The following is a 57,671-nucleotide window of genomic DNA, read 5'->3' on the forward strand; positions in this document are numbered from 1 at the left end:
CGCCGCCGCCGCACACCCAGCACGGGTCGTGACATTGCTTATCTCCGACGTACCAGGAGATGATTCATCCGTCATCGCCTCGGGTCCGACCGTGCCGGATCCGACGACGTTCTCCGATGCACTTGCCGTCCTGCGCAAATACCACATTGATGAGCCACGCGCGGCGGTTACGCATCTCGCGGCGGCGGCCGACGAGACGCCGAAGCCTCGTGACCCGCGGCTTGCTGGCGCCAAGACCGTCATGATTGCGACGCCGCAACACTCATTGGAGGCTGCCGCGGAGATTGCCAGCTCAGCCGGGTTCACGCCCCTCATTCTCGGTAATGCGATCGAGGGGGAGGCACGGGATGTCGGCAAAGTCATGGCTGGAATCGCGCGCCAAGTTGTCGGTTACGGGCAGCCTGCGGCCTCGCCGTGCGCCTTGCTTTCCGGGGGCGAAACCACCGTCACGATACGAGGAAGCGGGCGCGGCGGCCGCAACGTCGAATTCCTACTTTCGCTCGCGATCGCGCTCGACGGCTTACCCGGCGTGTTTGCGATTGCGGGCGACACTGACGGCGTCGACGGCACCGAGGAGATCGCGGGCGCGCTTGTTACGCCGGATACGCTCGCCCGCGCTCGCGCCAAGGACATCGATCCCAAGGCGAGCCTTGCCAATAACGACGGCCATGGCTTCTTCGAGGCGCTTGGCGATCAGATCGTGACCGGCCCGACGCTCACCAACGTCAATGATTTTCGCGCCGTCTTGATCACCAATCCGGCGGCGAAGACATCGGCAGGGCATCGATAATCATTGTGAAAATCCGCGCAATGCGGCTCTCGAGGGATGGCACGAGTATGACGAGGACCGGATCTGGAGCATTCAGAGGCGAACGAGATGGCCCTACGCCCGGCGCGGCGCTCATGAGGAGGCTCGATGAGCTCGCCGAGTTCTCGAGCGAAAAGAATGCGCTCACTCGGCTCTATCTCTCGCCGGAGTACAAGGCCGCCGCCCTGCAGGCCATGGCCTGGATGTCCGAGGCCGGCATGACGACCATGATCGATGCCGTTGGTAACGTCGTTGGTCGGTATGATGGCCAGGTCCCCGACAAGCCGGCGCTGCTATTGGGCTCACACATAGATACTGTCCGCAACGCCGGCAAATATGACGGCAATCTCGGTGTGCTCGTCGCCATCGCGGCTGTGGCGGAGCTCAATCGCGCGGGCGAGCGTCTGGCGTTCCCCATCGAGGTGATCGCCTTCGGCAATGAAGAGGGTGTGCGCTTTCCGGTGGCGCTCACCGGCTCTCGCACCGTGGCCGGTGCCCTCGATCCGGCCGAACTGGACGCTGAGGATGAGCAAGGCATCAGCGTGCGAGTGGCCCTTCAGCACTTTGGCTGCAATCCGTTCGATATTCCCTCGATCCCACGCCGGAGAGACGACGTGCTCGCCTACGTGGAGATCCACATCGAGCAGGGCCCCGTGTTGGAGAGCGAGGAACTGCCGGTCGGAGTGGTCACGGCGATCAACGGTGCAGGTCGGTTTGAAATCGACGTCGGGGGGCACGCCGGTCATGCCGGCACCGTGCCGATGGGCCTCCGCAAGGACGCGCTTGCCGCCGCATCTGAGATGATTCTCGCCATCGAGCGGCGCGCGGCTGGGACTCCAAATTTGGTCGCAACCGTTGGTCGGATCGAAGTCCAACCTAGTGCCGTGAACGTCATTCCCGAGCGGGCTTGCTTCACAATGGATATCAGGGCTCCTGCCGACGCGGACCGCGTGACAGCAATCCATGATCTCGAACGCGAGTTAAGAGCGATTGCGGTTCGCCGAGGCGTGGCACTTGAAATGAAGCAGACCTATGAAGCGGCTGCGGCTACCTGCGCGCCCTGGCTGATTGAGCAACTCGCAGCCTCAATCACGCGGGCCGGGATCAAGGTTCTCCGGCTACCGAGCGGAGCGGGTCATGACGGGCTCGCAATGACTGCCCTGTGTCCGATCGGAATGGTATTCGTGCGCTGCAGGGGCGGCATCAGTCACAACCCGGCTGAATCGATCACGGTCGAAGATGCAGATGTTGCTCTGCGCGTGACCCTTGATTTTCTGCGGCATCTTGAGCCGGCCGGCGCCGCCCACCAAGACGGAGACCTGCGATGACAAGGATCGGACTCGTCGCGAACGAGAGCCTTCGCAGCAACATTCGCACGTACCTCGAGAGCCAGCGTCAAGCGCAAACGAGATTCCTCGCCGAGCTCGTCAAGGTACCGTCGGACAATCCTCCCGGTGATTGCGTACATCATGGAGAGCGCGCTGCCGAGCTTCTGGAGGAACTGGGGTTCCTGGTCGAACGTCATAGGGTCCCTGAGACCCTGGTGCGAAGCAACGGTATGATCAGTGTCACTAACTTGATCGTGCGCAGGCGCTTTGGCGACGGACCCATTGTGGCACTCAACGCCCACGGCGACGTCGTGCCTCCCGGCGAAGGCTGGACCAGGGACCCGTATGGCGCCACCGTGATGGAAGGCTGGATGTATGGTCGCGGAGCGGCCGTCTCAAAATCCGACTTCGCTACCTACGCTTTCGCGCTGCGAGCGCTTGAGGTCTCGGGGGTGCCGCTTGCCGGGACGGTCGAACTCCACTTCACTTACGATGAGGAGGCCGGCGGCGAGATCGGCCCGAAGTGGCTCCTGGACCAGGGATTGACGAAGCCGGACCATGCGATTGCTGCCGGCTTTTCCTATGCCGTCGTGACCGCCCATAACGGTTGCCTTCATCTTGAAGTGACTGTCCACGGGCGGTCGGCCCATGCCGCGATGCCATACACCGGCGTTGATGCTCTCGAAGCAGCCAATCACGTGCTCGCGCAGCTCTATGAGTGGCGACGCTCGCTGCGCGACCGCATTTCAGCAATCCCGGGGATCGGCTCGCCGCAGCTGACCGTGGGTCTCATCAGCGGCGGCATCAATACGAATGTGGTGCCCGACCGCATTACTTTCCGGCTCGACCGGCGCATGATTCCGGAGGAGGATCCCGTCACCGTCGAACAGGAACTTCAGGAGTTGATTGCCAAAGCGGCTTGTGCGTACCCGCAAGCTGAGGTCGAGGTCAGGCGCATTCTCTTGGCCGAGCCTCTAAAACCTCTGCCGGGCACCGAGCGGTTGGCGCAAATGTTGTGCGGCCATGCAAGCGACGTCATGGGCGAGCCAATTTCGTCAAAGGGTGTCCCGCTATATACCGACGCCCGCCACTATGCAGCGGCGGGGGTACCTATCGTGCTGTTTGGTGCGGGCCCGCGCACCATCGAAGAGGCCAACGCCCACCGCGCCGACGAGCGGTTGCCTTTGCCGGATCTGTTCAAGGCCACGGAAGTCGTTGCCCTCACCTTGGTTGATCTGTTGAGGGCGTGAAGCCATCGAAGGCGTGAGGTCCTCAACTTGGTCACTGTTTCGGAACGACCCTTAACCGACCAGCGCATGATGGGGCCATGGAGGAAATCGATTAAGAGATGGCGACCCACATTGCGCCGGATCGAGAACGGGAATTTCGCCGAGGACCAGGAACGCGACATTGCCGCCACTAGTTCGCGCATGCTCAGATGTCACGGAGCAAGCAATGAAGGCAACGCGATATTTCTTCAATTTCACCGGCGAGGGACGAACTCTCGTTGATGAAGGCGGAGTCGAACTCGACAATTTCGAGCAAGTGAAAGCCTACGCCTCAAAGCGAGCGGCAGTGCTCAGAGAGAATGCATATATGGTCGAGGACTGGACGGAATGGCATGTCGAAATCTTGGATTCGTCCTTCCGAGTCGTTTTGACGTTGCCGCTGACGGAGTGCGTGTCCGGGTAACCACGGGTTTGCGGTTGGCGCTTTTCCGCATTCACGTCCGCCGGACCACTCAGGGTCCTGCTTGCCGTTCTCCAGTGGCCAAACTCCGCTTTTGGCCAACAATTCGGTCTTATTTCAAGGCTGAGGATCCTTATTGTTTGGGCGGTTTGACAACATGGAAGGGCCAGTAGTGCCCTCCCCGTCTTACCTCCAGCTGCACTCGAACTTATCACTCTTGCCGAGAATGCTCGCAAAGATCGGCTGCGTGCGGCAGGTTTGCGCCAGCGGCGGCCAACACAGATACGGGCACTCGTAGCGGTTCAAAGGTTACCGTCTTAAGAAGCGGCGACAGGAAATGATAACCGAGCGGGAAAACTCGCAGAGCTCGTAGGAAATCGCAGGATAACTAGAGCATGTTGTTTTTGACTGGAATCGGGATTGAACGAAGCCGCTGGCGCGGCATGTAGGGAGGCGTAGCAAGGATTGCCTCCTGTCTGAGAGGATTGCGGGTTTTCGAAGCCCAACCCTTTAGACAGGAGGTTTTCCGATGGCTGAGATCAGCCCACTTCGCCGCCGCATGATCGAGGACATGACGGTCCGCAATCTGTCACCGGCGACGCAGCAATCCTACCTCAACGCCGTAGCGAAGTTGAGCCGATATTTCGGTCGTTCTCCTGACCGCCTCGACCTGGAGGATATCCGTGCCTTCCAGGTTCATCTGGTTGCGACGGGGATGTCCTGGCCGGCGCTGAACCAGATCGTTTGCGCACTGCGGTTCTTCTACGGTGTGACCCTTGGTCATGACACCGTTCCGGAGCGCATCGCCTATGCGCGTAAACCGCGCAAACTGCCGGTCGTGCTGAGCGCCGACGAGGTCGTGCGCTTCCTGGAAGCAATCCCAAGCCTCAAGAGCCGTACCGCGCTGACCACCGTCTATGCCGCAGGCTTGCGCGTATCGGAAGTGGTCCTCTTGAAGGTTGTCGACATTGATAGCCAACGGATGTTGATCCGGGTCGAGCACGGCAAGGGCGGCAAGGACCGTTACGTTATGCTCTCGCCGCAGCTTTTGAGGATTCTGCGGACGTATTGGCGGCTCACTCGGCCAAAGCGATGGCTGTTTCCCGGCCGAGACGACGAGCGTCCGCTCGTCCCCAACGTGCTGCACGCCGCCTGCCGTTCAGCCTGCGCTGCGGCCGGCTTGAGCAAGTCGGTGACAGTGCATACGCTGCGGCACACATTCGCGACCCATCTCCTGGAGAACGGGGCCGACGTGCGCATCATCCAGGTGCTGCTCGGTCATGCCAGTCTGGCCAGCACGGCGCGCTATACCCAAGTCGCCACCAAGACCATCAGCAATACGCCAAGTCCGCTTGACCGGCTCCGCCTGGAGGTCGTGCCGCCCGGCTGAGCGGACCTGATGGCTCCGGTTCTGGAAGTGGCGGATATCTTCCGCCGCCACGGCGAAGCGTTTCGGCAAGCCCGTGCCGAGCATCTGGGCCGCGTCGAGCGGCGCGTCATGGGCGCGATCACGGCATGCCGGACGGCTGTGCTCGGCGGCCACGTCGAGCAGTGCGATGACTGCGGCGCCACACGCATTGCCTACAACTCCTGTCGCAATCGGCATTGCCCGAAGTGCCAGGGCGCGGCGCGCGCGCAATGGCTCGCCGAACGGCAAGCCGAACTCCTTCCCGTACCGTATTTCCACGTCGTCTTCACCCTGCCGGCCCCCGCCGGAGAGATCGCCTTCCAGAACAAGGCCGTCGTCTACGCCATCCTGTTCCGCTGCGCGGCCGAGACGCTCGCCACCATCGCGGCCGACCCCAAGCATCTCGGCGCTCAGCTCGGCGTGACCGCCGTCCTCCACACCTGGGGCCAGACCCTGCAACACCATCCGCATCTCCACTGCGTCGTGCCCGGCGGTGGACCCTCGCTCGACGGCACACGCTGGGTCGCTTGCCGGCCCGGCTTCTTCCTGCCAGTACGCGTCCTCTCCCGGTTGTTCCGCCGCCTGTTTCTGCAAGAGCTGCAAGCTGCCTTCGCGGCTGGCCAGTTGGGTTTCTTTGGCGATCTCGCGCATCTGGCGGATCCCGCCGCGTTCACCCAACGCCTCGCTCAACTCCGACGGACCGACTGGGTCGTCTATGCCAAGCCGCCATTCGGCGGCCCCGAACAGGTGCTGGCTTATCTCGGCCGCTATACGCATCGCGTCGCCATCGCCAACAGCCGGCTGATCTCGCTTGCCGACGGCAAGGTCAGCTTTTCCTGGAAGGACTATCGGCAGAATCGCAAAGCCAAAGTGATGACGCTTAATGCCGATGAGTTCATTCGTCGCTTTCTCCTGCACACCCTGCCGGACGGCTTCCACCGCATCCGCCACTATGGTTTCCTCGCCAATGGCGGACGCAGCGATAAAATCGCCTTCTGCCGTCAACTCCTTACTGTCCGCAACCCTCCGACTGATCAAGAAGCCGGCGACGATCCCCTCACCAAATGGAAGATCCCCGTCTGCCCGCATTGTGGCGGCACCATGCGGCGCGTCGATGTCGTCCCGCGAGCCTGCGCCCGCGACCATCCGTTTCGTTGTGATACGTCATGACCAGCGCCTGCACCATCCACCTCCTCTGTGATCACCTTCGCGGTGGCAACGTCCGAAGTCGCCGCGGCCGCGCTCGTCACCGAACACCACGCCAATCGTTCGGCAACGCATCCCAGCGCAGCAAGTCGCTCGCTGGATCGCGCCCTTGGCCCTATCAAACGGGCTGCTCACATCCGATGAATGTCTCGCCGACGCGCGGCGACCACAGGAGCGCCTTCCCAGCAGCCGCACCCGCTGCACTATTCCCATAGCGCCCACAACTCCGCAGCTTCGTTCAATCCGGCTTCTATGAGGTCGCACGCACGACAGAGCGCGCGGCTCGCGCCTGCCACGCGACCTCACAGAACCCTCAAGATTCCCAGAGCGGGCGATTTCTGATTCAACCTCCACCCGGTCAGATCGGCGGCCACAAGAAGCGGGTTCTGTCGGATGCCAACGCCGACTGGCTGCGCAAGCGCATTCGCTCGGGGCCATTACTTTACGCAAGCTGACGCAGGAGCTGGCTGCACGCGGGATCAAGACAGACGTGCGGGCGGTGTGGACTTTTGTTCACACCGAGGGACTCAGCTTCAAAAAAACGCTTCTCCCAGCCGAGCAGGATCGCTCCGACGTCGCCCGTAAGCGGACCCGCTGGAAAGCACATCAAGGCAGGATCGACATCGCGCGGTTGGTTTTTATCGACTCGACGTGGATCAAAACCAATATGGCGCCGCTACGTGGCTGGGGACCCTCTGGGCAGCGCCTCCAAGCATCTGCACCTTTCGGCCATTGGAAGACCATGACCTTCATCGCGGCGCTGCGTCACGATCGGATCAGCGCACCTTGGGTGATTGATGGTCCCATCAACGGTGAGCTTTTCACGCTATACGTCGAAAAAGTATTGGCACCCACCCTCGCACCAGGCGAGATCGTCATTCTCGACAATCTTGGCAGCCACAAGGGCAAAGCGGCTCGCCAAGCCATCCGCGCCAGAGGCGCCCACGTATCTTCCTGCCGGCCTATAGCCCTGACCTCAACCCGATCGAGCAGGTCTTCGCCAAACTCAAACACCTCATGCGAGCTGCGGAACCTCGTGACGTGGAGGCAACCTGACGAAAGGTCGGTGAACTCCTCGATCTCTTCACCAAGGAGGAGTGCACCAACTACTTCAAAAACTCAGGCTATGTTTCCGTGTAAAAACATCATGCTCTAGCGGGGGAGCGACTCGAACCCCCGACATCATTCTTTGTCCTTACTGTAACCCGCAGAACTCTTCGCGGATGAGCCGGTCGCCGGTAAGCGCCCTGCCCTTGCGACCCAGCTCTCCCAGACATCCAAACTTCCGCGGATCTCACATACCGAAAGAGCGACGATTTGCACTTGCTCTCAATAGATTTTTATTGATCTCCCAGTGCACACGTCGTGCACACGACGCCTTCTAACCGCTTGAAAAACCAGAACTCTCGCTCCAATCCATCATGAGCAAGCTTAAGCTAGCTCCAGCAACCTAGGTCCAACTAGATCCCGCTCACAATGGCGTCATGTCGCATGATGTGAACTCTGAGGCTCGAATCGCCTTGCCCGAAGAGCTGTCGGGGGTTCGAGTCAGTGGAGTGCTACCGCCTTTCCCCACACCAGCGATACTGTCTTCGCCTCAGACATTCGCGCCCATGGCCGCTCACAGAAATACCAAGGATATCCAGGGCACGAACGTGATCAGTAACAAGCCGATGAAGAGCCAGGCGAGATAGATCCAGATGCGGCGCAGGCCGGCATCCGGCGGCACGCCGCCGATGATGCAGGCCGCGTAATAGCAGAGGCCGAACGGCGGCGCGAACAGGCCGAGGCCCATCGCCAGGATCACCACCATCGCATAGTGCACCCCATTGATGCCGAACGTTGCTGCCACCGGGAACAGCAGCGGGCCGAACAGCACGATCGCCGGAATCCCCTCCAGCACGCTGCCGAGCACGATGAAGGCGACCACCGAGATCAAGAGGAAGCCCCAGGCGCCGCCGGGCACGCCGGCCATGCGCGCGGCCAGTTCATGCGAGAAGCCGGACTGCGCCAGCGCCCAGGCCATCGCACTCGCTGCTCCCACGATGAACAGGATCGAGCCGGAAAGCGAAGCGGTCTGCACCAACATCGGCAGCACGTTCTTCCAAGTCAGGCTGCCGCGATAGATGATCAGGCCGAGCACGAGGCAATAGGCGATGCCGATCGTCGAGACTTCGGTCGCGGTCGCATAGCCCTCGACCACCGCGCTGCGGATCAGGAACGGCAGCGCCAGCGCCGGCAACGCCGCCCAGAACGTCTTCGCCATGACAGACATCGGCGCCCGTGCGACCTTGACCGCGGCATTCTCCTCGGCACCCGCCCGGTAGCGAGCAACGAAGGCGAGCACGATCGCCAGCACGATTCCGGGCAGGATGCCGGCGGTGAACAACGCGGCGATCGACACGCCGGTGACGGAGGCGATCGCGATCAGCACGATCGATGGCGGAATGGTCTCGCTCATCGCCCCGGACGCGGCCAGCAGCGATACCAGCTCGCCATCCTTCATGCCGCGCTTGCGCATCTCGGGAAACAGCACCGGCGCGATCGCCGCCATGTCGGCGGTTTTCGAGCCGGAGATACCCGAGACCAGCAGCATCGCGCCGAGCATCACATAGGACAGCCCGCCGCGGACGTGGCCGAGCACCGACGCCAGGAACGCGACCATCACCCGCGCCATGCCGGTCTGCTCGACCAACTGTCCCAGCAACACGAACAGTGGCACCGCGAGCAAGATCAGCGAGCTCATGCCTTCGTCGATCCGCCCGACGACGACGAGCAGTGGCGTCCTCGTTGTCGTGAGCAGGAAGGCCACGGTCGCAAGACAGAAGGAAAATGCGATGGGAACGCCAGCCATCACGGCGCAGCCAAGCAGGCCGACGAAGAAGATCAGCAAGTTCCAGTTGCCGAGCGGCTTCAGCGACGGCCCCGCGAGATAGAGCGCACCAGCGATCGCAGCAAACAGCAGCGCAACGGCCAGCAAATCCTTCGCCGAACGCTTGACCAGCGTCAGGCAGATGCCGGCCAGCGCGATGATACAGCCAACTGGGATCGCCGCAGCGCGGACCATGCCCGACCAACCGAGCGCTGGCGTCTCGACGAAAGCCTGGTCCTCCACATAGTCCAGTGCGGGATGCAGGATGATCGCAAGGAACAGCGCGACGGCCCCGGCAGCAAGCGTCGAGGTGAAGGCCTCGGCGCGCGGCGACAGATACGACGTGAAGAAGGTCAGGCGCATATGCGCCGAGCGCTGCACGGCGATCGCGCTGCCCAGTATCGCCAGCCACAGGAACAGGATTGACGCGAGCTCGTCCGACCAGATGATCGGCCGGTGGAAGATGCCGCGCGCGACGATACCGGCAAACAGGATGATGACCTCGGCGACCACCGCGATCGCGGCCGGGATCTCGACCAGCCAGCGCAACCCCTGCTCCAGCCAGCGTCCCCGCAAGGAAGCTGCCTCGCCGAGCGCCACCGTCTCCGGCATGCCGATGGCCGTGCTCATGCCAGCGCCCCGGCCGCGGCCTCCAGAATCTTCCAATTTTCCTCGCCGAACTTGCCGCGCCATTCCTTGTAGAAGCCGGCGGCGGAGAGACCCTTGCGGAACGCCTCCTTGTCCGATGCTTCGAAGGTGATGCCCTTGGCGATCAGTTGGTCCTTCAGCGTCAGATTGAGCTTTGCCGTGTCAGCGCGCTGCTCCATCGCAGCCTGGTCGAATTCCTTGCGGACCAGCGCCTGCAGATCGTCGGGCAGCGCCTTCACCGAGCGGCGGTTGCCAAGGATAAAGAACGGATCCCAGATGTGGTTGGTCTCGGAGATGTACTTCTGCACCTCGTAGATCTTGCCGGCCTCGATGGTCACGAGGCCATTCTCCTGTCCGTCGACCAGATGGGTCTGCAGCGCCGTGTACAATTCGTTGAAGTTGATCGAGGTCGGATTGGCGCCGAGCGACTTGAACAGCGAGGTGAAGATCGGCGACACCGGCACGCGGATCCGGTAACCGGCGAGATCGGCCGGCGTCTTGATCGGTTTTGCAAACGACGAGATCTGCCGGAACGTGTTGTCGGCGGGCTTGGCCATGACAAGCGCGCCAGTCTTCTCGATCTGCGCCGCGATCCGCTTGCCAAGATCGCCGTCCATCGCAGTCCAGACCTGGCTGTAGTCGGAGAAGGCGAAGCCGACATTGGCGATGCCGGCGACCGGCGCCACCGTCGACAGCACGGAGCCGGCGATATTGAGGAAATCGACTCCGCCACTGCGAATCTGCGTCAGCAGATCGGTGTCCGAGCCGAGCTGCGAGGCCGGAAAGAACTTGATCTCCAGCCGCCCGCCACTCGCCTCCTTGATCCGCTTCACGGCCTGATCGAGCTGCGTGTTGATCGGTTGCGTCAGCGACTGGCCGGTGGCGAGCTTATACTCGAATTCCGCCGCATGTGCCGGCCTTGTGCGGATCGCGACCAGAGGGACGGCCGCGGCAGCAACCATGAAACTGCGGCGTGAGATCGTATGGCGCTTGCCCGGCATCGGTCGTTCTCCCCTGGTGCGGCGCCTTTTGGCGCGCGTGTTCATTGCCGCGTCCGCAGGACTTGCTGCGGCGGTGTCGTCAAATGGGTTGTTTGGTGAAAGGGCTCTAAGCCTTGTGTTCCTTCCCCCGGGCGGATCGGCGGCCAGCGCCGTCCTGTTTCCTCGTCAGCCCCGTCTGTCGCGGGTTGCCTTGAGGGTGAAGCCTAGATCGCTGGTCATGCGCGACAATTGAATTATATTCGCCGTCACTTTAGCTGGCCTAAAAGGTTTCCTGATGCAGATACCCTTCCGCGCCATCATCGTCTTCCACGCGGTGGCGCGCGCGGGTTCGATTTCCCGCGCGGCGGACGAATTGCGGGTGACGCCCTCGGCGGTCAGCCAGCAGATCCAGGCGCTGGAGCTGCATCTCGGCACCGCGCTGACCTCGCGGATCGGGCGCAACATCACCCTAACTGAAGCCGGCGAGCGCTATTTCGAGATGATCAGCCGCGAGATCGAGCACGTCACCGACGTGATGCAGCATGTCCGTGGCATCCGCTCCGCCACCACATTGACGGTGCGCGCAGCCCCCAGCGTGTCGAGCAAATGGCTGTTGCCGCGGCTCGCGAGCTTCGTTGACGCCAACCCGGATATCGAGTTGCGACTCGACGGCACCAATGAGCCGACCGACTTCCGCAAGGAAAATGTCGACCTCGAGATCCGCCATGGTGAAGGCGCCTGGCCCGGCCTGTTCGTCGAGAGCCTCGGCAAGGAGCGATTCTTTCCACTGTGCGCACCGTCGTCCTTTGCGGCGGGCAGTCTTTCCGCCGCCGACCTGCTCAAGCATCGGCTGATCCATTCGGTGAAATCGCAGATGCAGTGGCCGCGCTGGTTCACGGAGGTCGGCATCGAGCCGACCGAGCGCTGGAAGCGCGTGCTGTTCGACCGCAGCCACATGGCGATCGACGCCGCCGTTGACGGGCTCGGCATCGGGCTGGAAAGCGAGCTGTTGGCCTGGCGCGAATTGCGCGACGGCCGCCTGGTCTGTCCGGTGAAGGATCCGCCGGCCATCGCGCTGACCACGCAGTGGATTGTCTGCCCGCACGGCCATCTGCGCCACCGCAAGACCCGCACCTTCCTCGACTGGCTGCGCAAGGAGCGCGACAGTTGGAACGAGCGAATAGTTTAGCGTGTCTACATCGTCGTGGCAGATAATCTGAATTGCCCTCGGATTCGCCGCTGCCTAACGTTTCCCGCGAAACGGCGGACACAGCCGTCGTCCGAGGAACGTCAAGGAACAATCTCATGAATCTCCATCGCATGCTGCTGGAGCGCAAGGCTGCCGGCAAACCGATTACTATTGGGCTGATCGGGGCCGGAAAGTTCGGCCTGATGTTCCTGTCGCAGGTGCGCCAGACCGACGGCATGCATCTGGTCGGCGTCGCCGACCTCAACACCGCCCGCGCTCGTTCGCAGCTCAAGCTCGGCTGCTGGCCCGAAGAGCAATATGCAGCCACCTCGATCGACGACGCGCTGAAGCACGGCCGTACCATCGTCACCGACAATGCTGACGCCCTTATCACCCATCCGGCGATCGAGGTCATCATCGAGGCGACCGGCGATCCCGGCGCCGGCATCCGCTTTGCGATGAAAGCGATCGAGAACGGCAAGCACATCGTGATGGTCAATGTCGAGGCGGATGCGGTCGCAGGCCCCATCCTGGCGCGCAAAGCGCGGCAGGCTGGCGTCGTCTACTCATTGGCCTGGGGCGACCAGCCGGCACTGATCGCCGATCACGTCGATTGGGCGCGCGCGGCCGGCTTCAAGGTCGTCGCCGCCGGCAAGGGCACTCGCTACCACCCGACCTATCACCAGTCGACGCCGGATACGGTGTGGGACATCCTCGACAAATACATGAAGATCAAGGATCGCAACTCGATCAATCCGAAGATGTTCAACTCCTTCGTCGACGGCACCAAGTCGGGCATCGAGATGACCGCGGTCTGCAATGCGACCGGCCTGCATGCGCAGAGCGAAGGCCTGTCGTTCCCGCCCGCCACCCGCTTCGAGCACGCCGAGATCTGCAAGCCGAGATCCGACGGCGGTACGCTGGAGAAGTCTGGCGTCACCGAGGTCACCTCGTCCGTCTATCGCGACGGCACCGACGTGCCACAGAGCCTCGTGATGGGCACCTATGTCGTGTTCGAGACCGACAGCGCCTATTCCGAGGAATGTTTTCGCGAGTACAGCATGCTGCCAGACAAGACCGGCAAATATGCTTCGCTCTACCGTCCGATCCACATGATCGGGCTCGAGCTCGGCATCTCCGTTGCGTCGGCGGCACTGCGCAAGGAGCCGACCGGCGCGCCTATCGTGTTCAACTCGGACGTGGTTGCGACCGCCAAGCGCAAGCTGAAGGCCGGCGAGATGCTCGACGGCGAAGGCGGCTTCTGCGTCTGGGGCAAGCAGACGCCGGCTGAGGCCTCGCTCAAGCAGGGCTATCTTCCGCTCGGCCTGGCCCACCACGTCAAGCTCAAGACCGAGATCGAAGAAGGTCAACGGCTGAAGTGGGAGGATGTGGAGTACGATCCGGATAGCCTCGCCGTGCGCGTCCGTCGCGAGATGGAAGCGGCCTTCCGTCAACCGAATGTCGCCTCGTGATCGAGCAGCGGTCCGCAACGCACGGACTGCATCGAAGCGGCGGCCCGCGAGAATCGCTTGCGGTCCACATCCCGTCGGCCGCCCTTCGATCCCTCAGTCAATATCTGCGATCAGTAGCCTGGCGCCGCTGCGTCCACGACCCCACTCGGACTCGCGACGCTGCCTGAGCGTTACAATCGGGCGAAGGAGTTCGTGAAAAATCGGAGTAAAGCGCTCAAAATCGTAGATTTGGCAGCGAGGGAGCGACTTGCCCCCCAGACATGATTTTGTGTCCTCACCGTAGTCCGCAGAACTCTTCGCAGGTCGATCATTCACTGATCGTGAGGCACGACCTCGGCTCCTGCTCCTGCGACCCCGCTCTAAACCACGCAAACGTCTTAAGACTTCACCTCACCTCAGTCGAAAGAGCGACCGCACTTGCCCACGGGAGATTTTCCTTGATCTCCCGGTGCACACGTCGCACACACGCGGCCTTCTAACTGATTGAAACAATTGCAGTTTCGCTCCAATCCATCGTGGGGAAGTCTGAGCCAGCTACCGCCAAGAAGATCGAGGTCGATCAAACGTAGACCGCATTGCGCCAGTAAGTTGCACGGCGCCGGCAGGCTGCCACCATCGCCCGCGCCGCGGAATAGTGCGGCAGGCGCATCGCTCCGCACCTTCGGTGCTGTAGCGAGGAATCACGCTGTGCCGCCAAGATAGAGCCGCTTGACGATGTCGTTGCCCCTCAATTCGTCGACCGACGCGGCCGCTACGACGATTTCACCGTGGACAATGATATAGCCGCGGCTGGCGATCCGGATCGCCTGATTGAAGTTCTGCTCCGCCATCAGCACCGTGAGGCCGAGGTTTTGATTGAGCTCGCCGATCTTGGTGATGGTCTGCGAAACGAGTAGCGGCGAGAGGCCCACCGAAGGTTCGTCGACCAATAATAGGCGTGGTGACGACATCAGGGCGCGCGCAATCGCCAGCATCTGCTGCTGTCCGCCAGACATCGTGCCCGCGAGCTGCTTCTGCCGTTCCTTAAGGACGGGAAACGTTTCGAAAGCAACCGCAAGATTGCAGTCGACGCTGCGCCGGGCCGCCTTGCGGAACGCGCCGAGCATCAGGTTCTCCAGCACGGTCAGCCGGGGGAACAAGCGACGGCCCTCTGGAACCATCGCTACGCCGAGCTCGACGATGTCTTCGGTCGACAGACGGGACAGATCGTGCGCCGTTCCGTCGATCGTGAGCGATATGGCGCCGCGCTGCGGCCGCACCAGGCCCGCGATGCACTTCATCAGCGTGCTCTTGCCGTTGCCGTTGGTGCCGAGCAACGCAACGGTTTCGCCGGCCTCGACATGGAGCGAAACGCTGCGCAACGCCTTCACGGCGCCGTAACCTGCATCAAGATCATTGATGGCCAGGCTAAGTGCCAAGGTAGGCCTCCTGCACCCGATGGTCGGCCATGACTTCGGAAGGCGTGCCGATTGCGATGATCCTGCCGGCGTCAAGACACATGACGCGTTCGGAAAAGCGCATCACGGCCTGCATGATATGCTCGATCATGATGATGGTGATGTCCCGGCTTGCAAGGCTCAACAGCAGATCAAGCACTTCGTCGACTTCCGAACTGGAGAGGCCCGCCATGGCCTCGTCCGAAATCAGGAGCTTCGGATGCGTCGCCATCGCACGCGCAAGTTCCATCTTGCGCAATTCCACCTGACCAAGCTGCGCGGCCGGGACGTTGGCCTTCGACCCAAGGCCCATTTGATTCAGGATCGACATCATGGTGTCTCGCCGCTGCGCCACCGAGACGTGCTCGTGCGCGGCAAAGTCGAGCGCGACCATGAGATTTTCGGCGACCGTCATGCTCCTGAACGGCCGCGGAATCTGGAAGCTGCGGGCAATGCCGCGGCGCGTGCGCACATGCGGTTGCAACTGCGTGATATCCTCATCACGAAACAGGACGGTGCCGGGTTCGGTGCGAAACGCGCCGGAAATGCAGTTGATCAGTGTGGTCTTGCCCGAGCCGTTCGGACCGATCAGGCCGAACCGCTCGCCGGGCCGAATGTCGACGCTGACATCGTTGAGCGCCGTGAACCCGCCGAAACGCTTGGTGAGCGCCGAAATGCGCAGCAGCGGCGGCTGGGTGCTGGAGAGCGTCATACCTCACCCTCCTTGCGGCTGCCGCGCAGCTTGCGGATCAGGCCGATGATGCCTTCTGGTGCGCCCACCACAAACAGTACCAGCATCAAACCGAGCACCAGCACATTGACTTCCGACGAGATCGTGACCGCCAGCAATTGCTGCGTCGTACCAAGCAGGATCGCGCCGATGATCGGTCCGGACCAATGCGCGGTTCCGCCGATCAGCGACATCGCCAGCGTCGAGACGGAATAGTTGAGATTGAACGCGGACGCGGGGTCCGCATATTGCAGGTACATTGCAGCGGGAGCGCCGACGGCACACATCAGCGCCCCTGAGATCACACAGGCGAGCAGCTTCAATCCCATGGTCGGCACGCCGGTGCACTCGGCCGCGAGTTCGTCGTCCCTGAGCGCCTGCAGGCCGCGGCCGATCCATGAGTTCTGGATGTAGCGCGAAATCGCAACCGCCAGCACCACGAGGAGAGCCTGGACGAAGAACAGCATCTGCACATAGTAATCGAACGGCGCCGTCACCGCCGGCCGTTGGATCTGGATGCCCGCCGCTCCGCCGACGTATCGCCAGTTCGTTATCGTCGTCTCAATGATGATTGTCAGCGCAATCGTCGCGATCGAGAAGAAGATTCCCTGCATGCGAAGCGTCAACAGGCCGAGCGCAAACCCCATGAGCGCGCCGATCGCGGCGGCGGTCAGGATCTGCAGGGGAAGCGGTGCACCAAAGGCATTGACCAGGAATACCGAGGCATAGACGCCAACACCGTAAAACGCGCTGGTGCCGAAATTCACATAACCTGCATAGCCGCCAAGGATACTCCATGCGACGGCAAGCGCGATGAACTGCATGATCACGTAGCCGGCAAAGAATGGATACTGGTTGGCGACGACCTGTGTCATCACAAAGACGGCGGCGAGAAAGCCGGCCGCTCCGATCCAGAAAGCAATGCTGTTGCGCTTCATGATCGCCTGCCAAACAGGCCCTGCGGCCGTACGGCGAGAATGCCGAGCAACATCGCAAAGGAAATCGCCGGTGCCCAGGAGGCGCCGAACATGGTGAGCACGATCGACTCGGCAACACCGAGAATGATGGCGGCGACGAGCGTGCCGCCCATACTGCCAAGCCCCGCCATCACCACAACGCAGAATGTGCGCCCAATATAGGCACGGTCGAGCGTCGGATCGACAGGAGCGACGATGATGAGCAGGGCACCGGCGACCCCGAGCACGGCGGTGGCGATGCCGAATGCCCGCTGCTTGATCTTGACCGGGTTGGTGCCCATCAATCGTAACGCCTCCTGGTCCTGCGCGACCGCGCGGATAGCGCGCCCCATGAAGGTCCGCGACAAATACAGCGTGAGCAGGACGGTCAGTGCGGTTGCGACAGCAAAGGCAACCAGAAGCCGGTACGGAATGCGGATATCACCGAGCCGCCACGCCTTGCCGATATAGTCGGCGGTGACGGAGCGCTGATCGACCCCGAATTGCAGGATGATCAGCACTTCAATGATGAATGCGACGCCGAAGAAGAAGGCGATGCCGCGCACCCCGGCGTCGCTGCCCCGCTTCTCGAACGTTTCGTAGTACAGGCGATAAGCCGCGAGCCCGAACAGGAAGAATACAGGTGTGATCAGGAACCCGGCGACCAGCGGATCAACGGCATACTGCTCATTGAGGAAATACACTGCGTACGACGCCAGCACCAGAAACGCCGGATGCGCCACATGGGGGACGTCAAGCAGGCCGAACGACACGGACAACCCAAGGCTGACCGCGCCGTAAAAGCAGCCGAGCAGCACCCCGATCACCACCGCATCGAGCAGCAGATCCAGTGAAAACAATTGAGGTCCCCCTTGACCCGACTTCAGCCGCTTCCCGATCAGCCCGTGCCGGGGTATCCGATCCCCTGCCCGATTTTTCCCGGGCAGCCTCACGATATCCAGCTTATTTCCGCGCGGCTTCAAACGGAGCGACCAGTTCGCCGGATTTCAGATTCTCCGGGAACAGGATCACCTGCTTGCCCGAGCTGCGGAACTGCTCGATGTTCTTGTCCACAACGCCACGGAACTGGGCCTGCAGCACCGCGGTTTCCTTACGCTCGCCATCAGGCGAAAACGCGATCGGACCGACGATAGTCTTGTGCGTGTTTTCGCGCAGATATTTTGCGAGTGCCTTTTGATCCAGCGAACCCACCGCCTTGATGGCCTGCTCGATGAGCTGGCCGCTGGCATAGCCGAACGGCGCCAGATAATAACCGAGCGGGTCGATCTTGGCTTCCACGGCCCGTTTCGTGTACTTGTCGAAGAACTCCTTGGTTCCCTCAAAATACATGCTCTTCTCCGGGAGCCATGTGTTGTAGTTGACGACGCCGTTAAGCAGCGAGCCCATGTTCTCCATCACGGCGCCGAACTGCAGACCGACCATGCCGCCGCCGAAAACCTTGACGTTGTCGCCGATGCCGATCTCGTTCACGGCGCGCAGGATGCCCGCCGAGTCCGGCGGATAAGACGCGACATAAACGATGTCGGGCTTGCTCGCCTTCAGCGCCCGGATGATGCTGGAGAACTCCACGGTATTCGGCGGATAGGCCTGGTCGAAGACGATTGGCAGGCTGCGCTTTGCTGCGACTTCGCGCGCGGTCTTCGCCAGATTCTGGGCAAATTCCTGGTCGGCCGCCAGCAATGCCATGGATTTGCCGCCGGCCTTCTGACCGATATCGAGAAACGAAGACGCCCAGCTGTCGGGCGGCCCCCACGGCGCATTGTTGAACCACATGTCATGGCCGACCTTACTGTTGACCTGGAAGGAGAAGTTGCCGATCAGCAGAAGCCCACGCTGCTTGACCATCGGCATGATTGGCGCCGTCGGCACGGTCGCGTAGGGCGCGAACAAGAGGTCGACCTTGTCGACATCAATCAGCTTCGAATAGATCGCCGGCGTCTCCGAAGCACTCGATTTGTCGTCATAGACGACCAGTTCGACCTTGCGGCCGCCGAGCAGCCCGCCCTTGGCGTTGACGTCGTCACGCCAGATCTCGATGCCGAGCAGCGACGCCTTGCCGCCGCCTGCGAGACCACCGGTTTGCGGCATGCTCATGCCGATTTTGATCGGCGCCTGCTGCGCCTGCAGCGGGTTGACACCGAGCGGCGAGGCAGCAAGCGCCGCGCCCGCGGTCGCCAGCAGGCGGCGGCGGGAAATCGATCCTGGCCTGGAGACCTTCTTCGACATTGGCAGTCCTCTCCCTAAGACAGTTGCTGTTTGGTGCGATTGTGTTTGATTTTGCCGGGGGCGTCCCTCGTCAGATTTTCCCCAAGGCCGTCAGGATAACCCGCGGCGTCAGGGGAATTTCGGTAATTATTGTCCCGAACGGTTTGAGCGCATCGTTGACCGCATTGGTGACGGCCGCCGCCGCCCCCGCGGTACCCGCCTCGCCCACGCCCTTGGCGCCGAGCTCGGACTCGCGCGTCGGCGAGACGACGTGGCCGACGTCGATGTCGGGCATTTCGCCGGACATTGGCACCAGGTAATCGGCCATGTTGGCATTGGTCAGCTGTCCACGGTCGTCATAGATGCACTTTTCAAAAAGCGCCGCACCAAGCCCCTGCACCACCCCGCCCCTGATCTGCTCATCGACCAGCTGTGGATTGATGATGGTGCCGCAATCCTCGACCACCCAGTGCTTGAGCAACTTGACAAAGCCGGTGTCGGTATCGACTTCGACCCAGGCGGCCTGAACGCCATTGGTAAAGGCGAAAGGATACTCCCGGGGCACAAAGTGCTTCGTCGCCATCAGTTCGGGCTGGATGCCCGGCGGCAGGGTGTCGGGACGGAAATAGACGATGCGCGCAAGCTCATTCAGTTCGATGCGCGGTGCACCGTCGCTGACATTGACCACGGCATTGTTGATGATATCGAGTTCGGCCGGGGTCGATTGCAGAATGACAGCGGCAACATCGAGGATATTCTTGCGTAAAATCTTCGTCGCCTGCAACGCCGCCTCGCCGCCAATGCCGGCGCCGCGCGAAGCCCAGGTGCCGCCGCCATAGGGCGTCATGTCGGTATCACCGAGGATGATGCGGACGCGATCCATGGAAACGCCGAGGACGCTGCCTACGATCTGCGCCGTGAGCGACTCCGAGCCCTGCCCTTGCTCGGTGATGCTGGTCTGGCAGATCACCGAGCCTTGCGCATCCAGCCGCACCGCCACGCCGTCCTGTGACGATATCCTGGCCCCGCCGACGCCGTAAAACGCCGCGCTGGGGTTGGTCACCTCGATAAAGCTTGCGATGCCAATGCCGCGAAGAACGCCCCCTTTGCGTAACTTTGCCTGCTCGGCGCGCAGTGCCCGATAATTCATCATCTCGACGATCTTGGCCAGCGACGCATGGTGCGACAATTGTTCGAACCGCAGCCCCGACGGCGAGACGCAGGGATAGGCGTCGTCAGCAATCAGATTGCGGCGGCGGATTTCCACCGGATCCATACCGATCTTCATGGCGGCGAGATCGACCAGCCCCTCCGTCACCGAACAGGCGATGGGATGGCCAACCGCACGGTACTGGCACATCACGTTCTTGTTCTGAAACACCACCCGCGCCCGTGCGCGGTAGTTCTTGTTGGTGTAGGGGCCGCCGACGAGGTTGACGACCTGGTTGGCCTCGATCGCGCTAGTACGCGGGTACATCGAATAGGGCCCGATGCCGGTAAGATCGTCGATCTCGAACGCCGTGATGGTGCCGTCGCGCGTGACGCCGATCTTTCCCTTGCAGCGATGGTCGCGGGCGTGAATGTCGGTATTGAAACTCTCGACGCGATCGGCGACGAATTTCATTGGCCGACGCAGCAGCTTTGCCAGCGCATAGGTCGCCATCTCATCGGCATAGATGTGCACTTTGATGCCAAAGGAGCCGCCGACATCCTTGCAGACGACGCGAACCTGCTGTTCCCGCAAACCCAGATGCAGTGCCGCGATGTTCTGCACCATGTGAGGGGCCTGCGTACCCTGATAGATCGTGAGCCGCGCTTCCGCCGCATTCCAGTCGGCAACGACCGAACGCGGCTCCAGCGTCACACCGGTGTGGCGGCCGAAGACGAAATCGGCCTCTACCACCGCATCGGAACCGGCAAAGGCTTGATCCACCGCGCCTGCATCGTGGATGCGTTCGAACGCCAGATTGTCACCAAGCGAAGCATGAATAACCGGCGTCGCCGGGTCGAGCGCTGTGCGCATGTCGGTGGCGGCTTCGAGTTCCTGATACTCGACCGCAACACGCTCCGCAGCATCCTCAGCCGCCGCACGGCTCGTCGCCACAATGGCGGCCACCGCCTCGCCCTGCCAGCAGACCCGATCGACTGCGATCGCCGATTGCGGCGCGGATTTGAGGCCCTTGAGATGCGACAGCACGCCGACCCAGGGCGTGATGACAGCCGCAAGCTCCTTGCCCGTGACAACCGCGCTCACGCCCGGCATCTGCTTTGCAGCGGCGGCATCGATGCTCACGATCTTCGCGTGCGCATGCGGCGAGCGCAGGAACACGACATGCGCCATTCGCGGCAGCTCCATGTCGCTGATATAGCTGCCGCGGCCTTGCAGCAGCCGGTCGAGATTCGGCCGCGGCACCGTCTTGCCGATATAGGAGTTCGGCCGGTCCAGCACCGACAACCTTTCGGGATCGATGCGGATTGAGCTCATGCTTTCAGCTCCATCCGCGACCGCGCGGTATTCTCGATCGCGTCGATGATGGCCTGATAACCGGTGCAGCGGCAGTAATTTCCCGAGAGATGCTCGCGGATTTCCGCTCGTGTGGGCGTTCGGTTCTCACGCAACAGATCCTGCGCCGCCATCAGCATGCCCGGCGTGCAGAAGCCGCATTGCAGCGCATTGCGGTCACGAAACGCCGCCTGCAGATCGGCGATCTCGCCGGAATCGGACAAGCCCTCGATCGTCTCAACCATGGCGTCGTTCACCTGCACCGCCAGCATCAGGCAGGAACGCACAATCTCGCCGCCGACACGCACCGTGCAGGCTCCGCACACGCCATGCTCACATCCGAGATGCGTGCCCGTTAGTTTTAGATGCTCGCGTAAGAAATCCGCGAGGTTGAGCCGCGGCACGACATGCGCTTCAACGCGTTCACCGTTGACCGTGAGCGAGATCGCCACTGGAGCCGTCACGCACTTCCTCCGATGTCGAGATCGGGACGGTTCAGGAGCGAAGCGACGCACCGCGCCAGCAACACTCTTGCGAGGTGCCGGCGCATTGCGGGTGTCGCCTGCTGATCCTCATGCGGATCAAGCTCATGTGAGAGCACGTCGGAGGCCTCCGCCAGCAGCGTTGGCAGGATTTTAACGCCAGTCAGTTTGCCGGCAGCCTTTGCCAGAACAGGCTTGTCGCCGACGGCGAAATAGCCGAGCCGGAGATCGGCGAACCGATCGCCCTGCAGCACTGCCTGCGCCGCAAGGCCGACGATCGCATAGTCGCCGTGCCGCCGCGCAAACTCCTGGAAGAAATGCGCCGAGCCGTGACGGGCGACAGGCAATTCGATGGCGACCAGCAAGTCCTGCGGTGCGAGCTGCGTCTCGTAAATTCCGGTGAAAAAATCCTCTGCAGCAATCCGCCGCTCACCGCCTGGGCCGTGCGCAACGATGGATGCACCCAGCGCAAGCATGCAGGCGGGCAGTTCGGATGCCGGATCGGCCTGCGCAAGGCTACCGCCGATGGTACCCCGATTGCGAATCGCGGGGTGCGCTACGTGCGCCACAGCTGCCCCGAGCAGCGGCGCGCATTTCACAATGTCGGATGATTTCAGGAGATCGGCATGCCGGGTCAGAGCGCCGATGACAAGCGTTTCGCCCTTGACCGCGATCCCGCGCAATTCGGCGAGTTCGCCGATATCGACGATCACTTCGGGCGCAACCAGCCGCAGATTCATCGCCGGGATCAGGCTTTGCCCGCCCGAAAGCACCCTCGCTTTCTCTCCATGCACGGCAAGCAGTTCCAGCGCATTAGCAACGCTGGTCGCGCGCGCGTAGGCGAAAGCCGAGGCTTTCATTCAGGCAAGCCCCTCCCGGCTCCTGATTTTCTGCTTTTGAGGGATTAGAGGGTGGGACCTTTGAAAGGTCAAGCTCCTTGATTTTGCGTTCTTTTCGACTTTCGGACTTGCCCTGATCGATCTGCCGACGCACGCTCTCACCAACTAAGAATGATCCGGGAGGCGCAGAAATCATGAAACTCGGGTTCTTCACAATGCCGATCCATCCCCTGGAAAAGGATTGGCGGCAATCCCTGAAGGAGGACCGGGAAGCCTTCCTGCTGGCGGATGAGCTCGGATTTTCGGAAGCCTATGTCGGCGAGCACGTCACCGACCGCGCCGAAAACATCACTTCCTGCATCGCTTTTATCGCCTGGCTTGCCGCCGCCACCAAGCAGATCAAGCTCGGCACCGGCACGGTCAACATGCCGAACAGCCATCCGGCTGCAATTGCGGCCTCCATCGCAATGCTCGATCACATGCTCGACGGCCGGCTGATCTTCGGCATCAGCCCAGGCGGCCTGCTGTCGGACGCCGAGCTGTTTGGCAATCTCGAGGCCGATCGCAATGCGATGTTTTTGGAGGCGATCAACCAGGTGCTGGCGATCTGGGACGGCAAGCCACCCTATAATCTTGCGGGCAAATACTGGAACATCTCGATCGAAAAAACCCTGATCGAGGACATCGGCCAGGGCTTTATCGCAAAGCCGCTGCAGCGTCCGCATCCGCCTATAGTAGTCACTGCCGTCGCGCCCTTCTCCAAAGGCGTCACCGAGGCGGCTGCGCGCGGCTGGGAACCGATTTCCGCCAACTTCCTGATGCCAGCCTGGGTGAAGAGTCACTGGCCGAAATATGTCGAGGGCTGCGATCGCGTCGGCCGTCCGGCCGCTCCCGCCAACTGGCGCGTGGCCAAAAGCGTATTCGTCGCCAAGGACGTGGCTACCGCCGAGGCCTATGCCACCGATCCGAACGGACCTTATGTCTATTACTACCGCTCGCTCTTCACCAAGCTGAAGCGAGGTGGCCGCATCGATCTGTTCAAGACCCGGCGCGACCAGCCCGACGAGGAGGTGACGCTGGAGTCGATCTGCGAGAAACTCACCATCTACGGCACACCGGAGAGCGTGGCCGACCAGTTGCTGGCTTTCCAGGAAGAAGTCGGCACATTTGGCACGCTCCTCTACGCCGGCAAGGACTGGCGCGACCGCGAACTCGGCCGCCGCTCAATGATTCTGATGGCCGAGCAAGTCATGCCGCGCATCAACGCTGCCTGTGCCCGAAGCCGCGACGCCGCAGGTTGAGTTCGATGTCTCTCTCCGACCGCATTCCCTATCTGGCGCAGGTCGACCGCCCGAAACTCAAGCTGCCCGGCGGCAAGCGGCTCGCCGTCTGGGTCATCCTCAACGTCGAGGAATGGCGGATCGAAAACGCCATGCCACGTACTGTGCTGTCGCCACCGATGGGGCAGCCGCTGTTACCCGACGTGCCGAACTGGTCATGGCACGAATACGGCATGCGCGCTGGTTTCTGGCGCCAGTTCAAGGCGCTCACCGAGCGCAACATCCCGGTAACGCTGGCCATCAACGGCAACGTGTGCAACTCCTACCCTCGCGTCGCCTCCGCCGCGCTGGAAGCCGGCTTCGAGTTCATGGGCCATGGCTTCCTACAGGGACCGATGCACAAGCTCGACAACCAGGCTGACGCGATCAAGCACGCGGTCGACACCATCGCCAAGTTCGCCGGGAAGCCGCCGCGCTCGTGGGAGAGCCCCGGCCTCACCGAAACCGAGGCAACGCTCGACCTGCTCCGACTCAACGGCATCGAATATGTCGCGGACTGGGTGATCGACGATCTGCCGCAGGATATCGCCACGCCCACGGCACCATCACCACCATCCCCTATTCGGTGGAGACCAACGATATTGTCATCCATGCGCTACAGCATTTGCCGTCCGAGCAGTTTTTGAAGCGCTGCACCGATCAGTTCGACCGCCTTTATCTCGAAGGCGCCGACAATGCACGGGTGATGGCGATCTCGGTCCATCCTTACATCACCGGCGTGCCACACAGGATCAAATATCTGGAAGCGCTGCTCGACCATGTCATCTACCAGGATGGCGTCGCCCTGATGACCGCGAGCGAAATCGGCGACTGGTACCGCGCCGAGATGGCGAGGAAATAGCGCTGCTCTATTTGCCGTCACCGCGGATGAATTTCCCAACGGCGCCGCGCGCGAACAGCAGCGACGCGTACCTGTTGTAGGAATAGGCCTCGACTGCGCCCAGGAAGATGAGGTGACCGCCGCCATAATAGCGGCTCGCCGGGCTGCACTGGAATTGCGCCACAACGCCGGCGCGTCAGCCCTGCACAGCTCAGATTAAAGATTGCCGTGCCCGCGAAACACGGCCAGTTTCAGGGAGGAAAGAAGACCGGGGTTTCGCGTGGGCCGTCGCCCGAGCCGACATTCCGCCCCGGGCGAATTCCGCGATCACTCACCAATTACCATTTCAACGCCGCCGTGCGTACGGGGTCGTCCCACAGCGCCGTCGTCTCGGCATCGAGCAAACTCACGGTGAGCGAACATCCGGCCATGTCCAGTGAGGTGACGAAGCTTCCGACCAGCGAGCGAGCGATACGCAAGCCCCGCTTCTCCAGCATCCGGCGCGCCGCATTGTACATCAGATAGAGCTCGATCGTGGGCGTGCTCCCAAATCCGTTGACGAGCAGGAGCGCCTCGGCCCCGTCGCGCGCACCGAGATCTTCCGCGATCGCCGTGGTCATCTCGTAGGCGATCCCATCGGCCCGCCCCAGCTTGACGCGGCGGCGTCCCGGCTCGCCGTGAATGCCGACCCCCATCTCCATCTCGTCCTCGCCAAGCGAAAAGGTCGGGGTGCCCGCCGCCGGAACCGTGCAACTCGTCAGCGCCACTCCCATCGAGCGCGTGCGCGCGTTGACGCGCTCACCGAGCGCGACGCAGCACTCGAGGTCGGCGCCCTTCTCGGCGGCCGCGCCGACGATCTTCTCGACGATCAAGGTGCCGGCGACGCCGCGGCGCCCGATGCTGTGGGTCGAGTTTTCGACCGCGACGTCGTCGTCCGTTACGATGGTGGCGGTGCGGCCCTCGGCGATCTCCGCCGCCATCTCGAAGTTCATGCGGTCTCCCGCATAGTTCTTAACGATGAAGAGCACGCCCGCCTCTCCCGCAACTGCCTGCGCTGCCTCGACGATTTGGTCCGGCGTCGGCGAGGTGAAAACCTGTCCCGGGCAGGCTGCGTCGAGCATGCCATAGCCGACGAAGCCTGCATGCAGCGGCTCGTGCCCACTACCGCCGCCCGACACGAGCACGACCTTCCGCGGGTTCAACTCGCGGCGCCGCACGAATTTCCGCTCCGCGCCGAGCGCGAGGATATCCGCATGCGCAGCCGCAAGCCCGTCAAGGCTCTCCGCGAGAACATCGTCGACCGAGTTGATGAATTTTTTCATTGTCTCCTCCCCGCTTCGTCTCTTTGGGACTCTCGCCTATTTTTCGCGGATGATGGCGCTCAGGCGCCGCGCGAATTCCTGGAGCAGCGCATCGAGTTCGGCGTTGCGCTTGGTGCTACCGAGGTCCGGCAGGTGCAGCGTCAGGGTCCGCTCATGCGCCCCTTCGGTCAGCCGGCCAATGCGGCGCGGATGCGCGCGTGCATAGGCGCGAAGAAAGGCAGCCTTCGCCTGCGGCGGAAAATGGCAGACATCGAATATCGTGTTGAGATGCTGTACGGGGATCGGCACCGGATAGGCCGGATTGCTGATCTGGCTGACGAAACTGCGATTCTTCCCCATGGCATGCGCGAGGCGAAGCCGCATTCCTGACGGACGGCTCTCGAGCACCTCCTTGAAGATGCGCTTGTAAACCGCAACAGCGCCGGCCTCGGCCGGTTCATCGATTGCCATATCAGCCAAGCTCGCCTCCGCTGCTCAGGCGGTCGATGGTCTGCTTGATCTGCGCGAGCGCCGACGCATTCACCGACAGCTCGCGCAGGCCACAGTTCAAAAGCGCAGGCAGGCAGCGCGGGTCGCTCGCCATGTCGCCGCACAGGCTGACGCTGATGCCGGCGCGCCGCCCGTGCTCCGCGGTCCGTGCGATCAGTTCGAGCACGGCCGGATGTAGTGGATCCATCAAGGGAGCGAGAGTTCCATTGGAACGATCGCAGGCAAGGACATATTGCGCGAGGTCGTTCGAACCGATTGAGAAGAAGGAGGCCCTGAAGCTCGTGACTGCCAAGGCTGCCGCCGGGACCTCAACCATGATTCCCAGCTCGGGGAGCATCGCGGCAACGCCGTCCGCCTGCAAGCGCTGCACGACGTCGGCGAACAGCTTGCGTCCTGCTTCGAGCTCGTCCGCCGCTGTGACCATCGGGAACATGACTTTGAGGTTTCCACGCACGGCGGCACGCGCTAGTGCGCGGAGTTGGACGGCAAAGATCTCGGGCCGGGCCAGGCAAAGCCGCAAGCCTCGAACCCCCAGGAAGGGATTGGCTTCGCCGTCCAGCGTGAATCCAGGCACCGGCTTGTCGCCGCCCGCATCAAAGGTGCGAATGGTGACCGGGCGCCGGTCGGCCCAGCGCAAGACCGCATCATAAGCCTGAAACTGCGCCTCCTCATCGGGCAGGCCGCCGCGTTCCGCCAGCAAGAACTCGGTGCGCATCAGGCCAATGCCGTCAGCATATTGTGCATCCGCGTGCTCGAGATCGTTGACACGCTCGATATTGATGAACAGCTTGATCCGCTCGCCGCGCCACGAAGCCGTCGGCCGTCGCAGGATTGCACGCGCAGACGCCCGGCTCTTGCGATGGCTTTCGCGCCGCTTCTCGAACAGGCGGACCTGCTCCGCATTGGGATCGAGCTCGAGCGTTGCGCCCTCGCCGTCGAGCAGTGCCGTGGCTCCGATCTCCGGAACGGCGCCGAGTTGCACGACCATGGGGATAGCCCGTGCCCGCGCCAGCATGGCAACGTGGCTCGTGGGGCTGCCGCGCACGAGCGCCAGACCGCCGCCACCGGACCAGTCGATCTCAAGGAATCGCGAGGGCGGCAGATCGTCGGCGCAGACGACGGCGCCGCTCGGAATTTTCAGGACCTGGCCTTCGCCTCCCCGCAGAATGTTGATTACGCGGTCGCGTAGGTCGGCAAGATCCGACGAGCGAGCCTTCAGATATTCGTCCTCTGCCGAATTGTAATCCGCAATCTGCTCATCGAGTGCCGAACGCCATGCGACGTCCGCGGGATTCCCCTCACCGATCGACACGAAGATCGCTTCGATGAAATCCTCGTCCTCCAGCAGCGCGACCTGGAATTCGAGAATCTGTGCGGCTTCACCGCCGGCGATCGCGGCGAGTTCCGCGATCTGACCACTTGCCGCGTCGATCGCCTTGCGAAGCGCGAGCGCTTCCTCGACCAGTGAGCCTGCGACCCGCTCGCCGCCTGCGTCCGCACCGACACGGACGAACGGACCATGGGCAAAGCCGATCGAGGCGGTCCTGCCACGGTACGCCAGTCCTGTCGCGCCTCCCTGCATGCTACGGCGCCTCATCCGGAAAGTCGGTTGCGATCAAATCGACCAGCGCCGCGACCGCGGCCTCCGCGTCACTGCCGGAGGCCTTGATCTCGATCCTGCTGCCGCAGCCTGCGCGCATCGCCATGATCTTGACCACGCTCTTGGCATTGATCCACTCGGCCGCGCCTTCAACTCGAACGGAAATCTGGGCCTGGAACTTCTTGGCCAGCTTGGTCAGCTTGACAGCCGGGCGCGCATGCATGCCCACCGCGTGCACCAACTGCACATTGCCGGTAAAAATCTGTCCGTCCGCTTTGTCCAGCATGCTCATCTTCCATTATCGCTTCGCCGGCCCGTCAGCCGGCAGAGAGTTCCTCGGCCACAGCCTTCACCTGGGCCAGTGAGCTGCCACCCGCCGCCTCGGTCGCGGCCATGACGGCGCCTTCAACGATCGGCGCGTTGCATACGACAACGAGATCGCGCCGTGCAGGCTCCAGCATTTCGACCGCCATCTCACTGTTTGTTTCGGCGCCGCCGAGATCGACGAGAATCGCGACGCCCTTCGCCGACCAGGCATCGTTGATGGCGTCGATTATCAGGGACACGCTCGTGCCGAGCCCGCCGTCGGGATTGCCGCCGCAGAATGCTACCCTGACCTCGCTGCCGACCATCTGCCGGACCATGTCGGCCGTGCCCTTGGCGATGTCCTTCGAATGCGAGACGATCACGATCCCCACGGTTTCGCTCATTGCTTTCCCTCCAGGCTCGCGCATACCGCCTGCACGAGAACACAGCTCGAACGTGCGCCGGGATCGACATGTCCGATGCTGCGCGGTCCGAGAAACGACGCCCGTCCCTTGGTGGCCTGCATCGGCGCGGTCCGCTCGACCGCCTCGGCGGCGGTGGTTCGGACCCGCGCGATCAGGTCCGGCTGGCCGGCAGCCGTCTTCAGCGTCTCCAACACGGGAACAAGCACGTCGAGCATGGTCTTCTCGCCGGCCTGCGAGCGGCCGCGCGCGCTGACGGCGTTCACGCCGCTGCCAAAAACGTCAGCGAGATCCGCGGGCAACTGCTTGTCGTGCGAGAGCGCCTCGCCCGCGGCGAGAAAGAAGCTGCCGTAGAGCGGCCCGGAGGCACCGCCGACCGTCATCACCAGGGTCTTGCCGATCGTCTTCAGGGCCTCGTCAAAGGGTTGCGCAGAGATGACGTCGAGCTTGCCCAGCACGGCTTCGAAGCCGCGCTTCATATTGGTTCCGTGGTCGCCATCGCCGATCGCCTGATCCAGGCTCGTGAGCTCCGGCGCGCTGGCGATGACCTGCTCGGCGGCCACCTTGACCAGCGACTTGAATGTCTCGGGTTGCAGCGACATCGGGTTGGATCCTCTAGTGAACCATCGCAGGGATACGTTGCCCCGCGCGATCGAAATAGAGCGGATGCACCAGGTGCAGTTCGACCTCCTGACCGGCCTGAAGCGGCTGATGCGGGTCCGCAAGCGTCACCAGGGTCTCCCCCTTATAGTCCAGGTGAACATGATTCTGCTCGCCGAGGTGCTCGACACGGTGGACGCGGCCGACCATCGACCCACCGTTGCGTGCGGCGAGTCGGAGATGCTCGGTGCGGATGCCGACGGTCTCCGTTCCGAGTGGCACCGGCACGTCGGACAACAGAGCCGCGGGAAGGAAGTTGATCTGGGGCGTGCCGAGACGCGAGGCGACATAGCTGCTGGAGGGACTTTCGTAGATCTCCCGCGGGGTGCCGAGCTGGAGAAGCCGGCCATCCCTGATCACACCGATCCGCGACGCCATCGTCATGGCCTCGACCTGATCGTGGGTCACGTAGAGAATGGTCGCGCCAAGCTCGAGCTGGATCCGCTTGAGCTCGAGACGAAGCTCGGCGCGCAGCTTCGCATCCAGCGACGAGAGCGGCTCGTCCATCAGATAGATCGAGGGGTCGCGCACCAGTGCGCGGCCGATCGCCACCCGCTGCATCTCGCCGCCGGACAGCCGGGTCGCGCGGTTGTTCAGCTTGCTTGCGATATGCAAGAGCTCCGCCGTCTGCTCGACGCGCTTGCGGATGACGGCCTCCGGCATGCGCCGCGCCGGAGAGCGCAGCGGAAAGGCGAGATTGTCGTAGACCGTGAGGTGCGGATACAGCGAGTATTGCTGGAAGACGAACGCGATATCCCGCGATCCCGGCGGATCATGCGTGACGTCGCGCCCGTCAATCATGACCGAGCCGGCCTCCGGGCTCTCGAGCCCGGTGATCAGCCGCAGCGTCGTGGTCTTGCCGGCGCCGCTCGGCCCAAGCAGGACGAGGAACTCGCCGTCATTCACCGTCAGCGAGAGCTCGCACACCGCCTCGATCGTGCCGAAGCGCTTGCTGATGTTGCGTAGGGCCACGTCAGCCATGGAGCGCGCCCCCCTCATTGGCGGTCCGAATCGCAAGGCCGCTGCCGACATCGAACAGCGCCAGTCGCTCGGAACAGAATTCAAGCCCCACCGTCTCGCCGATCCGCACCGGCGCGCTGGAAGGCAGCCGCGCGGCAACGCGCCCATGCGCGGTGTCGACGGTCACGATCTGAGTGGTGCCGAGATATTCCGCACCGAACACCTCGCCGCGAACCGGCGCCGCGTCGGCGAAGCGGATGTGCTCCGGGCGGATCCCGAGCGCCAGCGGTGCACTCGCGCGATCCTCGCGGATCTCGGGGACCGCGAGCCTGGTGTCGTGGAAGCTGATTGCCCAATCGCCGGATCGCAGGCCGCCCTCGAAGCGCAGGAAGTTCATGGGCGGCGAGCCGATGAAATCGGCCACGAACATGCTCGCGGGACGGTCGTAGATCTCCTGCGGCGAGCCGATCTGCTCGACGCGCCCCTTGTTCATGACTGCGATCTGATCCGCCATCGACATTGCCTCGATCTGGTCATGCGTGACGTAGACCGTGGTTGCACCGACGCGATCGTGCAGGTCGCGTAGCTCGCCGCACATCAGATGACGAAACTCGGCATCGAGCGCACCGAGCGGCTCGTCCATCAGGAAGGCCTTCGGCCGTCGCGCCATGGCGCGTCCCAGCGCAACGCGCTGCCGGTCGCCGCCGGAAAGCTTCGACGTCTTGCTCGACAACAGATGCTCGATCCGCAGCAGCCGCGCGGTCTCCTCGACGCGCTGGCGAATCTCGCCCCGGCCCATGCCCTGGCACTTCAGGGGAAAGCCTATGTTTCCGGCAACATTCATGTGCGGATAGAGCGCGAAGAGCTGGAACACGAACGCGATGTCACGGGCGGATGCACGGTCGAAGGTCACGTCCTCGCCGTCGAGCAGGATCTTGCCCTCGGTCGGCAACTCGAGGCCGGCAATCATGCGCAGCGTCGTCGTCTTGCCGCAGCCGGAGGGGCCGAGCATCGCAAAGAAGGTGCCGTCAGGAATCGTGAAGTTCGAGCCTTCGACGGCGATGAACTGATCGAACGATTTGCGCAGGTTTTCAACGCGGATCTGTGCCATCTCTGCCGCCCTATTCCGGAAAATGGCTCACGATGACGTAACCGAGCGTGCCGGCCAGGATCGTCACGAACGAATAGCTGTAGAGATCGAGCGAGAAGGGCTGCACCAGCATCACGATACCGCCGCCGATCAGGATCGTGGCTCCGGTCTCCCAGGGACCGCGCCGAAACCAGCGCATCAATCCACCATTGGCAATCGCAGAACCGCTCATTTGCGTACAGCTCCGAAGGTGATGCCGCGCAGCAGATGCTTGCGCAGCAGAACGGTGAACAGGACGATCGGGACAACGAACAGCGTGGTCGCGGCAGCAACCGCCGGCCAGTCCTGTCCGCCCTCGCCGATGATGAAGGGGATGAAGGGCGGCATGGTCTGCGCCTCGCCGCTCGTCAGGAGAACCGCGAAGGCATATTCGTTCCACGAGAAGATCAGGCAGAAGATCGCGGTCGCGGCGATTCCCGTGACGGCCTGCGGCAGCACCACCTTGCGCAGAGCCTGGAGCCGCGTATAGCCGTCGACCAGGGCGGCTTCCTCGTACTCACGCGGGATCTCGTCGATGAATCCCTTGAGCAACCAGACCGCGAGCGAGACGTTGACGGCAGTGTAGAGCAGGATCATGCCGAGCCTGGTGTCGGTCAGATTGAGCTGCCGGTACATCAAGTAGATCGGGATTGCGACTGCGACTGGCGGCATCATGCGCGTCGAGAGGATGAAGAACAGGAGATCATCGGCGAGCGGAATGCGGAAGCGCGAGAAAGCGTAGGCGGCGAGCGTGCCGAGAAAGACCGCCAGGAATGTCGAGCCGAAGCCGATGATCAGCGAATTGACGAAGCGCGGCACGACCTTCGACGGTCCGGCAATCACCATGTCGTGCTGGCGCACGAGCTTGTCGTACCAGGTCTCCGGCGGCGGCAGCTTGGCGATGAAATCCGGCGTCTGGCGGGTGCGCACGGTGAACAGGTTCACGTAGCCCTCGAGCGTCGGCTGGAACAGCACCTTGGGCGGATAGGCAATCGCGTCGCTCTGAGACTTGAACGCCGTGGCAACGATCCAGACGAGCGGCAGGATCGTGATGACCGCATAGAGGATGACCAGGCTGCCGGCCACCGCCTTTGCGCGCGGCGAGGCTTCGACGATGGAGTGGGCGGTGGATTTGGCGACAGCGGCGGTCATCGTTGCTTCACCTTGTTGAGCGCTTTGACGTAAATGTTGGCGGCACCGAACACGGTCACGAACAGGATGATGGCGAGCGCGGAGGAATAGCCGGTGCGCCACTTCTCGAAGGCTGCGCGCTTCAGCGTGATCGACACGAGCTCGGTGGTCGACCCCGGTCCGCCCGAGGTCAGGAGATTGACCATGTCGAACATCTTGAAGTTCTCGATCGCGCGGAACAGCACCGCGAGCATCAGAAACGGCACCGTCATCGGCAGCGTGATCGACCAGAATTGCCGCCAGGCCGAGGCACGATCGACTTCGGCCGCCTCATAAATGTAGTCGGGAATGGAGCGCAGTCCGGCGAGGCAGATCAGCATGACGTAGGGGGCCCACATCCAGGTGTCGACGAGCACGATGGTCCAGGGCGCGAGCGAGACCTGCCCGGTCATGCTGAACGAGCTCGGGGGCACACCCGTGAACAGGCCGATGAGATAGTTGAACGGTCCGATCTGCGGCTGAAGCAGCAGCGTCCAGAAGTTACCGACGACCGCAGGCGACAGCATCATCGGCAACAGGATGATCGTGGTCCAGAAGCTGTGACCGCGAAACTGACGGTTGATGAGCAGCGCCAGACCAAACCCGATAACCACCTGCAACGCCACCGAAGAGATCACGAACTGTGCCGTGGTCTGGAGCCGGAACCAGACGTCCTCGTCGGTGAGGATATCGCTGAAATTGTCGAGCCCGACGAACCGCAGCGGCAGATACGACATGCTGAGGTTGAGGCTGGTGAAGGAGAGCCGGATCATCCAGACCAGTGGAAAGATGTTGATCGCCAGCAACAGCGCGATCGTCGGCGCGACGAACAGCCAGGCGATGGCCCGGTCCGACAGGCCGCGGACTCGCCGGGCGGCGCGGGATTTGGCGGGCTCGCTCACGGCGGCCATCGTAGCATGATCAGGCTGAAGGATCGTCGTCATGTTGTCCGTCGGCTGGCTGGTTTGGTTTCCCCGAGGCCGATCCCCGGGGAAACCGGGTCGGTCGATGCGAGACCTGCGTCTATTGCGACGCAACCTGCTTGCCCTGCTCCTTGAAGACCTTGGTCCAGTCCTTGACCAGGAGATCAAGCGCCTGCTGTGCCGTGCCCTTGTCGGCGACGACGTGGTCATGCACCCGCTTCTGCATGTCGAGCAGCAGTTGGGCGTATGACGGCTCGGCCCAGAAGTCCTTCACGATGCCCATCGACTCCAGGAACTGCGGGGCGAACGCCGCGCTCTTCGGGAAGTCGGGCGCGTCGACGACCGCCTTCAGGGCCGAGTAGCCGCCGAGCTGCCACCACTTCTGCTGCACGGCCGGCTGCGCGAACCACTTGATGTAGGCGAGCGCGTCGTCCTTGCGGTCGGAGGTCGCGACCACCGAGATGCCCTGCCCGCCGAGCTGGGTGAAGTGACCGTTCGGGCCCGCCGGGTTGACGAAGAAGCCGATCTTGTCGCCGCCGACGTTCGGATCCTTGTAGAGGCCGGGGAAGAAGGCGAACCAGTTCATCTGCATCGCCACCTGGCCGGATTTGAAGGCGTCGAGCCCTTCCTGCATGTAAGCGTTGGTCAGGCCCGGCGCCGTGCAGCACTTGTAGAGCTCCTTGTAGAACTCGAGCCCCTTGGCCGCGTCGGCCGAATTGACGATGCCCTGCATCTGGTACGGCTTCTTCGGATTCTCGTAGCTGAAGCCGTAATTGTAGAGCACGTTGGTCACGCCCATGGTGATGCCTTCGGAGCCGCGCTCGGTGAAGATGTAGGCGCCGTAGACCTTCTTGCCGTCGATCTCGCGGCCCTGGAAGAACTCCGCGATCTGCTTGAGTTCGTCATAGGTTTTCGGCGGCGCCAGGTCGCGGCCGTACTTGGCCTTGAACGCCGATTGGATGTCAGGCCGTGAGAACCAGTCCTTGCGATAGGTCCAGCCGACCGCATCGGCCATGGCAGGCAGCGCCCAATAGTTCGGCGAGTTCTTCGGCCACTGCGAATAGCCCACGACCGTCGCCGGGACGAAGTCGTCCATCGATATCTTCTCCTTGTCGAAGAAATCGTTGAGCTTGACGTACCACTTGTTCTCGGCGGCGCCGCCGATCCACTGGCTGTCGCCGATGATCAGGTCGCAGAGCTTGCCGTGGGAGTTGAGCTCGTTGAGGAAGCGATCCGCGTAGCTCGTCCAGGGGACGAACTCGTATTTCATCTCGATGCCGGATTGCTTGGTGAAGTCCTTGCCCAATTCCACCAGCGCGTTGGCCGGATCCCATGCCGCCCAGCACAGAGTGAGCTGCTTGCTTTGAGCCACGGCTTCACTGCTGCCGAGCACCCAGAGCGAGGCGGCCGCAAAGACCGCGGATGCGACTGTACCGCTTAGCCGTTTCAATCTTGGCATATCCGTTTCCTCTCTATCGTTGAAGCACCTAACCCGCTCAGCGCGTGCCTTGCCGGAACGACGCCAAGACCCCTGAAACCGAGTTGATGAGCGATGATGAAGAGCGAGACGTTACCGCCTCCGGACAACGAGTCCGGATGACTGAAGCTCCTCCCACACATCGGCTCGATGCGCGATGTTTATCGTTTTTGTGGTACTAAACGTAGTACTAAATTCGAGAGGGCGTCAAGCGGGTTTCTTTTGACAGCGGGTGAAAAACTTCGCCAGTACTCGGACGTGCAATGAACCTGCTGCATTGCACTGGAAAATGGAAGATTTTATGGGAGTTGCAGACTTGAGGGCCCCGGACCCCAGCCGCCATCAACTCGCCTCGCTTCGGCTTGGTCTCGATGGGCAGCTTTGTTTAGCAAATCGGTTTACTGAACGTTCAATGCGAACTCGTGAAAGCGCGATTGGCTTTTGCCGGACGTCCTGCTCACACCGAACGGCCGCTTTGCGCGCCAAGAGCCGTTTGGCACGGGAGTCAACTCCCGCAAGGCAAAGAAACCTTCGTTGCAGCATTTCGCAGGGAACAGTTCGTGCCAGCATACTCCGACTGCTACCGTCAGGAGTGCAAGGTCAGCCTCACGAAGCCGACCTCTTCAATCCAGATCGTCGCAGTTCAGCTCGCGCAGAGCCTTGTCCACCCAAGAGGAATCGTGCGCCATTATATTCGCGATCTGCTTCTGCTCCGCCTCGTACTTTGCCGTAGCTCCCTTTAGCACCTCATCCACATCGTCAAACGGTACGCAGAGCAGTCTGTCATCGTCTCCGATGATGAGATCGCCCGGCTCGATCACCATGCCATCAATCGCGATCGGAACATTAATCTCGCCGGGTCCGTTCTTGTAAGGTCCGCGATGCGCGACGCCGGCGGCAGCAATGGGAAATTTCTGACCTCGGATACATCCGGCGTCCCGAACCGCAGCAGGCGCACCTCGGCCGCCATGCTGGTACGTCTCTCAACCGAGGCCACCGCAAGATGATCTAGTAGTTCGTCGCGGACTTCTCGTTCGGGATGCCGTCGATCGGACATTCTTCGGTGCCGACGGTCGGACGAGTCATCGCCTCGACCATCTCGCGCGCCCCTTCCGGATCGGCTATCCAGTTCTTGTAGAAATCATAAGGGCAGGCCGCGACGCCGCGCACGCCTTCGCCGGAATTGATCATGCCGGTGTAGCCGCGATGCAACAGCTTGAAGAGATGGTTCTGCGACTGGCCGTTGCGGCGCGCGTCCCGGATCAGGCTCTTCGACAGCCCTGCGTACTGGATGCCGTATTCCTCCTCGCCGGTCTCGCCCAAGGTGCGGCCGTCGAAGCCGACGATCGCGGAATGACCGAAATAGGAGTAGACGCCGTCAAAGCCGGCGGCATTGGCGACAGCAACATAGACGTTATTGGCCCAGGCCATCGCCTTGGAGATCATCACCTGCTGCTCCTTAGCAGGGTACATGTAGCCCTGGCAGCGCACGATCAGTTCTGCGCCCTTCATCGCGCAGTCGCGCCAAATCTCCGGGTAATTGCCGTCGTCGCAGATGATCAGGCTGATTTTCAGGCCCTTTGGTCCATCGGAGACGTAGGTGCAATTGCCGGGATACCAGCCCTCGATCGGCACCCAGGGCATGATCTTGCGATACTTCTGCACGATCTCGCCCTTGTCGTTCATCAGGATCAGCGTGTTGTAAGGCGCCTTGTGCGGATGCTCCTCATGGCGCTCGCCGGTCAGCGAGAACACGCCCCACACCTTCGCCTTGCGGCAGGCTTCGGCTAAGATCGCGGTCTCCTCGCCCGGCACCTGCGCGGCGGTCTCGTACATCTCCTTGGAGTCGTACATGATGCCGTGGGTCGAATATTCCGGAAAGATCACAAGATCCATCCCGGGCAGACCGAGCTTCATGCCGACAACCATGTCGGCGATCTTGCGGGCGTTGTCGAGCACCTCGGCCTTGGTGTGGAGCCGCGGCATCTTGTAATTGACGACGGCAACGCCGACCACGTCATTGCTGGAAGAGATGTCACCGTGAAGCATTTGAAACGCCCTTCTGATCTGGTTTGAATTTTTCAATCCGCAACGTCAGTGGCTGATCATCCAGGGCCGCGCGGTCGGGAAGCCGACGGCGCCGCTCTTGCTCTTCGTCACCAGCCGCCCCGGTTTCTTCTTGGTGCCGGTCCCACAGCAGCCGCAGCCCGGGCCGTGCGCGGCCTTGTACTGATCGAGCGTCTTCGGCGCGTGCCGGCTCTTCTCATTGGTGGCGTGCGCCTTGCGCTTGTCCGACGGCATGCAGAAGAACGCCGGCGCGGTCAGGATCACGCGCGGCGATTCCGTCTCGCAGCGCGGACAGTCCTGCGGATCATCGCATTCGGCCATCGGCCGCATGTCGGTGAACGGGCCGCAATCATTGCAGAGATATTCGTAGACGGGCATCGTCGCTCCCTTCGCTATTGCAGGTCCGATGCGGGGCTCCGCGCCCCGCATCCATCTCGCAATGGGACTACTTGTCCGGCGAGATCGGCATCTGGATGTCGCCCGTGATGTGCTTCACGGGACCTGCCGACGACGGCATCACGTCGAAGTCGAAGATCTCGGTCGGCAGCCACAGCGTGGCGCAGGCATTGGGGACGTCGACGACGCCGGAGATGTGGCCCTGGCACGGCGCGGTGCCGAGGATCGAATAGGCCTGGGCGCCGGAGTAACCGAACTTCTTCAGATATTCGATCGCGTTCAGGCAGGCCTGGCGATAGGCGATGTGGACGTCGAGATAGTGCTGCTTGCCGGCTTCGTCGACCGAGATGCCCTCGAAGATCAGATAGTCCTTGTAGTTCGGCGTGATCGGCGACGGCTTGAACACGGGGTTCTTGATGCCGTATTTCGCGACGCCATCCTTGATGATATCGACCTTGATGTGCAGCCAGCCGGCCATCTCGATCGCGCCGCAGAACGTGATCTCGCCGTCGCCCTGGCTGAAATGCAGATCACCCATCGAGAGGCCGCCGCCAGGCACATAGACCGGGAAGTAGATCTTCGAGCCGCGCGACAGATCCTTAATGTCGCAATTGCCGCCATGCTCGCGCGGCGGCACGGTGCGGGCGCCCTCGAGACCGATCTTGGCCTTGACGTCGCCCTTGGCCTGGCCGGCATGCGCGGTCGGCGCAAACGGCGGATTGGCCAAGCCCGGCACTCGGGTCGGGTTCGTCGCAATCAGCTCGGCTTCGCGCGCATTCCAGGCCGCCAGCATCTTGGCGTCCGGCAGACAGCCGATCAGGCCGGGGTGGATCAGGCCGGCGAAGTTGACGCCGGGCACATGACGCGACGAGGTGTAAAGGCCCTTGATGTCCCAGATCGACTTCTGCGCCAGCGGGAAATGATCCGTAAGGAAGCCGCCACCGTTCTGCTTGGAGAAGAAGCCGTTGAAGCCCCACAGGCTTTCCTTCAGCGGACCGACGTCGAGCAGGTCGACCACGAGAAGATCGCCGGGCTCGGCGCCCTTGACGCCAATCGGGCCGGACAGGAAGTGCACGATCGAGAGGTCGATGTCGCGCACGTCGTCGGCCGAGTCGTTGTTCTTGATGAAGCCGCCGGTCCAATCGACGGTCTCGATGATGAAGTCGTCGCCGGGGCTGACCCACTCGACGATCGGAACCTCTGGATGCCAGCGGTTGTGGATCTTGTCGTTTTCATAGGCCGACTTCGTGAGATCGACCTTGATCAGTGTATCTGGCATCGAGATGCTCCCCTTCGTTTTGCTGGTTAGACGGACAGGAATTTCGAGATCTGCGCGGCATCGACACTGTCGCGCGGATCGTCACGCACGATCTCTCCGTTCTCGATCACGAGCACGCGGTCGGCGATTTCGAGCGCGAAGCTCAGGACCTGTTCGGAGACGACGATCGACAGTCCCCGCTCGTCGCGGATGCGCTTCAACGTCTTCGCCATGTCCTTGATGATCGACGGCTGGATGCCCTCGGTCGGCTCGTCCAGCAGCAGCACTTTCGGTTTGGTGGCGAGCGCACGCGCGATTGCCAATTGTTGCTGCTGCCCGCCGGAGAGATTGCCGCCGCGGCGGCCCTTCATCTCCAACAGCGCCGGGAACAGCTCGTAGATGTCCTCGGGCACTTCAGAGCCGCCGGATACGACGAGACCGGTCTCGATGTTCTCCTTCACCGTCATGGTCGAGAAGATCATGCGGCCCTGCGGCACATAGGCGAGCCCCTTGGCGACGCGGTCGTAGCTCGGCAGCGAGCCGAGCTCGGCGCCGTCCATGGTCACCGAGCCGCTCTTGGTCGGCACGATGCCCATCAGCGACTTCATCAGCGTGGTCTTGCCCATGCCGTTGCGGCCCATGATCGCGACGATCTCGTTGGGCGCGACCGACACATTGAGGCCGTGCAGCACCTCACTCTGGCCGTAAGCGACGTGAAGATCATTGATTGCCAGCATTGATGTCGCTCCTTAATGGCCGAGATAGACTTCGATCACCTTCGGATCGTTCTTCACCTTCTCCATCGTGCCCTCGGAGAGGATCTGGCCCTGGTGCAGCACCGTGACCTTGTGGGCGATGTCCTCGACGAACTTCATGTCGTGCTCGATCACCAGCACCGAACGGTCCTTGATGATGCGGTTAAGCAGCTCGGCGGTCTTGGCGCGCTCGGACACGCTCATGCCGGCGACGGGCTCGTCGAGCATCAGCAAGTCCGGATCCTGAATCAGCAGCATGCCGATCTCGAGCCACTGCTTCTGGCCGTGGCTGAGCAGCGCCGCGCTCATGTTGAGGCGATCCTTCAGGAAGATCATCTCGGCGACCTCGTGGACGCGGTCGCGCACCGCCGCATCACGGGTGAAGGTCAGCGCGCCGAACACGGTGCGGCCGCGCGGATAGGAGATCTCCAGATTCTCGAACACCGTGAGGTCGTCGTAGATCGACGGCGTCTGGAATTTGCGGCCGACGCCGGCCTTGACGATCTGATTCTCCTTCAGCTTGGTCAGGTCCTTGCCGCGGAATTCGATCGAGCCTGAGGTGGCCTTGGTCTTGCCGCAGATCAGGTCGAGCACGGTGGTCTTGCCGGCCCCGTTGGGGCCGATGATGACGCGGATTTCGTTCTCCTCGACATAGAAGGAGAGATCGTTGACCGCCTTGAAGCCGTCGAAGGAGACCGTGAGACCTTCGACCGAGAGCAGGAAGGGTTTTGGCTGGTATCCGACAAGCATGCTGTCCTCCTCACTCTGCCGGCGCGCCGTCGGCGACCGAATTGTCGGTCCAGCCGGCCTTCGGCTTGCGCGCGCCGATTAGTCTGCTGATGCGCGGCTGGACGTAGTCTCCCCAGATGCCGGCGAGGCCGTTTGGGAATGCGAGCACCACGGCGATGAACATGCCGCCGAGGCCGAACAGCCAGAGCTCGGGGAACGACTCGGAGAGACTGGTCTTGGCGAAGTTGACGAGGATCGTTCCGTAGACCGCGCCCAGGATCGAGATCCGGCCGCCGACCGCGGTGTAGATCACCATTTCGATCGAGGGCACGATGCCGACAAAGGACGGTGACATGAAGCCGACGTTGAGCGCGAACATCGCGCCGCCGATCGCAGCGAACACCGCGGCGATGCAGAAGGCGAAGATCTTGAAGTTGGCGACGCTGTAGCCGGAGAAGCGAACGCGGTCTTCCTGATCACGCATCGCCACCAGAATGCGGCCGAGCTTCGAGTGACGGACGAACTGCGCGATGAAGATGCAGGCGAACAGCAGGCCAACCTCGAAGAAGTAGAGCACGACCTTGGCGTGGTCGGGACGGATGTCCCAACCCTTCAGCGTGCGCAGGTCGGTCATGCCGTTGATGCCACCGGTGTAGCCCTGCTGTCCCACGATCAGGATGGTCAAGATCGCGGCGACCGCCTGCGTGATGATCGCAAAGTAGGTGCCGCCGACGCGGCGCTTGAACATCGCGGCACCAATGATCAGGGCGAATATCCCGGGCACCAGGATCACGGCCGCGACGGTGAAGGTCAGGCTATGGAACGGCTTCCAGAAGAACGGCAGCGCGGTGATCTGATTCCAGTCCATGAAGTCGGGGATGCCCGGCGTCGACTGGATCTTGGTGTTCTCGACGCTCGACGCCTCGAGCTTGAGGAACATCGCCATGCAGTAGCCGCCGAGGCCGAAGAACACGCCCTGCCCGAGGCTCAGGATGCCGCCGTAGCCCCAGCAGATCACGAGCCCCAGCGCCACAAAGGCGTAGGTCAGATATTTAGCGACCAAGTTGAGGCGGAAGACGTCGAGGCAGAGCGGCAAGATCACGACCAGAAAGACCGCGAGCACCAGGATGCCGATCAACTCCGAACGCGTGGCAAAACGACTATCGTTCATGGGTTCAGCCCCCTGCACTTTCGTTATTTGCGGACCTTGAAGGCGAACAGACCCTGCGGCCGCAGCATCAGAATTCCGACGACTGCGAGCAGCGTCAGCACCTTCGCCATCGAGCCCGACATGAAGAACTCGAGCGTCGACTGGGTCTGCGAGATCGAGAAGGCGGAGGCGATGGTGCCGAGCAGGCTGGCGGCGCCGCCGAACACGACGACCAGGAAGGTATCGACGATGTAGAGCTGGCCGGACGTCGGCCCGGTCGAGCCGATCATGGTGAAGGCCGAGCCGGCGACCCCGGCGATGCCGCAGCCGAGCGCGAAAGTGTAGCGGTCGACCTTCGCAGTATTGATGCCGACGGCGCCCGCCATGATGCGGTTCTGTACGACGGCCCGGACCTGGCGGCCCCAGCGCGAGCGGAACATGATGTAGGCGACACCGATCGTGATCAGCACCGTCAGGCCCATCACGAAGACGCCGTTGATCGGAACTTCGATGGAGTCGGTGACATGCAGCGAGCCGAGCATCCACTGCGGCAGCTCGACGCCCACCTCTCGCGCGCCGAAAATCGAGCGATAGGCCTGCTGCAACATGAGACTAAGTCCCCAGGTCGCAAGCAGCGTATCGAGCGGACGCTTGTAGAGGTGCCGGATCAACACCCATTCCACCAGCATCCCGAGTGCGCCGGACGCCAGAAACGCCAGAATCATAGCGAGGAAGAAATAGCCGCTGAACAGGCTCGGCAAATAGGACTGGAAGACGTTCGATGTCATCCAGGTCACATACGCGCCCAGGATCATGAACTCGCCATGCGCCATGTTGATGACGCCCATTTGGCCGAAGATGATCGCGAGCCCCAGCGCCATCAGGACGTAGACGGAAAACAGGCTCAGTCCGGCAAAGCCCTGCATGACGAAGATCGAGCCCAGGTCGCCAATCGAATAGTCGCCGAACATCTGATTTCTCCGTCGAGCACAGCGTCTCGCGTCCGAGGGGACAGGGTCCCGCGTCGCGAGCGACGTCGCGACGCGGGGTCGTGAAGCGCGGATTGAGGGTCCGCGCCAGGGAGCTCTTGCTCGGGGAAAGATCGCGGAAGCCTTGCGCGCTTACTGGTAGCCCTTCGGGAACGGATCTGGCTCGACCAGATCCGCGGTCTCGTAGATCAGTTCGAACTGACCATCGAGCTTGGCGCGACCGACGCGTGTTTTCGACCAGAGATGATGGTTCTCGTGGATGCGCACATAGCCCTCGGGTGCGCCCTTGAATTCCACGCCGGGCGAGGCGGCCGCGATCTTGTCGACGTCGAAGCTGCCGGCCTTTTCGACCGTCAGTTTCCAGAGCCATGGGCCGAGATAAGCCGCCTGCGTCACGTCACCAATCACGGTTTTCTCGCCCCAGATCTTCTTGAAGGCCGAGACGAAGGCCTGATTGTTGGCATTGTCGAGCGATTGGAAGTACTTCATGCAGGCGTAGGCACCCGCGATGTTTTCGCCGCCGATGCCGTCGATCTCGTCCTCAGTCACCGAGATTGTCAGCAGCGCCTGCTTGGAGAGGTCGATGCCGGCTGCCTTGAGCTGCTTGTAGAAGGCGACGTTCGAGCCGCCGACCACGTCGGTGAAGATCACGTCGGGCTTGGTCAGCTTGATCTTGTTGATCACCGAATTGAACTGGGTGCTGCCGAGCGCATAATACTCCTCGCCGACGACCTTGCCCTTCAGCACGTTCTCGACGTGCTTGCGCGCGATCTTGTTCGAGGTGCGCGGCCAGATGTAGTCCGAGCCGATGAAGAAGAACGACTTGGCGCCCTTCTCCTTGGCGATCCAGTTCAGGCCGGCGAGGATCTGCTGGGTGGCTTCCTGGCCGGTGTAGATCACGTTCTTGGACTGCTCGAGACCTTCGTAGAAGGTCGGGTAGTAGAGCATGCCGTTGTACTGCTCGACGACCGGCAGCACCGCCTTGCGCGAGGCCGAGGTCCAGCAGCCCATGATGGCTGCGACCTTGTCGTTGACGAGGAGCTTCTTGGCTTTCTCCGCGAAGGTCGGCCAGTCGCTGGCGCCGTCTTCCTGGATGACCTTGATCTTGCGGCCGAGCACACCGCCGGCAGCGTTGATCTGCTCGATCGCGAGCTTCTCGGCTTCGATCGAGCCGGTCTCCGAGATCGCCATCGTGCCGGTGGCCGAGTGCAGGATGCCGACGGTGACTTCAGTATCGGTTACCGCGAGGCCCGTGGTGTTGACTGCCGAGGTCGCCGGAGCCTGCGCGAAGGACGCCTTCGGCAGCATCGTGATGGCCGGCACAGCAGCCATGCCCATCAATAGTTTGCGCCGAAGCGGCGACAACAACCCCTTGTTTGCTTCGTCTGACATGGGCACCCCACTGTTTGTTCGAGGACACGCGTTTGGTGCCGTGAGGATGGCTCTAATTTGTGCAGCGCGAGCATACGCAAGATCGCGTATACTGCACCGCAAAATGCCGACGTAGGCTTTTGGTACAGGATTTGCGTGGGCTCCGGGTCCGTATCGGGAGTGGGGTTAAGTGGCAGGGCGGCAGCAAATAGACCGCGTCAGGCGCCAGTACAACCAATGGGTTGCCAATCAGACGCTGGAAGACTACGCGCTGCGCTTCACCGCCAAGAGCGCGCGGCGCTGGTCCGCCGCCCGCGTCGCCAATACCGCGCTCGGCGCAATCTCCTTCCTCGCGCTTGAAGCAATCGGCGGTACCATCACGCTGAATTACGGCGCCAGCAACGCAACCGCAGCGATCCTAGTCGTCAGCGTCATCATCTTCCTGTGCGGGCTGCCGATTGCCTATTATGCCGCCAAATGCGGCATCGATATCGACCTGCTGACCCGCGGCGCCGGCTTCGGCTATATCGGCTCGACGATCACTTCGCTGATCTACGCCTCTTTCACTTTTATCTTTTTCGCCTTCGAGGCGGTCATTCTGGCAGCGGCGCTGGAGATGTGCTTCGGCATTCCGCGACCGCTCGGCTATCTCATCAGCGCCATCGTCATCATCCCGCTGGTGACCTACGGCATCACCCTGATCAGCCGCTTCCAGCTATGGACGCAGCCACTCTGGGTCGTCCTTCATCTCCTTCCGTTCCTGGCGATCGCCTGGGCCAATCCGCATTCGTTCGTGGAGTGGCGAAAATTCGCCGGCGAGCACGGCGACACCAGCGGCCATCTCGATCTGCTGCTGTTCGGCACCGCGGCGTCGGTGGTGTTCTCGCTGGTGGCCCAAATCGGCGAGCAGGTCGACTTCCTGCGCTTCCTGCCGCGCGACCGCCGCACTTCCAAGACCTCGTGGTGGATTGCGCTGCTCTGCGCCGGTCCGGGCTGGATCATCTTCGGCGCGCTGAAGCTGTTGGTCGGATCGTTCCTCGCCTATTTCGCGCTGAGCCACGGCGTCGCGCTCGAACAGGCCGCCGAGCCCGCCGACATGTATCTCGAAGCATTTCGCTACGTGCTGTCGCAGCCGGATCTGGCGCTGGCGCTGACCGGCACCTTCGTCATCCTCTCGCAAGTCAAGATCAACGTCACCAACGCCTATGCCGGCTCGATCGCCTGGTCGAACTTCTTCTCGCGGCTGACCCACAGCCATCCCGGCCGCGTGGTCTGGCTGGTGTTCAACGTGATGGTGGCGCTGCTGCTGATGGAGATCGGCGTCTACAAGGCACTGGAGCAGACGCTCGCGCTTTATTCCAACGTCGCGATCGCCTGGGTCGGCGCGCTGGTCGCCGATCTCGTGATCAACAAGCCACTCGGCTTGCGCCCGCCGCAGATTGAGTTCAAGCGCGCACATCTCTACGACATCAACCTGGTCGGCGTCGGCGCCATGACCATCGCGACCATCGTCTCGATCTCGGCGTTCTACGGCCTGTTCGGGCCGACCACGAAGGCGCTATCAGCCTTCGTCGCGCTCGCTGCGGCCTTCATCGCGGCGCCGCTCATCGCATGGGCCACCGACGGCAAGTACTATATCGCCCGCAAGCCGAAGCGAAGCTGGCAGAACGTCGAGGCGATCAAGTGCTGTATCTGCGAGCATTCGTTCGAGCCAGAGGACATGGCCTCCTGCCCTGCGTACGCCGGACCGATCTGCTCGCTCTGCTGCTCGCTCGACGCCCGCTGCCACGATCTCTGCAAGCCGCACGCACGGGCCGGCGTGCAGGTGGCGGCGGCGCTCGGCAAGATGCTGCCCGAGACGATCCATGCGCGGATCAACTCGCAGTTCGGCCAGTATGTCGGCGTGTTCGCGGTCTCGGCCGGGCTCGTCGCGCTCGTGCTCGGGCTCATCTATTTGCAAACCTCGGCGACCGTGCATGCGGACGCGCTGCTCGCAGACGTGCTATGGAAGGTGTTCTTTGCGCTGATCATCATCATCGGCGTGGTCGCCTGGCTGTTCGTGCTGGCGCAACAGAGCCGGCGGGCGGCCGAGGAAGAGACGCGGCGGCAGACCGCGCTCCTGATCCAGGAGATCGACGCGCACAAGCGCACCGACGCCGAGTTGCAGCGCGCCAAGGAGGTCGCGGAGTCTGCCAACCTTGCCAAGAGCCGCTACGTCGTAGGCCTGAGCCACGAGCTGCGTTCACCGCTCAACGCGATCTCCGGCTATGCGCAGCTCCTTGAGCAAGACAATGGTTTGCAGGCGCGGCCGCGCGACCAGGTTCGGGTGGTCCGCCGCAGTGCCGACCATCTGTCAGGACTGATCGATGGCATTCTCGACATCTCCAAGATCGAGGCCGGACGGCTCTATCTGTCCCGCGACGAGGTCCGTCTGAACGATTTCCTCGACCAGCTCGTCGGCATGTTCCGCCTGCAGGCGGCGGCAAAGAGCATAGACTTCGTGTTCAAGCGGCCGGACGTGCTGCCGGTGGTGGTCTATGCGGACGAAAAACGGTTGCGGCAGATCCTGATCAATTTGCTGTCGAACGCAATCAAGTTCACGCAAAGCGGCAGCGTCAAGTTCGTCGTGCACTATCGCAGCCCGGTCGCCGAGTTCGAGGTGGTCGATACCGGGCCCGGCATCCAGCCGGACGATCTCGAACGCATCTTTGCGCCCTTCGAGCGCGGCGCGCTCGGCGTCGCGCAGCCGCAGACCGGCACCGGCCTGGGACTGACCATCAGCCGACTGCTCGCAGGCGTGATGGGCGGCGACATCAAGGTGACGAGCACGGTCGGCGCCGGCGCGACCTTTAGTGTCAAACTGCTGCTCTCCGAAGTGACAAATCCGCGGCGCGATGCGCCGGTAGAGGCGCCGGTCTACGGCTATCTCGGTCCGCGCAAGACCGTTTTGATCACCGACGACGATCCGACCCATCGCGACCTCCTGCGCGAGGTGCTGGCGCCGCTCGGCTTCATCCTGCTCAGCGCGCCCGACGGACCCGGCTGCCTGGCGCTGGCGCAGCACTGCCGGCCCGATCTGTTCCTGCTCGACATCTCCATGGCCGGCATGGACGGCTGGACGGTGGCGGAAACTCTGCGCGCCAACGGCCATCACAGCGCGCGCATCCTGATGGTGTCGGCGAGCGCGCTGGAAGCGCACGGCGCGCCGCTGGCGCAGCCGTTCCATGACGGCTATCTCATGAAGCCGATCGACATCCCGCGGCTGCTGGAGACCATCCGCCAATTGCTGAAGCTCGAATGGCAGTACGAAGCCGACCAGGCGCCGGTGCCGCTGTGGAAGCCGGAGAGCGGTTCGCGGCCGCCGGCGAAATTTGTCGAGGAGTTGATCGGCCTCGGTCGGCTCGGCTATGTCCGGGCGATCCAGCTCAAGCTCGACGAGATCGGCGACGAGCTGCCGGAGCATGCTGATTTTGTCACCCATATGCGTGCACTGGTCGACCGCTTCGATCTCGACCAGTACATGGCTACATTGAAAGCCCTGCACAGCTATGATCACTGACCCCAAAAAGCGCGATGTTGCCCTCATCGTGGACGACTCACCCGAAACGCTTCGGATGCTGACCGACGCACTCGACGGCGTAGGAATGACGGTCATGGTTGCGCTCGACGGCGCATCGGCTATGCGGATAGTCGAGCAGATCACGCCTGATATCGTCCTGATGGACGCGGTCATGCCCGGCATGGACGGCTTTGAGACGTGCCGGCGGCTGAAGCGCGACGCCGGCCTCGACAACGTTCCAATCATCTTCTTGACCGGGTTGGCCGAAACCGAACACATCGTGCGCGGTCTGGAAGCCGGCGGCGTCGACTATGTCACCAAGCCGATCGTGATAGAGGAAATGCTGGCGCGCATCCGCGTCCACCTCGCCAATGCGCGGCTGACGCAGAGCGCCCGCGCAGCGCTCGACGTTTCCGGCCGTTATCTACTCGCGGTGAACGACGCCGGCAAGATCAAGTGGGCGACGCCGCAGGCGCAGAAGCTGCTGGCGGATGCGCTTGCGGTCGATTCCAACGATGACTTCGTGCTGCCTGACCCTATACCGCAATGGCTCGATCAGACACAAAAGGGCAAGGCCAGCTCGAAGGCTGCCTCGATGGTATCGTCTCCCGGCAACGAGCAACTCCGGCTGCAATATGTGGGCAAGCTCGGCCCGAATGAATTCCTGCTGCGGCTGGCAAAGGATTCAGGCGCAGACTCGCTGGCGGAATTCCCCAGCGAACTCGGGCTGACGACACGCGAGGGCGAAGTGCTGTCGTGGCTGGCCAAAGGCAAGACCAACCGCGACATCGCTCAGATCCTCGGACTCTCGCCGCGCACGGTCGACAAACATCTCGAGCAGATTTATTCCAAGCTCGGCGTCGAGAACCGCACTGCTGCAGCGGCGATCGCGGTCAACGCAAACCGTCACAACTCGTAGCAGCTTCTAGTGACGCATTGCTTCTGAACGGCGGGATGCTGTGGTGACCCGAATTGACCCGTTGCAGAGCGGAACGAAGCGCTGATTTTGCGCCGCATCATTCCCAGTGCCACGAAACGCTCAATTTTTGAGCGTGCAACCATGGCGGAGCTCAGGCTTAATCGCATCAAGGTACGAATCGTGCCCACCAACGGATTGGCACGTATGCAAGACATGTGGTGGAGGATCGGATGCGACGGCTCGCGCAGACCGCTCTACTTGCGTTCGTCTCCACACTGACCGGCACGGCGCTCGCTTTCGACAGCGGACAATACGACAACGTCTCGCCCGACATCCGGGCATGGTTCAAGTCCGTGATGGCGCCCAACGGTGTACCGTGCTGCGACATCTCCGATGGTCATCGCACCGACTATGAATATCGTGAAGGCGCCTATTGGGTTCCCATTGAAGGACAGTGGATGGCTGTACCCGAGCGGGCCATCATACGAGATCGCGGCAATCCGGTCGGTCAGGCCGTGGTGTGGTACGTGCATCACCGCGGCAACATCATCATCAGCTGTTTTGTACCGGCTGATGCTGTATAGATTGTCGGAATGTCAGTCGGCCAGCAATACTGTTCCCTGACTGCGCTGCTACAAGCTTTTCGCCGAGCTCATGTGTATCTGCCCATGACGGTCAAGGACGGGCGCGATACCGTCATCGCTCGCACGTAAAGGTGCTTTCCTTCGGCGAAACCGAGCAGTCTTTCCGTGTGTACTGACCAGCTTGGCTGCTCGCATTCGTATGCTGGCGGTGATGAGCTTTTTCTTGATCTCCCGGTGCACACGTTGTGCACACGCCGCTCTCTAAACCATTATAAACCTTTAACTCTCGATCCAATCCATCATGGGCGCTGTAGAAAACTTGCGATCTAAGTCATTCATTTTGCTGAGATCTTTCGACTCCGATCAGCCCTTTATGTTATTTGGACCGATTGAGAAATCTGGTTTGACGAGGCTTCCGCAGCTTGGCTCTTCTAGGACCATGTATGCATGAATTGGAAGCGGAAATCGCTTCTTCGGATTCTCAGTGCACACGTGACGCACACGAGAGCGAGAGTGCACACATCTTCAAATCGTGCGTCCTCAGAGAACGGAAGTGACCTGCACATTCTGATAACGCTGGGTCAGGTGCGATGACGGCACCACGATGATCTTCTCGTCGCTTCCGCCGTGATTCTCAATCTTCACGTCGATCGGCCGCACATTCATGACGGCGCCTCAGCGAACTCCATCAGCGATTCCGTGGCGCGAACGTACGCATCCGGCGACGGCCCTGGTTAACGAAATCAATCCGAAAGCAGATCACGTTATCGCCAGATCGCAAGGTATCGCGCTGGAGGATGATGCCGCGTGGGGCTTATATTCGGCTCCCTGCGCGGGCAAGTACTCATCTGCAACTTGACTTTGGTCAGATTCCCAATTGCATCGTCCACATAGACTGCCTTTGCACGTGCGGGAGAACTCACCCCGCTCATGCTTGTCGGCGTTACGCGAGGGATTTTGCTTACGTTCGGAGCGATGGGAGCGGAGCGTGGCGCATTGCTCAACGGAGACCGGTCGCCATGCCGCTTCAACCAGATCCTTCCGAAGAAATCGTAGTTGATCAATGTTCGGGCGTACCGTTCGCTATGTTTGACGGCAACAAGCGGGGGCTCTGCGAGATCAACTCCGGGGCGTTGGCCGATCGCGCGACGGCTGACGGCGCCGATGAGAATGACATCCGCGCAACCTTTCACAGGCACCAAAGAACCATCCAGGCCATAGCCAGCCAGAACCATGATGCGGGGCAAGAACGGCCGATCATTACGACTTACCAGCTCACGCCGCTTCCCTAGTCTCGTGATACTTTCACCTCAGTCGAACATCTCGGAGGGAGCATGACACTTTTAATACAGCCAACGCCAAAGCGTCACACTGCGCCGCCGTGGAGTACTGAGGAAATCGAGCAGCTACGGTGCCTCATCCTGGAAGGTAAGAGCGTGCATGCGGTCTCAAGGCGCCTTCGACGAACGCCACAAGCCATAAGAAAAGTTGCAAGCAGACTAAAGCTTCCGCTTCGGATCATCTGAGCTTCAGTAACCGCTTCCATCCTTCATCCTCGTTCATCGCGCGACCGACGGAGAAACCCTTGGCGCGATGCAGCGCGCAGCGAACGGGATCAAGCTCCTTGCAGTGGGCGCGCTTCGCTGCGCGGGAGCCCTTCGAACTCAAGCCGAATTTACGTACCTTGGGCGGGATTGGCGCAATTACCCGCCTTGCTCGTCCATCGGGAAGACGAACATCCAGGGTCGTGTCCCCAGTGATGGTGTAGCTCGGTAGAGCAAAGCCGTCCGCACGCGCGCCCTACAATAGCGCCGTAGCGGGCGGACGGCTTTGCGGTGGTCACCGGCGATTCGCCGGTAGGGTCGGGTTGCTGACACCAACCTGATTCGAGGAACCACCGATGACCGACGAGATGATGAACCTGCGGACGCTCGTGGAGAAGACCCCTGATGCGGATCTGCTGCGCGAGATGATCGGCTTTGCCGCCCAGCGCCTGATGGAGCTGGAAGTGGAAAGCCAGACCGGAGCCGCCTATGGCGAGAAGAGCCCCGAGCGCCTGGCCCAGCGCAACGGCTACCGCGACCGCATTTGGGAGACCCGCGCCGGCGCGGTCGAACTGCGCATCCCCAAGCTGCGCAAGGGCTCCTACTTCCCCGGCTTCCTGGAGCCCCGTCGCATGGCCGAGAAGGCGCTTACCGCGGTGGTGCAGGAAGCCTACGTGCAGGGCGTCTCGACCCGCTCGGTCGACGATCTCGTGCAGGCCATGGGCATGAGCGGCATCTCCAAGAGCCAGGTGAGCCGGCTCTGCGCCGAGATCGACGATAAGGTGAAGGCGTTCCTCGCCCGTCCGATCGAGGGCGACTGGCCGTATTTGTGGATCGACGCCACCTACGTGAAGGTGCGCCAGCAGGGCCGCATCGTCTCGGTCGCGGTGATTGTCGCGGTCGGCGTCAACAGTGACGGCCGGCGCGAAGTTCTCGGCATGGATATTGGCCCGTCCGAGGCCGAGACGTTCTGGACCGCGTTCCTGCGCAAGCTCGCGCGCCGCGGCCTACGCGGCGTCAAGCTGGTCGTGTCTGATGCCCATGAGGGCATCAAGGCCACCGTCGCCAAGGTGCTCAACGCCTCCTGGCAGCGTTGCCGCGTGGGGTCGTTGAAAAAGCTGCAATTGGCTGATTTCGTTTTCGTCGGCGATTCGCGATCGGCGGAGCAAACGAGATGCTGGGGCGCAAGGAGCGGGATCAGTTGGAGCTCTTCATCACTGGCTCGCTCAAACAGCTCGTCCCAGATGAGCACGTGCTGGCGCGGGTCGATCGTGTGCTCGACCTATCTTGGCTAAGGGAAGAGGTCTCCGACTGCTATTGCGCGAACGACGGTCGGCCAGGCATCGATCCAGAAGCCGCGGTACGCCTGATGCTCGCGGGTCTGCTCACCGGCATCGTACACGATCGCAAGCTGATGCGTGAGGCTCAGGTCAACATCGCCATTCGCTGGTTTGCTGGTTATGGCCTGCACGAGCAGCTACCGCACCATTCCAGCCTGACGCGCATCCGCCAGCGCTGGGGCGAAGAGCGATTCCGTAGGATCTTTAAACGCACGGTCGAGGCCTGCCTGAAGGCCAAGATCGCAACAGCCGAAGTGGTTCACATCGATGCGTCGCTGATCCGCGCCAACGTGAGTTGGGACAGCCTCACCGAGCAGCATGTGGTGGATGTGCTGAGCGAGAATCAAAGCGAAGATGAAAGCGAGGCTGAGAGGAAGGGCCGGCAAAGCGGCAAGTACAAGAAGATCTGCACCACCGATCCGGATGCGACAATGGCCACCAATGCCCGAAACCGGCGGCTGGAGCCCGCTTACAAGCAGCACACTGCCGTCGATGACAAGGTCGGCGTTATTCTGGACGTCGCGGTCACGACTGGACAAACGAACGAAGGGGAGATGATCGAGCCGCAAGTCGATGAGGTTGAAGCGATTGCGGGCATCGACATCAAGGTGGTCACCGCCGACGCGGGATATGCCTACGCTAAAGTCTACGGTGCGCTCGAGCGGCGCGGCATCGATGCCCTGATCCCAGCTAAAGCCGAACCAATCAAGAGTCGCGTACCGCTCAGACGCTTCCGGTACGACGCCAAGAACGACATCTTGAAGTGCCCGCGAGGACGTATCTTGCGCCCCGCGCGGCCCATCAAGCACGGCCGTTTCTTTTACTCGAAGGCGAAGGATTGCGCCCGGTGTCCGCTCAAGGGCGATTGCCTATCCAAAGGGCGAGTTAACAAAGCGGTCGTTGTCGGTGACGATTATCCGGCACTGCTCCGCGCCCGCCGCCGTCGCGAGCGATGGAGTAAGCAGGATCGACGGCTCTATCAACGCCATCGCTGGCGCTCAGAGGGCTTCCACGGCGAAGCCAAAACCTGGCACGGACTAGCGCGCGCCATACGGCGCGGTCTACCGAACATGAAGATCCAAGCCTACCTGACGGCCGCCGCCATCAATCTGAAGCGGCTGGCAGCCGCTCTGCTTGCGCTTATTCTGCCTTGGATTGTCCTCATAGTGCGTTTGCGGCTTCAGATCGCCCCGTAGCGGGTTTTGATGCGAGGGCCACGACGGGGCCGGTCGCTGCATCGCGCGAAATCTATTGGCCACTTCTTCAACGACCCCCGCGTCCACTTCATGCGCAACGCGCTCGCGCATGCCGGCAAGAGCGGCCGGCGTGTCGTCTCCGCCTTCATCGCCACCGCGTTTGCCCAGGACGATGCCGAGGCCGCAAAGACCCAATGGCGAAAGGTCGCCGACCAGCTCCGCCCCAAGCTCCCCAAGCTCGCCGGCTTCCTCGACGAGGCCGAGACCGATGTGCTCGCCTACATGACCTTCCCGCCCCAGCATCGGACCAAGCTGCACTCGACCAACCCGATCGAGCGCCTCAACGGCGAGATCAAGCGCCGCACCGAGGTGGTCGGCATCTTCCCCAATGAGGACGCCATCGTTCGCCTCGTCGGTGCGATCCTGCTCGAGCAGAATGATGAATGGGCCGTCCAGCGCGCCCGCTACATGACGCTGGAAACCATCGCGCCGTTGAGCGATGATCCCGCCGTCAGCTTCCCGGCAATCGCCAGCTGACCTGTCCGGCCCTCGCCGGCGAACGCGGTGTCCCACCGCCAGTTACACCACGCCTAGGGACACGATCACATCCAGCCGTTCGACCGTTCCGGCCCAACTGATTTCCGCCCCAATCTGTCAGACTCTCCGGTTCTTGCGGAGTAGGCTTTGATGCCGCACCTCGACCGGCTCGTAGCAATTGTCGGAGCGTGTAGTCGCTCGATGGCTCCCTGAGACCCGCGCCGTTCCCGACTTCACAATGACGTGTTGGCAGAGAGAATCCAGGCCGAGCGGCCTAAGCCTGTGTGCGGAAAGGCGAAGGTGGAACGCCTCTTTATGGGGCACACTGCTCGTTTGGCCAATGAAGTTTGCCTAATCCGCCGGAGTTCACCGCGACTGTCGCGGCCCTGGCCAAGCCATTTTGCATACTTCCAGGCACAAGCTGCATGAACTGAATTCAGTCGAAGCCATACCAATGGTTGTGAGCCGAGATCACGGCACGTTATGACCAGGAAACGACCGGGCAGACGCGGACTAGCTGAACGGGCTCTTTTTTGGTACCGGCCCGCTATCCTGTCGCTTTGCGTATGTCCTGGGACTTTTCCATCGATGAACGCCGGGAGGCACTTTGGCGATTGGATCTGTGGTTTGGTTTAATAGATTTAAGGGTTACGGGTTCATAAGACCCGATGGCGGAGGCAAGGACGTATTTGTTCACATGTCGGCCGTTGAGCAAGCAGGCCTTGAGACGTTAGTCGAGGGGCAAAGGCTGAGCTATGAACTCGTGTCAGTTTCTGGGAAGATGACTGCTGGTCATCTGCGGATCAGCACGACTGACCTCTCAAAGGGATGAAGAGATTTTGAGCCTTCGGCGCCACCCGATTTCTGGTCTGCGCCACCCATGCACAGTCCCCGCCGCGCCGTTTGCAGTCCTGGTATCACGTCCCGCCATGCGGGGCTCCGAAATTCCCGATCATGTCATTGCAACGCCCAATCAGATCTGTCAATTCGTCGCGGTGCTTCACTAGAAAGTCGGCAATTCCGGCAGCGACCGTTCGCATCATTGCATCAATCTGGCTCAACAGCTCGCGCCGGGCCGTCTCATAGTGATCCGAGAAGGGGCGAGCGACGTCGGACCATTCGCTCGCCACTCTCATTGACTCAAAGATGGGCGGTTCCGATTGTGGGGCAACTGCGTACCAGCGATCCGATCGCGCGCCTCGATCGCCGCCTTTTCGACTGGCGCTGCCGCCAGCCGAAGGAGCGATTGCTCGCTCGACATCGATAGAAAGCAGCTCCAGCGTTTCGTTGTGAAGACGGTCAATCTCCAAAATCAATTGATCGTACATGCCGCTCAGCCGTGTGAGCTGCGACCACGCAAGTCTCAAATGTTGGTAGTGCGACAACTCGCCTTGAGCCCACGGATATCCGCGCGCGACAATCTGGCAGGCAATCAGGTCGCCGTATACGGTCCGCAACTCCAGAAGTGCACGCACTTCCGCCTTTAGGCGCTGATGGACGGTCGCGATTCCCGCCCTCGCTCCGTCCGGTACGAATTCGAATGAAGGGTCGGAGGAGCTCATCAGATTGGCACCGGCCAGGTCGACAATCGTCGCGATCCGCCGGTCAATTTCGCTTACGGTTGGCTCGTCCACCCTGGTCATATCCCCAAATTCCAGCAACGCCATGGCCGCCCCGGCGGTCTGAACCGTCCCTTCGCGGGCGCGCCAATCCCGATCCGGAGCCTCTCAGCCTTCAGCCGTTTTCGGAAGCCTAATTTGTGCTCAGAATCAAGGCAGGGGTGGGATATCAAGCTCGCGGCGCTGGGAGGGGACGGGGCACACGGCCGCGAAGCTGCTGTTTTGCAAACGCTCACTAGGGCACATGGGCGTGGATGCGGCGGGCCCCGTCAAGTCGAACAGGGAGCGGCTGAAGCCTCCCGCCTCTCGGGGGAAATGATCGCAAGCCGCGTCCGGGGAGACCGCCCCCAGTGCGTTGACGAACCGATGGCCGCAAATGGCGAGACACCGAGAGGATCAGGGGAGTCGTCGTTCGCCTGTGCCGGCGGTTGCCGAGTGTTTTCGCGACTATTTCAGTTTCACCTCTGCCGGCGGTGCTCCAGCGAGCGGCTTTGTCAGGCTGTCGTTGACGCTGCGTGGAAGGCCGTAGCGACCGGCTACCGGCTTCGCAAACCCCAGTTGTTGCACACTTCTGCTTGCCCCGCCCGACCGTGCAATATTACCCTGTGGCCGTGTCCGACCCAGCAGATCGTCATACACCTTCAGCGTTCTCCGGGCGATGTCGGACCAATCGTAGCGCAAGGCACTCTCGCGGCGCACGGCTTCACGATCCTCCGCGTAACGTGCAACTGTCAGCGCCGAAAGCTTTGTGCTCATCTCCTCGCAATTCCCGACCCGGAAAATGTGCTCGGGATCGCTTACGACCTCGAGGTTGGGAGCAATATCACTCACCAGCACCGGCAGGCCGTAGCTGAGCGCTTCCAGCAACACGATGGGCAGCCCCTCATGGGACGAGGGCAACACGAACAGCGCGGCGTGAGCATAGAGTTGTCGCAGCGCGTCGCCGGTCTGGAAGCCCGTCATAACGACATTCCGGTGGCCGGCAGCCTCTCGAACCAGCCGATCTGCGTATTCGTTCTGGTGATCGATCCTGCCAACAATGGCCAACTTCCATCCCGGCAGCGCCGCGGCCGTAAAGGCACGCAAGAGATCGAGCTGCCGCTTCTCGGGAACCAGTCGACCGACGGTCAACACGTATCGTCCTGGCTCCAATCCGAGCTCGACGGCCTTTTCACTCTGTTGCGGAATATCCGCAAACACGACGCCGTTCGGTATCACCTCACAAGGCTTGCCATACTTGGACCCAATGAGATCGCCTATGCTGCGGCTGACAGCGATGCGTTTGTTGGCGTAACGCATCCCCATCGCTTCCCCGATCCTGAGCACCATGCGCGCCGCCCAACCCCATTTCTCCCGGTTGTAGTCCTCGCCGTGATGGGTAACAACCACCCGCAGGCCGATGGCGCGCAACAATGGAGTTACGATTGCCGGCCCTATGCCGTGAATGTGCACGACGCCCGGTCTTCGAACCGCCGCGACGATCGCACAAATCACGGAGTGAAGCAGCGTTTCGAAATACTTGTTGGGTACGGTCCACAGCCGCAGTATTCGGACGCCCTTCCATGTCTTGACCGTACTCGGCTGGACGTAAGGGGACCGCATACACACCGTCACTCTTCTACCGAGTTCGACCACCCGTGGCGCGAGATTCTCTGCGTGCGTTTCGATACCACCCTGAACTTGCGGGAAACCTCGGAAGCCGAACATATAGATTTCACGCCTGCTCATCTGGATTTCCTCCACAAATCTAATTGTTCATGAAAGTTCGCAACGGATAATGTTCGTCGGGAGTGATGCGTCCTTTGACCAGCCGTGCTTTGACGTTCTTGGCCAAGAAGGACGTTCTTGGGACGTGCGGAGATGGCCTCACGTCGGAGTAATCTATGTAACTGTCAAAGCAGATGCTCTTGCCGATCGACACCTTCAGCTTGTTCTTGAAGACCCAGAGCAGCGGGCCGGCTTTTGGCAACTGAGGAACGAGATTGGATCGCATGGCAGTTCGTGCCGTGGTCACCATCCAGCAATTCTGACCGCAGCCTGCGACTTTCTTGCGTGTCTGCTGCGCCACTTCGCTCTTCATGATCTCGTCCCACGACTGTCGTGCAAGATTGCCCATCGGAAGATCGGAGCGGACGTTGCATGCCCATACGTCGGACCAAGGATCGATGAACGCGAAGTCCTTACCTGCGCTACAGGGTATCAACCGGTCGTGCCCGAGGATCTTCTCGATCAAACCGAGGTTCAGGTAGGCTCTAAACCAGTTCTTTG

The 57,671-nt window shown here is 62.0% G+C and carries 48 protein-coding genes and 7 pseudogenes (2 of these 55 only partly in view); 19 read left to right on the forward strand and 36 right to left on the reverse strand.

What is annotated here, in order from left to right:
• The 7 genes and pseudogenes from MTX21_RS15205 to MTX21_RS15235 all read left to right on the forward strand — a co-directional run.
• Positions 1–790 carry the 3' portion of a glycerate kinase gene (locus MTX21_RS15205; protein ID WP_280965608.1) on the forward strand. The gene continues 530 nt to the left of window position 1, outside the view, so the window shows 790 of its 1,320 coding nt (coding positions 531–1,320); its start codon lies beyond the left edge, outside the window; the stop codon is at positions 788–790.
• 113 nt (positions 791–903) lie between these two features.
• Positions 904–2,136 carry an allantoate amidohydrolase gene (locus MTX21_RS15210; protein ID WP_280965609.1) on the forward strand — a complete coding sequence of 411 codons (1,233 nt, stop codon included), beginning with the start codon at positions 904–906 and terminating at the stop codon, positions 2,134–2,136.
• Positions 2,133–3,386, forward strand: a complete 1,254-nt coding sequence (locus tag MTX21_RS15215; protein WP_280965610.1) for a M20/M25/M40 family metallo-hydrolase — start codon at positions 2,133–2,135, stop codon at positions 3,384–3,386. Before MTX21_RS15210 ends, MTX21_RS15215 begins: the two co-directional genes overlap by 4 nt.
• A gap of 205 nt (positions 3,387–3,591) precedes the next feature.
• Positions 3,592–3,828 carry a hypothetical protein gene (locus MTX21_RS15220; protein ID WP_280965611.1) on the forward strand — a complete coding sequence of 79 codons (237 nt, stop codon included), beginning with the start codon at positions 3,592–3,594 and terminating at the stop codon, positions 3,826–3,828.
• A gap of 526 nt (positions 3,829–4,354) precedes the next feature.
• Complete coding sequence (locus tag MTX21_RS15225) at positions 4,355–5,215, forward strand: site-specific integrase (RefSeq protein ID WP_128943944.1); 861 nt, start codon at positions 4,355–4,357, stop codon at positions 5,213–5,215.
• Positions 5,216–5,221: 6 nt separating this feature from the next.
• Positions 5,222–6,403, forward strand: coding sequence for an IS91 family transposase (locus MTX21_RS15230; protein ID WP_280970930.1), 1,182 nt, complete (start codon positions 5,222–5,224; stop codon positions 6,401–6,403).
• A gap of 389 nt (positions 6,404–6,792) precedes the next feature.
• Positions 6,793–7,579: pseudogene (locus MTX21_RS15235) on the forward strand (IS630 family transposase); the annotation flags it as partial.
• A gap of 481 nt (positions 7,580–8,060) precedes the next feature.
• Here the strand turns inward: MTX21_RS15235 and MTX21_RS15240 are convergent.
• Both MTX21_RS15240 and MTX21_RS15245 read right to left on the reverse strand, forming a co-directional pair.
• Positions 8,061–9,923, reverse strand: coding sequence for a TRAP transporter large permease subunit (locus MTX21_RS15240; protein WP_280971063.1), 1,863 nt, complete (start codon positions 9,921–9,923; stop codon positions 8,061–8,063).
• Between the two features lie 14 nt (positions 9,924–9,937).
• The gene (locus MTX21_RS15245; RefSeq protein ID WP_280965612.1) at positions 9,938–10,960 is read right to left on the reverse strand and encodes a TRAP transporter substrate-binding protein; all 1,023 of its coding nucleotides are present in this window, start codon (positions 10,958–10,960) and stop codon (positions 9,938–9,940) included.
• Positions 10,961–11,234: 274 nt separating this feature from the next.
• Between MTX21_RS15245 and MTX21_RS15250 the strand changes: the two genes are divergently transcribed.
• Positions 11,235–12,128, forward strand: coding sequence for a LysR substrate-binding domain-containing protein (locus MTX21_RS15250; protein WP_280965613.1), 894 nt, complete (start codon positions 11,235–11,237; stop codon positions 12,126–12,128).
• Positions 12,129–12,244: 116 nt separating this feature from the next.
• Positions 12,245–13,600, forward strand: a complete 1,356-nt coding sequence (locus MTX21_RS15255) for a Gfo/Idh/MocA family oxidoreductase (protein ID WP_280965614.1) — start codon at positions 12,245–12,247, stop codon at positions 13,598–13,600.
• Between the two features lie 680 nt (positions 13,601–14,280).
• Here the strand turns inward: MTX21_RS15255 and MTX21_RS15260 are convergent.
• The 8 genes from MTX21_RS15260 to MTX21_RS15295 form a co-directional block, all read right to left on the reverse strand.
• On the reverse strand, positions 14,281–15,018 hold the full coding sequence (locus MTX21_RS15260) for an ABC transporter ATP-binding protein (RefSeq protein WP_280965615.1): 738 nt from the start codon (positions 15,016–15,018) through the stop codon (positions 14,281–14,283).
• A complete protein-coding gene (locus tag MTX21_RS15265; RefSeq protein ID WP_280965616.1) occupies positions 15,008–15,748 on the reverse strand; it encodes an ABC transporter ATP-binding protein in 741 nt (246 codons plus the stop codon). Before MTX21_RS15265 ends, MTX21_RS15260 begins: the two co-directional genes overlap by 11 nt.
• Complete coding sequence (locus MTX21_RS15270) at positions 15,745–16,704, reverse strand: branched-chain amino acid ABC transporter permease (protein WP_280965617.1); 960 nt, start codon at positions 16,702–16,704, stop codon at positions 15,745–15,747. Before MTX21_RS15270 ends, MTX21_RS15265 begins: the two co-directional genes overlap by 4 nt.
• Positions 16,701–17,705 (reverse strand): branched-chain amino acid ABC transporter permease, encoded by a 1,005-nt coding sequence (locus tag MTX21_RS15275; RefSeq protein WP_280965618.1) that lies wholly within the window; start codon positions 17,703–17,705, stop codon positions 16,701–16,703. Before MTX21_RS15275 ends, MTX21_RS15270 begins: the two co-directional genes overlap by 4 nt.
• Entirely contained in the window at positions 17,686–18,969 is a 1,284-nt protein-coding gene (locus MTX21_RS15280) for an amino acid ABC transporter substrate-binding protein (RefSeq protein WP_280965619.1), read from the reverse strand. The genes MTX21_RS15275 and MTX21_RS15280 overlap by 20 nt, the downstream gene beginning before the upstream one ends.
• Before the next feature lie 70 nt (positions 18,970–19,039).
• A complete protein-coding gene (locus tag MTX21_RS15285; RefSeq protein ID WP_280965620.1) occupies positions 19,040–21,433 on the reverse strand; it encodes a xanthine dehydrogenase family protein molybdopterin-binding subunit in 2,394 nt (797 codons plus the stop codon).
• The gene (locus MTX21_RS15290; RefSeq protein ID WP_280965621.1) at positions 21,430–21,915 is read right to left on the reverse strand and encodes a (2Fe-2S)-binding protein; all 486 of its coding nucleotides are present in this window, start codon (positions 21,913–21,915) and stop codon (positions 21,430–21,432) included. The genes MTX21_RS15285 and MTX21_RS15290 overlap by 4 nt, the downstream gene beginning before the upstream one ends.
• Positions 21,912–22,793 (reverse strand): xanthine dehydrogenase family protein subunit M, encoded by an 882-nt coding sequence (locus MTX21_RS15295; protein WP_280965622.1) that lies wholly within the window; start codon positions 22,791–22,793, stop codon positions 21,912–21,914. The genes MTX21_RS15290 and MTX21_RS15295 overlap by 4 nt, the downstream gene beginning before the upstream one ends.
• A gap of 173 nt (positions 22,794–22,966) precedes the next feature.
• Between MTX21_RS15295 and MTX21_RS15300 the strand changes: the two genes are divergently transcribed.
• Positions 22,967–24,073, forward strand: coding sequence for an LLM class flavin-dependent oxidoreductase (locus MTX21_RS15300; RefSeq protein WP_280965623.1), 1,107 nt, complete (start codon positions 22,967–22,969; stop codon positions 24,071–24,073).
• Positions 24,074–24,078: 5 nt separating this feature from the next.
• Positions 24,079–24,953 (forward strand): annotated as a pseudogene (locus MTX21_RS15305) (polysaccharide deacetylase family protein).
• Between the two features lie 7 nt (positions 24,954–24,960).
• Here MTX21_RS15305 and MTX21_RS15310 read toward each other — a convergent pair.
• The 22 genes and pseudogenes from MTX21_RS15310 to urtA all read right to left on the reverse strand — a co-directional run.
• Positions 24,961–25,116 (reverse strand): annotated as a pseudogene (locus MTX21_RS15310) (flavin reductase); the annotation flags it as partial.
• 154 nt (positions 25,117–25,270) lie between these two features.
• The gene (gene dhaK, locus MTX21_RS15315; protein ID WP_280965624.1) at positions 25,271–26,254 is read right to left on the reverse strand and encodes a dihydroxyacetone kinase subunit DhaK; all 984 of its coding nucleotides are present in this window, start codon (positions 26,252–26,254) and stop codon (positions 25,271–25,273) included.
• Between the two features lie 36 nt (positions 26,255–26,290).
• The gene (locus MTX21_RS15320; RefSeq protein WP_280971064.1) at positions 26,291–26,704 is read right to left on the reverse strand and encodes a hypothetical protein; all 414 of its coding nucleotides are present in this window, start codon (positions 26,702–26,704) and stop codon (positions 26,291–26,293) included.
• Between the two features lies 1 nt (position 26,705).
• On the reverse strand, positions 26,706–28,325 hold the full coding sequence (gene ptsP, locus MTX21_RS15325) for a phosphoenolpyruvate--protein phosphotransferase (RefSeq protein ID WP_280965625.1): 1,620 nt from the start codon (positions 28,323–28,325) through the stop codon (positions 26,706–26,708).
• A gap of 1 nt (position 28,326) precedes the next feature.
• A complete protein-coding gene (locus MTX21_RS15330) occupies positions 28,327–28,629 on the reverse strand; it encodes an HPr family phosphocarrier protein (protein WP_280965626.1) in 303 nt (100 codons plus the stop codon).
• A 31-nt stretch (positions 28,630–28,660) separates the two neighbouring features.
• The gene (dhaM, locus tag MTX21_RS15335; RefSeq protein ID WP_280965627.1) at positions 28,661–29,053 is read right to left on the reverse strand and encodes a dihydroxyacetone kinase phosphoryl donor subunit DhaM; all 393 of its coding nucleotides are present in this window, start codon (positions 29,051–29,053) and stop codon (positions 28,661–28,663) included.
• Positions 29,050–29,673 carry a dihydroxyacetone kinase subunit DhaL gene (dhaL, locus tag MTX21_RS15340; protein WP_280965628.1) on the reverse strand — a complete coding sequence of 208 codons (624 nt, stop codon included), beginning with the start codon at positions 29,671–29,673 and terminating at the stop codon, positions 29,050–29,052. Before dhaL ends, dhaM begins: the two co-directional genes overlap by 4 nt.
• 13 nt (positions 29,674–29,686) lie before the next feature.
• Positions 29,687–30,712 carry an ABC transporter ATP-binding protein gene (locus tag MTX21_RS15345; RefSeq protein ID WP_280965629.1) on the reverse strand — a complete coding sequence of 342 codons (1,026 nt, stop codon included), beginning with the start codon at positions 30,710–30,712 and terminating at the stop codon, positions 29,687–29,689.
• Positions 30,705–31,802, reverse strand: coding sequence for an ABC transporter ATP-binding protein (locus tag MTX21_RS15350; RefSeq protein WP_280965630.1), 1,098 nt, complete (start codon positions 31,800–31,802; stop codon positions 30,705–30,707). The genes MTX21_RS15345 and MTX21_RS15350 overlap by 8 nt, the downstream gene beginning before the upstream one ends.
• A 10-nt stretch (positions 31,803–31,812) precedes the next feature.
• A complete protein-coding gene (locus MTX21_RS15355) occupies positions 31,813–32,013 on the reverse strand; it encodes a hypothetical protein (protein WP_280965631.1) in 201 nt (66 codons plus the stop codon).
• A complete protein-coding gene (locus tag MTX21_RS15360; RefSeq protein WP_280965632.1) occupies positions 32,010–32,972 on the reverse strand; it encodes a carbohydrate ABC transporter permease in 963 nt (320 codons plus the stop codon). The genes MTX21_RS15355 and MTX21_RS15360 overlap by 4 nt, the downstream gene beginning before the upstream one ends.
• On the reverse strand, positions 32,969–33,901 hold the full coding sequence (locus tag MTX21_RS15365) for a sugar ABC transporter permease (protein ID WP_280971065.1): 933 nt from the start codon (positions 33,899–33,901) through the stop codon (positions 32,969–32,971). The genes MTX21_RS15360 and MTX21_RS15365 overlap by 4 nt, the downstream gene beginning before the upstream one ends.
• A 112-nt stretch (positions 33,902–34,013) precedes the next feature.
• Positions 34,014–35,372, reverse strand: a complete 1,359-nt coding sequence (locus MTX21_RS15370) for an extracellular solute-binding protein (RefSeq protein ID WP_280965633.1) — start codon at positions 35,370–35,372, stop codon at positions 34,014–34,016.
• Between the two features lie 641 nt (positions 35,373–36,013).
• Positions 36,014–36,328: pseudogene (locus MTX21_RS15375) on the reverse strand (RraA family protein); the annotation flags it as partial.
• A gap of 70 nt (positions 36,329–36,398) precedes the next feature.
• A complete protein-coding gene (locus tag MTX21_RS15380; RefSeq protein ID WP_280965635.1) occupies positions 36,399–37,439 on the reverse strand; it encodes an aliphatic amidase in 1,041 nt (346 codons plus the stop codon).
• A 45-nt stretch (positions 37,440–37,484) separates the two neighbouring features.
• The gene (locus MTX21_RS15385) at positions 37,485–37,835 is read right to left on the reverse strand and encodes a zinc ribbon domain-containing protein (RefSeq protein ID WP_280965636.1); all 351 of its coding nucleotides are present in this window, start codon (positions 37,833–37,835) and stop codon (positions 37,485–37,487) included.
• 67 nt (positions 37,836–37,902) lie between these two features.
• On the reverse strand, positions 37,903–39,132 hold the full coding sequence (fmdA, locus tag MTX21_RS15390; protein WP_280965637.1) for a formamidase: 1,230 nt from the start codon (positions 39,130–39,132) through the stop codon (positions 37,903–37,905).
• 26 nt (positions 39,133–39,158) lie between these two features.
• The gene (gene urtE / locus MTX21_RS15395; RefSeq protein WP_280965638.1) at positions 39,159–39,848 is read right to left on the reverse strand and encodes an urea ABC transporter ATP-binding subunit UrtE; all 690 of its coding nucleotides are present in this window, start codon (positions 39,846–39,848) and stop codon (positions 39,159–39,161) included.
• Positions 39,849–39,860: 12 nt separating this feature from the next.
• Positions 39,861–40,616 carry an urea ABC transporter ATP-binding protein UrtD gene (gene urtD / locus MTX21_RS15400; protein WP_280965639.1) on the reverse strand — a complete coding sequence of 252 codons (756 nt, stop codon included), beginning with the start codon at positions 40,614–40,616 and terminating at the stop codon, positions 39,861–39,863.
• A 10-nt stretch (positions 40,617–40,626) separates the two neighbouring features.
• Complete coding sequence (gene urtC / locus MTX21_RS15405; RefSeq protein ID WP_280965640.1) at positions 40,627–41,766, reverse strand: urea ABC transporter permease subunit UrtC; 1,140 nt, start codon at positions 41,764–41,766, stop codon at positions 40,627–40,629.
• A 23-nt stretch (positions 41,767–41,789) separates the two neighbouring features.
• Positions 41,790–42,716 (reverse strand): urea ABC transporter permease subunit UrtB, encoded by a 927-nt coding sequence (gene urtB / locus MTX21_RS15410; RefSeq protein ID WP_280965641.1) that lies wholly within the window; start codon positions 42,714–42,716, stop codon positions 41,790–41,792.
• Between the two features lie 150 nt (positions 42,717–42,866).
• Positions 42,867–44,126, reverse strand: coding sequence for an urea ABC transporter substrate-binding protein (gene urtA / locus MTX21_RS15415; protein WP_280965642.1), 1,260 nt, complete (start codon positions 44,124–44,126; stop codon positions 42,867–42,869).
• 169 nt (positions 44,127–44,295) lie between these two features.
• Here urtA and MTX21_RS15420 point away from each other — a divergent pair, with 169 nt between their 5' ends.
• The 3 genes from MTX21_RS15420 to MTX21_RS15430 all read left to right on the forward strand — a co-directional run bounded on the left by MTX21_RS15420 (position 44,296) and on the right by MTX21_RS15430 (position 49,167).
• Positions 44,296–47,664: an ATP-binding protein gene (locus MTX21_RS15420; RefSeq protein ID WP_280965643.1), complete on the forward strand. Its 3,369-nt coding sequence runs from the start codon at positions 44,296–44,298 to the stop codon at positions 47,662–47,664.
• Positions 47,654–48,583: a response regulator gene (locus MTX21_RS15425; protein ID WP_280965644.1), complete on the forward strand. Its 930-nt coding sequence runs from the start codon at positions 47,654–47,656 to the stop codon at positions 48,581–48,583. The genes MTX21_RS15420 and MTX21_RS15425 overlap by 11 nt, the downstream gene beginning before the upstream one ends.
• A gap of 230 nt (positions 48,584–48,813) precedes the next feature.
• Positions 48,814–49,167, forward strand: coding sequence for a hypothetical protein (locus tag MTX21_RS15430; RefSeq protein ID WP_280965645.1), 354 nt, complete (start codon positions 48,814–48,816; stop codon positions 49,165–49,167).
• A 558-nt stretch (positions 49,168–49,725) separates the two neighbouring features.
• On the opposite strand, the pseudogene MTX21_RS15435 reads toward MTX21_RS15430, so the two are convergent.
• A pseudogene (locus tag MTX21_RS15435) lies at positions 49,726–49,842 on the reverse strand (inorganic pyrophosphatase); the annotation flags it as partial.
• Positions 49,843–50,186: 344 nt separating this feature from the next.
• Between MTX21_RS15435 and MTX21_RS15440 the strand changes: the two are divergent.
• The 5 genes and pseudogenes from MTX21_RS15440 to MTX21_RS15460 all read left to right on the forward strand — a co-directional run bounded on the left by MTX21_RS15440 (position 50,187) and on the right by MTX21_RS15460 (position 54,616).
• Complete coding sequence (locus tag MTX21_RS15440) at positions 50,187–50,459, forward strand: DUF1488 family protein (protein WP_280965646.1); 273 nt, start codon at positions 50,187–50,189, stop codon at positions 50,457–50,459.
• 608 nt (positions 50,460–51,067) lie between these two features.
• Positions 51,068–51,814: pseudogene (locus MTX21_RS15445) on the forward strand (IS256 family transposase); the annotation flags it as partial.
• A 71-nt stretch (positions 51,815–51,885) separates the two neighbouring features.
• A complete protein-coding gene (locus tag MTX21_RS15450; RefSeq protein ID WP_280965647.1) occupies positions 51,886–53,247 on the forward strand; it encodes an IS1182 family transposase in 1,362 nt (453 codons plus the stop codon).
• Between the two features lie 78 nt (positions 53,248–53,325).
• Positions 53,326–53,784 (forward strand): annotated as a pseudogene (locus tag MTX21_RS15455) (transposase); the annotation flags it as partial.
• 607 nt (positions 53,785–54,391) lie between these two features.
• On the forward strand, positions 54,392–54,616 hold the full coding sequence (locus MTX21_RS15460) for a cold-shock protein (protein WP_280965648.1): 225 nt from the start codon (positions 54,392–54,394) through the stop codon (positions 54,614–54,616).
• A gap of 85 nt (positions 54,617–54,701) precedes the next feature.
• On the opposite strand, the gene MTX21_RS15465 is transcribed toward MTX21_RS15460, so the two are convergent.
• From MTX21_RS15465 to MTX21_RS15475, 3 genes are all read right to left on the reverse strand, one after another.
• Positions 54,702–55,451: a hypothetical protein gene (locus MTX21_RS15465; RefSeq protein WP_280965649.1), complete on the reverse strand. Its 750-nt coding sequence runs from the start codon at positions 55,449–55,451 to the stop codon at positions 54,702–54,704.
• Between the two features lie 399 nt (positions 55,452–55,850).
• Complete coding sequence (locus tag MTX21_RS15470) at positions 55,851–57,131, reverse strand: glycosyltransferase family 4 protein (RefSeq protein WP_280965650.1); 1,281 nt, start codon at positions 57,129–57,131, stop codon at positions 55,851–55,853.
• A 19-nt stretch (positions 57,132–57,150) separates the two neighbouring features.
• Positions 57,151–57,671 carry the 3' portion of a radical SAM protein gene (locus MTX21_RS15475; RefSeq protein ID WP_280971066.1) on the reverse strand. The gene runs 613 nt beyond the window's last position, so the window shows 521 of its 1,134 coding nt (coding positions 614–1,134); the start codon falls outside the window, past its right edge; the stop codon is at positions 57,151–57,153.

Origin of the sequence: Bradyrhizobium sp. ISRA430 (assembly GCF_029909975.1) — a bacterium.
Classification (GTDB): Bacteria; Pseudomonadota; Alphaproteobacteria; order Rhizobiales; family Xanthobacteraceae; genus Bradyrhizobium.

What these genes read in the sequence shown, in the direction of transcription:
- MTX21_RS15280 (WP_280965619.1), bottom strand. Translation starts at nt 18,969, where the DNA reads ATGTCGAAGAAGGTCTCCAGGCCAGGATCGATTTCCCGCCGCCGCCTG.
- MTX21_RS15345 (WP_280965629.1), bottom strand. Translation starts at nt 30,712, where the DNA reads ATGGCTGACGTGGCCCTACGCAACATCAGCAAGCGCTTCGGCACGATC.
- MTX21_RS15440 (WP_280965646.1), top strand. Translation starts at nt 50,187, where the DNA reads ATGCCGCTTCAACCAGATCCTTCCGAAGAAATCGTAGTTGATCAATGT.
- fmdA (WP_280965637.1), bottom strand. Translation starts at nt 39,132, where the DNA reads ATGCCAGATACACTGATCAAGGTCGATCTCACGAAGTCGGCCTATGAA.
- MTX21_RS15240 (WP_280971063.1), bottom strand. Translation starts at nt 9,923, where the DNA reads ATGCCGGAGACGGTGGCGCTCGGCGAGGCAGCTTCCTTGCGGGGACGC.
- MTX21_RS15425 (WP_280965644.1), top strand. Translation starts at nt 47,654, where the DNA reads ATGATCACTGACCCCAAAAAGCGCGATGTTGCCCTCATCGTGGACGAC.
- MTX21_RS15225 (WP_128943944.1), top strand. Translation starts at nt 4,355, where the DNA reads ATGGCTGAGATCAGCCCACTTCGCCGCCGCATGATCGAGGACATGACG.
- MTX21_RS15220 (WP_280965611.1), top strand. Translation starts at nt 3,592, where the DNA reads ATGAAGGCAACGCGATATTTCTTCAATTTCACCGGCGAGGGACGAACT.
- MTX21_RS15210 (WP_280965609.1), top strand. Translation starts at nt 904, where the DNA reads ATGAGGAGGCTCGATGAGCTCGCCGAGTTCTCGAGCGAAAAGAATGCG.
- MTX21_RS15295 (WP_280965622.1), bottom strand. Translation starts at nt 22,793, where the DNA reads ATGAAAGCCTCGGCTTTCGCCTACGCGCGCGCGACCAGCGTTGCTAAT.
- MTX21_RS15355 (WP_280965631.1), bottom strand. Translation starts at nt 32,013, where the DNA reads ATGAGCGGTTCTGCGATTGCCAATGGTGGATTGATGCGCTGGTTTCGG.
- urtC (WP_280965640.1), bottom strand. Translation starts at nt 41,766, where the DNA reads ATGAACGATAGTCGTTTTGCCACGCGTTCGGAGTTGATCGGCATCCTG.
- urtE (WP_280965638.1), bottom strand. Translation starts at nt 39,848, where the DNA reads ATGCTGGCAATCAATGATCTTCACGTCGCTTACGGCCAGAGTGAGGTG.
- dhaL (WP_280965628.1), bottom strand. Translation starts at nt 29,673, where the DNA reads ATGTCGCTGCAACCCGAGACATTCAAGTCGCTGGTCAAGGTGGCCGCC.
- MTX21_RS15330 (WP_280965626.1), bottom strand. Translation starts at nt 28,629, where the DNA reads ATGCTGGACAAAGCGGACGGACAGATTTTTACCGGCAATGTGCAGTTG.
- MTX21_RS15430 (WP_280965645.1), top strand. Translation starts at nt 48,814, where the DNA reads ATGCGACGGCTCGCGCAGACCGCTCTACTTGCGTTCGTCTCCACACTG.
- MTX21_RS15300 (WP_280965623.1), top strand. Translation starts at nt 22,967, where the DNA reads ATGAAACTCGGGTTCTTCACAATGCCGATCCATCCCCTGGAAAAGGAT.
- MTX21_RS15360 (WP_280965632.1), bottom strand. Translation starts at nt 32,972, where the DNA reads ATGACCGCCGCTGTCGCCAAATCCACCGCCCACTCCATCGTCGAAGCC.
- urtD (WP_280965639.1), bottom strand. Translation starts at nt 40,616, where the DNA reads ATGCTTGTCGGATACCAGCCAAAACCCTTCCTGCTCTCGGTCGAAGGT.
- MTX21_RS15320 (WP_280971064.1), bottom strand. Translation starts at nt 26,704, where the DNA reads ATGGCAATCGATGAACCGGCCGAGGCCGGCGCTGTTGCGGTTTACAAG.
- MTX21_RS15285 (WP_280965620.1), bottom strand. Translation starts at nt 21,433, where the DNA reads ATGAGCTCAATCCGCATCGATCCCGAAAGGTTGTCGGTGCTGGACCGG.
- ptsP (WP_280965625.1), bottom strand. Translation starts at nt 28,325, where the DNA reads ATGCAGGGAGGCGCGACAGGACTGGCGTACCGTGGCAGGACCGCCTCG.
- MTX21_RS15465 (WP_280965649.1), bottom strand. Translation starts at nt 55,451, where the DNA reads ATGGCGTTGCTGGAATTTGGGGATATGACCAGGGTGGACGAGCCAACC.
- MTX21_RS15470 (WP_280965650.1), bottom strand. Translation starts at nt 57,131, where the DNA reads ATGAGCAGGCGTGAAATCTATATGTTCGGCTTCCGAGGTTTCCCGCAA.
- MTX21_RS15350 (WP_280965630.1), bottom strand. Translation starts at nt 31,802, where the DNA reads ATGGCACAGATCCGCGTTGAAAACCTGCGCAAATCGTTCGATCAGTTC.
- MTX21_RS15255 (WP_280965614.1), top strand. Translation starts at nt 12,245, where the DNA reads ATGAATCTCCATCGCATGCTGCTGGAGCGCAAGGCTGCCGGCAAACCG.
- MTX21_RS15270 (WP_280965617.1), bottom strand. Translation starts at nt 16,704, where the DNA reads ATGAAGCGCAACAGCATTGCTTTCTGGATCGGAGCGGCCGGCTTTCTC.
- MTX21_RS15365 (WP_280971065.1), bottom strand. Translation starts at nt 33,901, where the DNA reads ATGGCCGCCGTGAGCGAGCCCGCCAAATCCCGCGCCGCCCGGCGAGTC.
- dhaM (WP_280965627.1), bottom strand. Translation starts at nt 29,053, where the DNA reads ATGAGCGAAACCGTGGGGATCGTGATCGTCTCGCATTCGAAGGACATC.
- MTX21_RS15265 (WP_280965616.1), bottom strand. Translation starts at nt 15,748, where the DNA reads ATGACGCTCTCCAGCACCCAGCCGCCGCTGCTGCGCATTTCGGCGCTC.
- urtA (WP_280965642.1), bottom strand. Translation starts at nt 44,126, where the DNA reads ATGTCAGACGAAGCAAACAAGGGGTTGTTGTCGCCGCTTCGGCGCAAA.
- urtB (WP_280965641.1), bottom strand. Translation starts at nt 42,716, where the DNA reads ATGTTCGGCGACTATTCGATTGGCGACCTGGGCTCGATCTTCGTCATG.
- MTX21_RS15215 (WP_280965610.1), top strand. Translation starts at nt 2,133, where the DNA reads ATGACAAGGATCGGACTCGTCGCGAACGAGAGCCTTCGCAGCAACATT.
- dhaK (WP_280965624.1), bottom strand. Translation starts at nt 26,254, where the DNA reads ATGAAAAAATTCATCAACTCGGTCGACGATGTTCTCGCGGAGAGCCTT.
- MTX21_RS15370 (WP_280965633.1), bottom strand. Translation starts at nt 35,372, where the DNA reads ATGCCAAGATTGAAACGGCTAAGCGGTACAGTCGCATCCGCGGTCTTT.
- MTX21_RS15380 (WP_280965635.1), bottom strand. Translation starts at nt 37,439, where the DNA reads ATGCTTCACGGTGACATCTCTTCCAGCAATGACGTGGTCGGCGTTGCC.
- MTX21_RS15250 (WP_280965613.1), top strand. Translation starts at nt 11,235, where the DNA reads ATGCAGATACCCTTCCGCGCCATCATCGTCTTCCACGCGGTGGCGCGC.
- MTX21_RS15245 (WP_280965612.1), bottom strand. Translation starts at nt 10,960, where the DNA reads ATGCCGGGCAAGCGCCATACGATCTCACGCCGCAGTTTCATGGTTGCT.
- MTX21_RS15450 (WP_280965647.1), top strand. Translation starts at nt 51,886, where the DNA reads ATGCTGGGGCGCAAGGAGCGGGATCAGTTGGAGCTCTTCATCACTGGC.
- MTX21_RS15385 (WP_280965636.1), bottom strand. Translation starts at nt 37,835, where the DNA reads ATGCCCGTCTACGAATATCTCTGCAATGATTGCGGCCCGTTCACCGAC.